Below are 52,550 nucleotides of genomic sequence, written 5' to 3'. Positions count from 1 at the left end.
TGACCGCGCTCACGTTCAGGACCGTCATGGTCACCAGGTGCTACACCACTCTATGGGGCACTACTTCTGGTCTTCGACCCGTGGTTTGCCGTGGAACCCGCCTTCCAGCTTTCAGTGGCGGCCACTGCCGGTATTGTGCTGGTCGGAGCCAGGCTGAAGGATATGTTTTCCGAACGTCTACCGGTCTTCATCGCTGCGCCCTTGGCGCTTGCGGTCTCATCCCAGCTGTTCGTCACCCCCGTGCTGTTGCCCCTTGCCGAAGGCGTGACTCTGTACAGCATCCCGGCGAACATTCTTGCCGGCCCATTGCTGCCTCTGGTGACGGTTCCGGGCACATTGGCTGCGGTGCTGTCCACCACTGCCCCGTGGTTCTCTACTGGGCTTCTGTGGTTGGCTGGACTCCCTGGTTCCGGAATCGCCATGATCGGCTATGCCGCGGCCTCGCTTCCTCAGGCATTGGCCCCATGGCCTGAAGGGTTGACGGGTTGGGTGCTTGCGGCTGTGTACACGGCTGCAGCCATAGCACTGTGCAGGATGGTCATTGACTTCCGCAGTCGCCCACGGACCGGGGAAAAACTGCTGTTGGGGTCGGCGGTCGGGGTTCTGGCCGCGGTGGTTGTTCCATTGGGGGCACTGCCGATTCCGCTCATCGGCCAGTCTCCACCGGAGGGCTGGAGGCTTGCTCTCTGTGATGTGGGGCAGGGCGACATGCTGGTGGTTCGAACAGGTGAGCATGCGGCGATCGTCGTCGATGCAGGTGAGGAACCAGAATTGGCTGAAGCGTGCTTGAGCACGCTTGCGGTGGATCAGGTGGAGATCCTCATGATTACGCACGACCATCTTGACCACTACGGAGGGATTCCCGGCGTGGCAGAGGCGGCCATGATTGAAGAAATTGTCTACTCCGGTGACGCCGGATGGAGCGTCGTCGAGGCGGTGGAAGCACAGGATGGCACTGTCCTGCAGGTCCCGGAGTCTCGGGGACGGGTCGGGCAGAGCCAAGACCAGGAAGGGGCATACCCCGTGACGTGGCAGGTGTGGGCCGCAGCGGACTACCACTCCAACACGAACGATAACTCTTTGGTGGTGCACTTTGGGCTCTGGGACCCCGAAACGGCAGCAGGCGCAGTCGGATCCGCGAACGATCCGCTGCGCCTGCTGACACTCGGTGACCTCGAGGAGGAGATTGCCGGGCTCTTGCTCGGCCGGAATGCTTTACCGAATGTTGTTGATGTCTTGAAGGTCTCCCACCACGGTGCGGCAAACGGTGGGACCGCGGTCTTGAAACACGCCAGTCCCTCAGTCGCCCTCATTGGGGTGGGGGAGGACAATGACTACGGCCACCCATCAGATGCAGTGGTGGACACCCTGAACGATCTAGGGGCCGCCACCTACCGGACCGATGAACATGGAACCGTTGGCTTCATTCTCTCCGAAGAGAAGTTCACACCAGTGCCATTGGAGTAGTAAATCAGTCCTAGCCGCTGACGACGGGGAGCTTCAGCTCATCACCGACGAAGATGAGGTTCGGGTCCTCAACCTGGTCGATGTTGGCGCCCCAGATGTCCGTCCAGTCCAGGTCCAGCGCGTCGGCGATGGAGCTGAGAGTGTCACCGGACTGAATGGTGTAGGTCTCACCTGAGACCTCAACGTTGGTGTTCGGCTGGGCGGAGAATTCTCCGGCCGTCTGCGGAGCCTGCTGCTGAGGTGCCTGTTCGGTCTGCTGAGGTGCTTCAGGCTCGGGCTGAGGAGCAGGTGCCTGCTCGGTCTGCTGTGGGGCCTCCTGCTGCGGTGCCTGCTCCTGGGGAGCTTCCTGAGTCTGCTCAGGGGTTGGTTCAGGGGCAGGTGCAGAGCCTCCTCCGCCGCTGGGGCTTCCGGAGAGTCCGAGCTTCGCCGAGCATGCAGGCCATGCACCCCAGCCCTGAATCTCCCAGAGCTGGTGAGCACGCTGGATCTGCTCCTGCTTCGAGGCATCGCTAGGCAGTCCGCTGCCGCCGACGGCCTGCCATGACTGCTGTGAGAACTGCAGTCCGCCGTAATATCCGTTACCGGTGTTGATGGACCAGTTGCCGCCGGACTCGCACTCAGCCAAACGGTCCCAGTCGCTCTGGGCGTTGGCAACGGGTGCCTGCGCTACGACAGCGCCGCCAGCTAGGGCAGCAGCGGCAACGGAGCCGCCGACGAACTTCTTCCAAGTGGGGGTGGTCTTCATAAGAGTCTTAATTCCTCACAGATGTTGGTGGTCTGTTTTCGTGATGCGGGTGACGCGAGTTGGGAATGTCACGCCAACATCACTTTCAATGTCCGCAATCCAGTAAAGAGTCTCAGAATGGTCACGTCAACCGGGTACAACCAGGGTCTCCCGAGGCAAAAACCCCGGAAAATCAGCTAACCACTGGCGTTATCATCTCGTGATCTTAGTTCCTGTGAGTTTTATGTGAATCACTCTCGACTGTGGGTCCTGTGTCGCGAGGCGATTCGCCTTCAGTCGCCCAGAGCCCCTCAGGGCAGGCCGAGTAACCTCGGTTTTCGGCGGTGAGTCACGTAATGTTGGTGCATGGTGCGAGTGACGGGAATTGGCGGGTTCTTCTTCCGTGCGCGAGATCCCGATCAGTTGAGTGCCTGGTACTCCGAGCACCTCGACGTTCCTCGCCCACCGGCTTCCTACGATGCGCCGGTGTGGGTTCAGGCCGCCGGGCCTACAGTCTTTGCACCATTCGGAGACAATGCTCCGAACGACTATCTCGGCCACTCCGGGTGGGGGATGAACCTGCGTGTGGACGACCTCAACGGCATGGTCGGGCGACTACGTGGTGCCGGTATCGATGTTGAGGTTGATCCGGAGACCTATCCGAACGGAAGGTTCGCCTCCCTTCAGGACCCGGAGGGTAATTTCATCCAACTCTGGGAAGTCTCCCAGCGCACCGCCTCCTGAAGGAGTCCGCTAGGTTGGGCCCCGGCCCACCGTAGTGCCGGGCCCTCAAGGGCATCGTCGGTGATTCGTGCCTAGACCCTAGCTCACAGGATCCCGCAGCGTTGGGCAGCTCATGCATCGCGGTCCGCCCCTGCCTCGCCCGAGCTCTCCACCGGGAACCTCAATAACCTCAACGCCTGACTCCCGCAGGAAGGCGTTCGAGGTGGGCGTCCGGTCGTAGGTGATGACCGCACCCGGTGCCACAGCCAGAGCATTGCAGCCGTCGTCCCACTGCTCGCGCGCCGCGGAGTGGAGATCCTGCTCAGCAGTCAGGATGCGCAACCCATGCAGACCCAGCGCCTCAGCGATGGCCCGGTGTGCATGCCCGGGATCATGGTCAGCAATATTGAGTTCAACCTCCTGCGGAGAACCTCCGGTGCCGCTGCGAGGGGTGATCGTATAGGAGGCCAGATCGCCGAGACCGGCGTACTCGATGAAGGATCGCTCATCGACCATGGTCATCACGGTGTCCAAATGCATGAAGGAACGAGCCTTCGGAAGGTCAAGGGCGACAACGCGATCCGCCGAACCGGAGGCGAAGAGCCGCTTTGCAATCCTCTCCACCCCCTGGGGGGTGGTTCGCTCACTCATGCCTATCAGCACTGCACCATTACCGATGACCAGAACATCTCCACCCTCCACAGTGGCCTGCGCATCAGTGAGCCCATCGGCCCAGCGGTGAAACGGCACTTCCGCGAAGCGTGGATGCCACCGGTAGGTGGCCTCATAGGTCACAGCTTCCCGCATGCGAGCTGGTTTCTGCATCGAATTAACGGCGACGCCGTCATAGACCCAGCAGGAGGCATCTCGAGCGAACAAATGGTTCGGCAGAGGCGCAACCACAAGATCGTCCGCTGCCATGGAATGCAACACTATGGAACGCGGCTCATCAGTGAGCTCCAGCAGCTCTCGCTTCGTGAGCCCGCCGATGACCAACTCAGCCAGGGCGGCGTCGTCGAGCTCACTTGCTACCTGGCGCAGAAGCGGTGCCGCTGCAGGCCCGTGCAGGCGTTCGTCAAAGGTGTGGTCCAGAATGAAATCCTTAGCTTCTGGCACGGCCAGTGTCTCTCGGAGCAGAGCGTCAAGGTGCAGCACTTCAACACCTGCGGATTCCAGGGCGGCGGAGAACTGATCGTGCTCTTCCTGAGCGCGGCGCACCCACAGCAGATCATCAAAGAGCAGGTCTTCTTTAGTTTCCGGCGTCAAGCGCAGGAGTTCGGTCCCTGGCCGGTGCACAATGACCTGCCGCAACTGGCCGACTTCGGAGCCCACAAAAAGATCATTCATGCTGATCATGCTTCCACAATCGGCATAGCATGATGTATCCGACCGCAGACCCAGCCCAGAGTTCGCCTGTGTGAGGCATGTGGTGAACGCCCTTGATCACCGGGAGGTGCGGGGGATCGTCTCACCATAGACTCGGACTGCATCTAGGTGTGTCGGACGGGTCGTGAAATCGGACTAGACGGGAGAGAATGACGGATGACTGATCAACCTGACCCTCGGCTCGCCCGTGACGCACCGGAAACCTTGGATGCGTATCAGCGTCTGGAGCGATGGCCGGAGTTTCGCGCGGATCTGGAACGCATCCGGTTCTCTCCGTACTTTTCCCGCCTGTCTGCGGTCACGCAGGTCATTTCCCAGACTGGAGCGGGGATGGCCATCCACAACCGGCTCACCCACTCGCTCAAAGTCGCCGCTGTTGCCCGGGCCATCGCGGTGTCAATCTCTGCAGGTTCGGGACCGATCAGTCAGACGCTGCACAAGCTCGGCGGTTGCCACCCAGTAGTTGTGCAGGCCGCGGCGTGTGCTCACGATCTCGGGCATCCGCCTTTCGGGCACCTGGGGGAGCAGGCTCTGGACCGGCTGGCCAGGGACCACTTCGGGCTGTCGGAGGGTTTCGAGGGCAATGCGCAGAGTTTCCGGATCCTGACCCGCCTGGACCAGTACAACGGCGCCGATGCCGGCTTGAATCTGACCGCCGCAGTGCGCTCCGCTGTGCTGAAGTACCCGTGGATACGTGCCGCGGGCGCGGGTCAACAATCAGGCCCTGGTCTGGAGCGCGGATTAGCACCTGACCTGGACGGCGGGGGCGCCAAGAAGTTTGCCGTCTACACGTTGGATCTGCACACTATGCGCACCGCCCGGCAGGCGTACCCTGAGATCCGAGAACGGCAGCAGACGGTCGAATGCTCAGTGATGGACATCGCCGACGACATTGCTTACTCACTGCACGATCTGGACGATTTCTACCGGGCTGGTCTGCTCAACCAGGCCGCGATCTCCGCGGAATTCAATGCCTGGCGGGCGGACCGCGCCCAACTCCACAAGTTCACCTCCGCTGAGCTGAACCGTTCCCTCCGTCTGCCCGGGCGTTCACTCGAGATGCTGTGGCGGAGGCTTCAGGCCAAGGACCAGTGGATCGCAGATCAGGAGGCGTTCGCCGCAGCAGTAGACCTGGTCAGCGAGGACGTAGTCGACGGCCTCTTAGTTGCCCCTTTTGACGGTTCACGCGAAGCCGAGCGGTCCTTGTCGACCTTCACCTCCACCTGGATCAGCCACCTGCAGAACTCTGTGGAGGTCCACGCGGACCCGAATGTGCGGTCCGGGCATGTAAACCTCAACCGCGCAGCCTGGCATGAGGTGGCGGTGCTGAAGTTCCTCCATGAACGGTTCATTCTGGACCGACCGGATCTGACTGTCTATCAGCGCGGACAGGCCCGGCTGCTGAAGCGACTGGTGCTCGGATTCGACGCGTGGCTCGCCGACGCCCACGATGCCCGCCGCGCGCCCCGCCGCCTGGTGGATTTGGTGGAGCTGGCCACTGAGGATATTTTCCGGCTGCGCCGGGAAGAACCTCAACTACTGGATGCTCAGGATGAACCGAGCCTGCGTCGGCACGCTCAGGGCCGGGGGATCATCGACTACGTCGCCTCGTTGACTGATGCCCAAGCCACATCATTGGACGCCCTGCTGAGCGGCACCTCTGAACGGCTCTGGGACGCCGGTCAGGGCCTGTGACAGTCACGTTCTGGCCAACAGTTCTATAGGCTGGCTCAAGTGACTGATCAGAACGCTATCCGAGTGGCCGCAGTGGTCGTCCTCGATCGCTTCCACCGAGTATTGACTGTGCGCAAAGAAGGCACCGACAGGTTCATGCAGCCCGGCGGTAAGCCCGAGTTGCATGAGAGCCCCCAACAGACAGCTGTGCGTGAAGTCTCGGAGGAGATCGGGCTGCATTTGGAACCGGCACAGCTTGTCGATATGGGGACATTCCGGGCCCAGGCTGCCAATGAGAAGAACACTGCCGTGATCTGCCATAACTTCCTTGTGGAGTTCGACGACGCCGCGCTTGACCTGTTGGATTCGCTGCAGCCGGCAGCGGAGATCGCTGAGCTGCGCTGGTTCGCCCTTGACTCCCTCACGCCGGCGGAGTATCTGGCGCCCCTTCTGACGGAACAGGTGGCTCCTGCAGTGCGTGAACTCTTGGCGATGCCTGATTCTGCTACACGCTGAGTGTGTGCCAGTCCAGGAATGGACTCTCCCCGGTAGCAATTGGACATGGTGGACCCCCGATGTGGAAGGAGCACCTGTCAATGAACCGTGTGCAGCCAAAGCTTTTTGAACCCATGACACTGCGTGGCTTGACCGTGCGGAACCGAATCTGGATTCCGCCGATGTGCCAGTACTCGGCGTTCGCGCAGGACGGTGTCGCGACTGATTGGCATATGGCGCACTTGGGCTCGTTCGCTCGTGGAGGGGCAGGCGTGGTCATCACTGAGGCCACCAGTGTCACCCCAGAAGGGCGCATCTCACCAGAAGACCTCGGACTATGGAATGACGAGCAGGAACAAGCACTGAAGCGCATCGTGAGTTTCATGCACTCTCAGGGTGCTGCTGCGGGCATCCAACTGGCCCATGCGGGCCGGAAGGCATCCACGTTCGGGCCGTTCACCGAGCAGAACGGCTCCGTACCCCAGCAGCAGGGCGGATGGACCTCTGTGGGGGCCACAGCAGAGCCCTACCCAGGACTGGAGCCCGCGCAGGCCCTCGACGTTGAGGGCATCAGCGCCATTGTCGGGGCATTCGCCGATTCAGCGGAGCGGTCACTGCGAGCCGGTTTCGACCTGGTCGAGGTTCATGCCGCTCACGGGTACCTGCTGCACGAGTTTCTTTCTCCACTGAGCAACACTCGCGAGGACACGTACGGCGGCTCGCTGGCCAACCGCGCTCGTTTCGTGCTCGAGGTTGTCGATGCCGTGCGGGACCGGGTGGGCCAAGATATGCCGGTCGTGGTCAGAGTCTCCGCCACTGATTGGGTTGAGGAAGGACTCACCGTGGATGACACCATCCAGGTGGTGCATTGGTTGAAAGACCGCGGCGTGGACATGATCGATGTTTCCAGCGGCGGGGCTGCCCCCGTGCGCTTCGCCATCGGACCTGGCTATCAGGTTCCCTTGGCAGCAGCTATCGGCGAGCAGACCGGCATTCCCGTCGCCGCCGTGGGGCTTATCACTGAGCCGGTACAGGCTGAACATATTCTGTTCACTGGCCAGGCTGATGTGGTGCTGATCGGCCGTGAGGCGCTTCGTGACCCGCACTTTCCGTTGAGGGCTGCGCAGTACTTCGGCCAGCCCTTGGACTACGTACCGACCCAATACGGGGCCAGCTACCGCTGACCGAGAAGGCCTCCTAAACCTGCTGGGGATTGGTCCACGTGTGGAGGAGGTATCCGTAACTCAGCCCCAGGGAATGCGGATGGGCGCTGAGCCATGCCTCGGCGTCGCGTCCAAATTCGAGGCCCAGCACCGCCTCCAAGTCTTCGCGTGAAGAGAATCTCCAACTGCTCATCACTGCCGTGGTGGAGGCGCCCTGGCTGGACCACCATCGTGTCGAATAGTCGTCGTGACCCTGAGCTTGGGCTGATGCGCTGGCCTGCAGGAGCTCCGCGAACTCTCCATTAAGCCCGTCGTTGTCGATGACAACAAGCTTCCCGCCAGGGGAGAGCACCCGCTGAACCTCTCTGAGACCGGGCGTCGGATCGAATGACCGGCTCGGGAAGAAGTAGGCGAACCGGGCATGAACAACATCTACAGTGTTATCGCCCAGTGGCAAGTGCTCAGCGGAACCATGCAGCACCTCAGCCTCACCGGGGCGCCGGCGCGCCATCGGGAGTAGAGACTCATCAGGCTCCACTCCAATCACTCTGCGCGCAGACCGGTACTTCGGCAACCAGTAACCTGACCCACATCCCAGGTCCAGGAGAGTCTTTCCCTTCCAGGGTGCTGTGTTCTGGAGCTGATGCCATAGGGTGCCTTCCGGGTCCAACGCCCGGTTCTCCACTTCGTAGAGCTCGGGGTCGGCACCCTGGTTGGCTGCTGGAACGAAGTCGCTGAGAGTCATAGGTGAAGTGTGGCATGGAGCGTAGGCCACGCGGCGTCGTGCTCTGTGATCCTGCTGACAGTGCGGAAGAAGGCTGTGCACGGCCTTGTTCTGAGGGAAGGATTGAGTTTTAGCGACAACCTTGAGGAGATAGCGTGCCGGCACAGACTGCAGTGAAGGTTTTGGACCGCGAGACAAGAGGTGCGCTGTTCGCCCAGCGGCATACCACCAACACTTTCACTGATGCTTTCGTAGATGTCAGTATCATCAAGGCGGCTTATGACGACGCCCGCTTCGCCCCGGTCTCCATGAACTCCCAACCGCTGCGACTTACCTTGGTTGAGCCAGGTGCCTCCCGCGACAAGCTGGTGGAGCACATGATGCGCGGCAACAAGGACACCACTGCTGCTGCTCCGATGAGCCTGGTCATCGCCTATGATCTGAACTGGCACCACCACATGGGCGAGCTCTTCCCTGCAGTCCCTGGCTTACAAGACACCTTCGAAGACAAAGTTGAGAACAGGCATTCCATGGGTCGGGACAATACCTTCATCCAGCTGGGCTATTTCCTTTTGGCACTACGAGCCCATGGTCTTGAAGTGGGACCGATGACTGGCATTGACGCTGCGGGTATTGACCGGGCCTTCCACACCAGCACTGGCTGGAACACCATTGCCGTTGTCAATGTGGGCCACGAACCCAACCCGGATGACGAGCGGGCTCAGTCGCCCCGAGGGCACCGGTTAGACTTCGACCAGATCAGTCAGGGAGTCTGAACTCTGCTGGTCTGAGGATCTGAAAGGAAGTAGTTTTTCGTGCGCACAGAACAGCAGGTGCTGAAGCTTTCCCTCATCGGAGTGCTTCTGGTCTCTGCTCTTGGTATTAGTTTCGGCCTATTTTCGGGATCCTTCGCGATCCTTTTTGACGGGGTCTTCTCCCTGGTCGATGCAGTGATGTCAATCATTTCCATCACCTTGGCAGGATTGATCGCCAAGTCCGCCGCCAATTCTTTGCCGAGGCGAACTCAGGATCGTTTCAACATGGGGTTCTGGCACTTCGAGCCGATCGTCTTGGCGGTCAATGCCCTGCTCATGATGTCGGTGGCTACATACGCACTGTTTCAAGCGGTGTCAGCGCTGCTGACCGGCGGCAGGGAGGTTGAGTTTGGAGCCGCAGTCATTTACGCCTCATTCGTGGTGGTTCTGACAGGCGTGATCGGCTTTGTTGAGAGTAGAGCCAATAGGAAGATTCAGTCCCCTTTGGTGTCCATCGACGTCAAAGGCTGGATCATGGCTGGGGGAGTCACTTCAGCACTCTTGATCGCGTTCATCATTGGCGCGCTGATTGACGGCACGGATGCGGCCTGGCTGATGCCCTATGTTGATCCGGCGGTCTTGGCGCTGGTGGCCCTGGTACTCATCCCGGTGCCGTTCTCCACGCTGCGTAAGTCTGTGGCAGAGATTTCCCTTGTCACGCCACCGCAGCTGAAGGCCCAAGCCGATGATGTGGCTGCAAGCATCGTGGAGTCTGAAGGGTTCACCGACTCCCGGGTGTATGTATCTCAGCAAGGGCGTGCCCGGACAGTCGATATTGTCTTCTACGTCCCGTCAGGGCATCCTCCTAAGGCGTTAGAAGAATGGGATGCGATACGCGACGTCGCCCTAAACCAGTTGGACGGAGAGAATCCGCACAGCTGGATGACCATTTCCTTCACCACGAAGGAACCACCAGCATTGCCGCAGCAGTAGCGGTTCTCGGCTGGCTTGGTGCAGCAAGAGGCCTCGGCCACTAGTATTCTCAAGACTCATGATGCCTCATGTTTTCGCCGTCAACCCGCTTGTGCCCACAGGGACGGATGTTCTGCTGATTTTGGGCGCACTGGTGCATATTGTGTTGGCGCTGTGGGCTGTATTAGGCGTCCTGCGCGCACAACAGCTGACCTTCGGCACCCAGCTTGCCTACATAGTGCTTACATTAGTAGTTCCGCTCGTCGGCCCGCTGCTGGCTCTAGCTGTATCCCGGAGGACGCCGCAGTCTGCTTAGCTCAGGCGGCACGCTTGGTGAACTCCGGGTTGCTGGACGTCGAAGAGATGTCATGCGGAGTTGTGCCGTGTTCGCAATTGCGGACGAATGGGGACGTCATGGCACGCAGGAGGGCGCTGTAGTTCATGCGGAATGTGACGTCATCCCCCACGCCCACGTCATGGTCGCCGACGTCAATCACCAGGTGGTCACTGCTGGCCGATAGCACCCTCATCCCGTTGGGAGGTTGGAGACCGTCTGGATCGACGTCCTGCCGACCAAGAGCAATAATTGCCTGCCGTACCGAGCCTGTACCAGAGGTGGTGGGCTGATCTCCGAACGCGCTCTGTGCTCTCTTGCCCCAGGGTTGTGCTGGCTTGGTTTTCAGCTCGATTACCTCGGCTACCAATGTGAAGGCGTCGTAGCGGAGTCCCCGAATAGGGCGGCGATGCAAAGGTTCTGTTCCCAGGAGGATCGATTCACCGAGGCGCAAGTCGTTGATGCGGCCGGTGTTCGTCGTGCTCAGCGCCCAGTCGAGGTTGGCAGAGTTGCCGCCGCTGACGACTCTCAAATCGTACCCAACCCTCGCTTCGACTCGCTCGACAAGGCTGGACAATTCATCCATCTTGGCTTGGTCAGGTATGACACCGCTTCTGCAGGCAAGGTTGGTTCCGAGGCCCACCAGGTGCAGACCAGGACGTGTGGTGACAGTGCTCGCCATCTCCACCACATCCTGGCTGGCGACTCCCTCTCGGAGATCGCCCAACTCAACCATAAGCACGACGGCGTGGCTGGTGTCCCCACGCACGGCGGCGGATGACAGAGCGTCGAGAACAGTAGGTTCAGTGTTGAGGCTGCAGTCAGCTTCGCGAACCACCGAGTCCACCTGACTCCGCATGGGGGAACGGACCAGTGTCAGCGGTGTTCTAGGTGCAGTGAGGCGAATTCGTTCTAGGTTCTCCAGGCGAGAGTCGCCCAATCCTCTGACTCCGCCACGAATCATGGCTAAGGCCACGTGTGGTGATCCGAGCGTGGCCTTAGCCACTCCGGTGACTCCGATTCCGCGCTGCGCAAGCTGGTTCACCAACCAGCGGGTGTTGTGCGTGATCGCGTCGAGGTCGGTCTCCAGCCGCGGGGCGGTCACCGAAACTTCGATGCGGTGGCTGCCTCAAGTTCGGGGAAGGCGAGCAGCACCATTTTGGCCAGTTGGTCAAGCGGGCGAGTCAGCGGGTCGGTGGCGGGGATACCGAACTCAAGTTCCAAGGCGTTGATCGCTTCACCGATCTCATCGTCGGTCATGTGCTCGTGATTAACGGTGATCCCGATGACTTTGGTATCAGCGAAAGCCTCAATGAGCTGTACTTCGTGCGCGGCTGTGGGCATGGCCAGCATGGGGAAGTCGCCCAGTACCTGCCTTTTTGGGGCGTGCTGAACGATCACCCCGGCGGGTCGACTGCCGCGCAAGATGTGGGCGGAGGTGAGGTAGGCGGGGTGGCTCAGCGCACCCTGACCTTCGACGATGATGACATCCGGATTCTCTCCTTCGAATGCGGAGACTACCTGGTGCTCCACCTCTCCTGAGCAGAACTGGGGTACCAGCGCATCGAGAGCGACACCGTACTTGCCACCCTGGATGAGAGTTGTCTGACCTGTGCCTACCATGACGGCGTTGATGCCGTAAGCGTTCAATGCTTGCACCAGCAGGGTCGCGGTGGTGCGCTTGCCAATGGAGCCGTCGGTGCCGAGCACTGCGATGCGCGGACACGTGACGTCGAAAATCCTGCCGGAGAAGAGGTGCAGGTCCTTCTTGGCTTTTGGACGGCGAATATCTGTGATCGTCACGTCAGCCAAAAGTGAGGCAGCAGCGAACTCGGCATCATCGTTGAGGAACTCATGCAGGCCGTTGATGATGTGCATGCCGCGGGCGATTCCGTCCAACAGGACAACGCGCTGGGTCGCCGATAACAGACCGTCGGCCGGTGCTACACCACAGATGAGATAGTCGGGCACGTGGCCAGCGTGTGCAATCGCCCGCGGCAGATCGGTGAGGACTGGGATGTTGTTCGGTGTACCGTCGAGGAAAGCCCCAGCGTCAGCTCCAGCCTGGCGGCTGTCGATGACGCTGACGATGTCGTACTTCTCCGAGTGACGGACAAGACCATTGGCTGTTTTCCCGTCCTGTTCACCGAACTGTCCTTCACAGTAGACAATGGCGGTGCTTCCGGAGGGGAGTTGAGTTGCTTTCCTGGGGGCAAACTGGCGGGGAGAGTCGGATGCAGAGTGCGGGGTCGGGTGGGACAAAGGTCTCCTTGGGGTCATCCAGAGGAGGCGTCAGAACCAAAGGTGGGCGTGGCCCGGTCGGTCGACAAGAAGTCTTCCCTGATTAACGGCACGTTGCCGTTAACCTCAGGCTAACAGCAGCCTGCTAATGTGCCCTCCGCCAGCGACTTCGGCTGTGAGTTACTCGGAGCTTTCGAAGGCGTCTGGGGTCACCGCAGAGTAGTCATAGCTGGCGATCGTTTCGCCGGTGTTTGTGACGTAGGCGAGTTTTACTCCCGTCATCGGTGAGTCTGAATCATCGCCCAGGTAGGTGGCGCCCAGGTCCATCATCATGTATCCCATTCCCTCAGCAGCTGGGTCGTTATACGGGTTCTCATCGGCGATCTCGTCGTCGGCGTCGGGTGTCACGCCAGGGATGGTGGCTTCCCACTCACCGTCCGGATCGACACTGGCCACCCCCTCGTCGAGACGCTCAACGTCTTCTTCCGCTGCGCTGAAGACGCCAGTTGCCAGGAGTACGCCGACGATCGTGATGATGGTGCCGATCGCGCCGGTGACCACACCAGCGATGCCTTCTCCTTCGCCGCGGTGTTCGACGATCGCGACGATTCCAAGAATCACTGCCAGCGGCCGAGCAGGAAGGTGATGAGTCCGATGAAGGGAATGAACGCTAGGACGATCGAGGCTCAGTCATGGGTGTTCCTCTTCAAGGGAGTGGCTGTGCGTCGAGTGTGTTCCCTCACGCAATGGCGAGAAACCGATAAGACTTTACTTCAAAGACGGCTCTGAAGCACCCCGCGCCGCGAGCATCACAATTCGTCGGTCGTAATCCTGATGTAGCCTCCCTGGTCAATGTAGGTTTCAGCCTCCATTGCCTCATGGGCGAGGGCATCGGTTGTCACGGAGGAAGCGCCCTCGGGCCCGAACTCCATGGTGTATTGCTCGGCTGTGGTTATCTCAACATGTTCTGATCGTTGACCGTCCGGGGTCTCCATCAAGAGGGGAGTGGCGAGCCCCTTTTCCAATCGAATCTTGATCATGGTGTCAATGAGTTCGCCTTGGGCGGTTGGCACCTCTGCGGTGGACCTTTTGGCCTCGGTGGTGATGGTGAGTTTCGCCGACATCTTTTCCCTTATCCAGTGATGTTCGTGTGACCCATCCAACAGTATCCTGTTATGCCTCCAGGTCAGCGAGAGTTCGGCGCTCTGTGAGCAGGTCCGATGCGCGGAGGCGCACCCGCCCTGTGGCCTGGCGAAGTGTGATGGCCGGATAAGGGCGATCGCCTCCAGGTGTCCCCGAGGGCACCCGCTTCATGACAAAAGAAAAATCCCCGGAACTCCGACTGTTCTCAGTTCGGAATTCCGGGGATTCACCGGGGTGAGTGACGGGGCTTGAACCCGCGACCCTCGCGACCACAACGCGATGCTCTACCAGCTGAGCTACACCCACCATGGACTTTTTCAGGATTTACAACCCCGGAAAAGCAACCAATACAGCATACACCGGAAACGGCTCGTGAGCGAGCTCAGCGGAGCATGTGCTCCCGGTAGTGCCGCAACTCGGCGATCGAATCGAGTATGTCACCCATCGCTCGGTGGTTACCGGTCTTTTTGGGCGCATCTGCCTTCACCTGCGGGTACCAGCGCCAAGCCAGCTCTTTCAACGTGGACACATCCACAATTCGGTAGTGCAGGTGTTGCGTCAAAGTGGGCATGCCCACCCGGAGGAAGGCCTTGTCTGCGTGCACAGAATTTCCCGCCAGCGGAGCCACACCAGCCTCAGGAACCCACTGTTGGATGTACTCCAAGACCTTCTTCTCCGCAGTCTCCACTGCGATGCCGTCTTCGAGTTCGGCGAGCAGGCCGGAGGCAGTGTGCATGTCTCGCACAATCTTTTCCATTCCTGCCAGGGCCTCGAGATCTGGCCGAATCACCACTTCTACACCATCGCCGAGCACGTTGAGGTCGGAGTCAGTGACCAGTGCGGCTACTTCAATCAGTACGTCGTTCTCCGGGCTCAGTCCGGTCATTTCGCAGTCGATCCAGACCATACGGCCGGACCAGTCGCCTCCGCCGGAGGGAGTCACATGGGCAGTCGATTCATTCACGGAAAGACACTCTACCCACCCTGGCTCCGCATGGAGCGCCAAGTAGACTCTCTGCGGTGACGAAACGGGCGCGCGCAGTGACGAGTTACGGGCTAGTTGGCTCCGTGCTCATACTCCTCGGTTCGTTCGGGGTGGGCTGGCTCGTGACCGATTCCCCAGTCAGCCGTTGGGGACCTGCCATTTGGCTCAGAAGTGAACACCTCGGCGTCGCCTTTTCTGTTATTGCGCTCACTGCCGGGTGTTGGATCTTGTGTCACGCCTGGCTCCGGCTCCGCCACCTCATGCCCAGCACTCATGACGACGACCCACACACCACTCTGCGCACGGTGACCAGTGCCGCGGTGATCTGGTCAGCGCCGCAACTGCTGGCTGTGCCGATTTTCTCCCGGGACCTCTTCGCCTACCTGAATCAGGGCAGACTCGTTCTCGCAGGGGAGGACCCCTACACCACGGGGGTGTCAGCATTGGACAATTGGTTCCAGCTGGGCACCGATATTGGCTGGGCCGAAGACGCGACCCCCTACGGCCCCCTGTTCCTCTGGCTCGCCGCAGGAGTGATGCGCATATCGGGAGACTCCGCCGAACTCGCCGTCCTTCTTTTCCGCATTCTCTGCGTTCTCGGCGTCGTGCTCATCCTGATTTTCGTTCCCAAACTCGCGAGGCTGTTGGGCACCGATCCGGCCCGCGCTCAATGGGTCACTGGCGCCAACCCGCTGCTGATCATTAGCTTCATCACCAGTGCCCATAACGACGCACTCATGGTCGGCCTGGCACTTGCCGGCACGTGGTGCGCACTCCGAGCCGGGGCTGCCCGCGGTGGTGCCCACTGGCTGTGGGGCGTGGCTGCGGTGATGCTGCTGGTAGCCTCGATCGGCACCAAGCTCATCACCCTGGTGATGCTTCCCTTCATAGGTCTGCTCTGGGCCGGGTCCCATGCCAGTTGGCCGCGACGGTTCGCCTACTGGTTCCTCACTGCGGGGTTGGCCGGTGGAACCCTGATTGGTCTCGGCATGATCGGCGGTTACGGCCTCGGCTGGGTGACCGTTCTAGCCGGGGCGGGGTCGGGGGCTACGTTCTGGGCGCCATTGGCGATACTCGCCGCCCCCTTCGCCGCGCTGTTGCTGCTGTTTGACCAATCACCAGACATTGTGTTCGACACCATGAGCCTCATCGGGCGGCTCGCGGCGATCATTGTGGTGCTCTACCTGATGATCCGAGGCAGCGAACACCGCATCTTCCAACGCATGATGTGGGCCTTCGCCGCCGTCGTCGTACTCTCTCCACTCATCCAGCCCTGGTACCTGCTCTGGATCCTTCCCCTGTTCGCCGCGGCCGGTTCTCTCACCGAGACAAGCAGACGTTGGCCACTTGGGCTCACCATCGCAGCCACGGCATTTTTACTAGCCTTTGGTGCAGCCGACCAGCTCTCCATTCATCAGTTCCTAGAGGCAGATCTTGCGATGATGCTGTTGTCGATCGCTGTCTCAGTGGTGGGCGCCACACTGATCTGGTTCTCAGATGCGCGTGTGCGCTCGATAGTGTTGAGTCGTGATCCCACTGCCCCTTAACCGCTTTTCGCGTGCTGCTGACACTGCGCGCGAGGCCCTGGGCAGTTTCCGCGGAACATCCTGGTTGATCGGCGGGCCAGAGGGGGAGATTTCACACACCCTGCGGCAGGGCTTGCTAGCAGCGCTGATGATTATGGTCGGCTCCTGGGGCGTCGGATGGCTCCTCATGGTGCCGGGCTCCTGGATGCCACTGCACAACTCACTGCTGCCGCTGCGGACCACAACAGCTGGCGTCATCACCTGCGCGGTCCTGTTGGTCGTGGGGGCGTTGCTGCTGCTGCGCTCCTGGTTGCGCCTGTCTCAGCGGATCACCACCTGGGATGATGTTGCTGCCCTCGCGACAATGCGCAAGGCCGTCATGGTCTGGGGCGCACCGATGATTGCGTGCTTCCCAATCTTTTCCCGGGATGTCTTCTCCTACCTCGCCCAGGGCGGGCTGCTCTCCGCAGGTCTGAACCCCTATGAGGCGGGCGTCTCCGAGCTTCCCGGATGGTTCGGAGTGGGAGCCGACGAACTCTGGGCCGAATCCCCTTCTCCCTATGGTCCGCTCTTCCTTCTTCTGGCGCAGGGCATATGGTTGATCACCGGAGGGGTTCCAGAGTTCTCTGTGCTGCTGTTCCGGCTGCTGGCCATCTTTGGGGTTGTGCTGATGCTGTTGGTCATCCCCAAGCTTGCCCAGACATTCGGATCCCAGCCTGCCTGGGCCCTGTGGCTGTGCCTGCTCAACCCGCTGAGCCTGATGGTGTTCATTCCGGCGGCCCATAATGACGCCCTCATGATCGGTCTGATGCTCACCGGCATCTGGTATGCGCTCCGAGGCAAGCGGCTGGCTGCGGCCCTGCTGCTGATCGCAGCCGTGGCGGTGAAACCCATTGCCATGGTGGTGTTGCCGTTCGCGGTGCTGCTGACACTGAAGAGGACCGGCAACTATGCTCACCGGTTCCGTGAGTGGGCATTCGTGGGAACGCTGGCCGCCCTGCTGCTCTTCGGCGGAGGGTGGCTGATCGGGATCGGCATCGGTTGGTTCACGGCTGCGCTCGGCGCCGGTGCGGCCGTGCTGCAGGGCGCCCCGGTCGGGCTTCTGGGTCTCGGGGTGGGCTGGTCTGTGGAGCTGCTCGGAGGACCCGCCCATGACGACGTCGCCAGTTGGGTCTATGCCGCAGCGCGCTTGGCTTCCGCGGGTGTTCTGGCGGTGCTTCTGCTGCAACCGCGGCTGGGCAACCCTGTACTTTGGGCGGCCTATGGCCTCACTGCCGTGGTGCTGGCCTCCTCGGTCATCCAGCCCTGGTACGTGCTGTGGCTGCTGCCGCTGTTCGCCGTGGTCCATGTCTACCGCGGCAGGGTTCTGATGGTGGTCACCCTGCTCATTACCGTCATGACGCTCTTGTCCATGGTCGGGCAGCTGTCGGTTGTTCAGTGGGTCGATTCCCTGCTGGTGCAGGGGATTGCTCTGGCTGTCGCTGCCGGGTATCTGCTCTACATCATCTTCATTGACCCCAACACCACAAGCCTGTTCCGGCTCAATCAGCCCTCCGCTCGGTGGAATGCCGCCGAAGGTTGGCAGAGCCTGCGCGGTCTGACCACCCCGGAGGCGTCTTGGTCCGCCGCCGATGTCTACAGAAGGACCCGCTGAACGATGGCTGTTTCACGACTATCCACTCGGGCTGTGACGGTTCTGCTGGCGGCAACCGTCGTCGGCGCACTGTTGTCAGTGCTCGCCGTGCAGTGGTGCCGCGTCAATGGGTGGACGAACCCTGAGCAGCACCTGGCTCTGTGCTATTCGGACTTCCCGCTGCTCTTCGTCGAACGGGGCCTGGCCGGCGGCGCGTTTCCCTTCATCGACGATGTACCCGCCGAAGCTGTCATGGAATACCCAGTGCTCATCGGGGTCGTCGCTGGGGTGATCGCGACCCTGCTTCCCGGTGATGGTGTGACACCGGAACGGATCCTGGCCTTCCACGACGTCAACCACCTGGCGGTGATTGTCTGCTGGGTCGGACTGGTCCTGGTCACCGCCCTGTCCCTGAGTCCGGAACGACGCCGCCACGCACTACTGGTCGCGTTGGCACCGGGAATCATCCTCACAGTGTCCATTAACTGGGACATGTGGGCTGTGTTCCTCGGAGCGGCGGCACTGCTGGCCTGGGGCCGCAACCGGCCCGGCGCGGCGGGGGTGCTGATCGGTTTGGGGGCAGCCATGAAGCTCTACCCCTTACTGTTCCTCGGCGCGATCATTGTGCTCTGCTTGCGGACTGCTCGGTGGCGAACCCTGACGGTCACGGTCCTTGCAGCGGGTGTGACGTGGCTTGCGGTGAACCTGCCGTTTATGCTCACCCAGCCTGAACAGTGGGCCATGTTCTACCGCTTCTCCTCCGAACGGGAACCAGGCTTCTCCTCCATGTGGCTCGCCCTTGCTCCGACCGGTTGGTCAGGGGAGACGTTCTCGCTGATCTCCAACGGCTTGTTCCTGCTCTGTTGCCTCGGCATCGCCTGGCTCGGGCTGGCTTCGCGGCAGCGCCCCACGGTGGCTCAGCTGTGTCTGTTGATCGTGGGGTGTTTCGTCCTCCTGGGAAAGGTCTACTCACCGCAGTTTGTCATCTGGCTGATTCCCCTAGTGGTTCTCGCACTGCCAAGGCCCAGGGTTTTCCTCATATGGCAGGCTGCTGAGGTCTTCCACTGGGTGAGCGTGTGGCTGATCAGTGCCAAAATCACCTCTGACGGGTCATTCGGGGAGGGCCACTACTTCTTTGAAGGGTTCTACGCCCTTGGAATCGTCGCCCATATGGGAACTCTCATCTGGGTTCTCGCCCTGGTGATCCGAGACATCCTGACTCGACCGACACCTGACCCGCTTGCCGGTCCGGTAGGGGAGCACGACGACGTCTTCAGGCTGCCGGGCCTGGCCAATATCCGTCAGCAGGTGCAGCACCGGGAGGCTGCCGGTGATTGAGATGCTCGGGGTGATCGCCCCGTTGTTCGTTCTGATCCTTTTGGGGTTTGCCGCCGGGTTCGCCACACGATTTCGGGAAGCCATTCCCTACCTGAACGCGTTCGTGTTCTACTTCGCCCTGCCCTGTTTCATCTACACCTCCATCACCGCGGCACCATCAGTGGGGAGTTTCCCGCTGGCCGTGCCACTGATCGTGCTGACGGTGACCCCGGCGCTGGCCGTGGGGCTGTACTACCTGTGCCGCGGACTCGGCGGGTTGTCGAAGGACTTGGCCGCACCAGTCTCTCTGGCGGGTAGCTTCGGCAACGTCGGATATTTCGGTATCCCGATCTCCATCGGACTTCTCGGTCCGGAGGCCGGATTGACTGCCGGGATTGTGCACATGGTGCACAACATCTTCTTCATGAACGGCTACCCGTTGGTCCGCACAGCGGTGCTGACTCGAGCCCGTGAGGGCTCCGCAGGATCCTTCGGTGAACTGTGGCGCGGACAACTTTGGCCCATTCTGCGCAGAGGGCTGTTGCTGAATCCGGTCTTCTGGTTCATGGTGCTCTCGCTTGTGGTCGTCCTCACCCCATTTGGCATGCCCGATCTGTTCAATGAGCCCGTCGCGATGCTCGGGAACACAGCGGTTCCGCTGGCCCTGTTCTGTGTGGGGCTGGCCCTTCATCCAGCTTTGCAGGGGGTCCGCAGCGGGGCAGTACCGCTGCTTGCAGTGGGTATCGGCACAGGAGTAAAACTCTTGCTTCTGCCGGCGGTGACTTGGCTGGCCGTGTTGCCGTTCTATGATGCGCTGGGGCCGGTCTGGGCCGGGACATTGATCATCCTCGCGGCCACTCCGTCTTCGACCACCGCCTTCATCTTCTCCGAACAATACGACGGCGACGGGCGGATGGCTGCGGCGGTGCTGGTGGGGACCACAGGCGTCTCGTTGATGACGCTGCCCCTAGTGGCGGCGCTGCTGCTTTAGGGTTACCTGCGTTACGTAACACAATTAGGGAATGTATTTGTGACGTATAGTGGTGCTCTGGGTTTCCGCAGGGGAGACCCGCACTCGCACCCAAGGGCACTCACCGTCACTTGGAAAGGACCCTGACGAATGATTCGCACAACTCGTGCGGCACTAGCTGTCGCCGCCGCCTCCGCATTGGTACTGACTGCCTGCGGAGATGATGAGGGCACCAGCAACGGTAACGACGGCAACGGGGCAGAGGGGACCGAAGCTGAAAGCGTCGTGCTCTATTCCGGCCGTAATGAAGAGCTCATTCAGCCGCTGATTGACCAGTTCGAGGACGAAACCGGTATCGATGTTGATGTGCGCTACGGCGACACCGCAGAACTCGCCGCGCAGCTGCTCGAGGAAGGCGACGGTACGCCAGCCGACGTTTTCCTCGCCCAGGATGCCGGAGCGCTCGGAGCAGTAGCGCAAGAAGGTTTGTTCGCAGACCTCGAGCAGGACCTGCTGGACCGCGTACCTGAGCTGTACCGTGACAATGGTGACAGCTGGGTCGGTCTTTCGGGGCGCCTGCGGACTCTGATCTACAACACAGACCTCGTCGATGAGGCCGAACTCCCAGACACAGTGGAAGAGCTCACCGGACCTGAGTTCGAGGGCCGGGTCGGGATCGCCCCCACCAACGCGTCATTCCAATCCTTCGTGACGGCTTTCCGCGTCGCTGAGGGTGAGGATACCGCGCAGGGTTGGTTGGAGCAGATGGCCGACAACGACCCGCAGTACCGTGAGCGCAACGGCCCGATTGTCTCCGACGTTCTGGACGGAGCGCTGGAGATGGGGCTGGTCAACCACTACTACCTCTACGCCCAGGCTGAGGAACGCGGCGTTGAGCCAGAGGACCTTCCCGCAGCGAATCACCTCTTCGGTGACGGAGACGTCGGCGCGCTGATGAATGTGGCCGGTGCCGGAGTTCTGGACGCCAACAACGAATCTGCAGCTGAACTCCTCGAATACTTCCTGTCCGAGGAGGGTCAGCAGTACTTCGTGGAAGAAACTGCCGAGTACGCCATGATTGAGGGACTAGACGCACCAGCAGGTCTTCCAGCACTGGATGAGCTTGATGTCCCGGACATTGATCTGAATCAACTGGACGACCTCGAGACTACGATCCAAATGATTACTGAAGCGGGAATGGCAGGCTAGTCCATCTCGACTATTTCCGAATCTCCTGCGGAGCGGGCCGCCCGGATCAACGAGCCGGGCGGCCTCGTCGCGCCTGCGCGTCAGGCGCGACGCCCCAGTGAGCGGCCCCGAAGATTCCTCGGAAGGGGAAGCGGCGCGGGGGCTCCGTGGTGGTTGGGGATACTGGCCTGCCTCACCACCGGGATAGCGCTGCTGCCACTTTTCTACCTCGTCATCAGGGCCACCGACTACCCCGCCGCTGATTTCTTAGACGTCGTTTTCAGCGCACGCAGTGCACGCTTGGCCAGCACATCTTTGGCGTTAACCGCGGTGGTCACCGGACTATGTCTGGTCATCGGCGTGGGGATGGCCATGCTGGTGACCCGCACCGCCATCCCATTGCGTCGGACGCTAGCTGTCGCGGCAGCCCTCCCATTGGCTGTGCCTAGTTACGTGGCAGCATTCGGCTGGCAGTCTATGAACCAGCTGGTCAACCCAGGAACCACCTTCGAAGGTTTCCTCGCCGCCACAGTAGTGATCACCACGGTGACATACCCCTACGTCTTCTTACCTGCCGCTGCCGCGCTGATGCGGGTTGGGCCAGCGCAGGAGGAAGCCGCCAGGGCTCTGGGCCGTGGACCAGTCAACACTTTCTTCACCGTGACCGTCCGCCAGGCGGCTCCAGCGATCACCTCTGGTGGTCTCCTGTGCGCCATTTACGTCATCGCAGACTTTGGCGCTGTCTCGATCCTGCGCCTTGACACTTTCACCCGTGCCGTGTTCACCAGTTTCTCCATGGGGTTTGACCGGCTCGGCGGCATTGCGCTGTCCTCAGTGCTGCTGGTGCTGACCATGGTGGTGCTGCTCGTCGAAGGCCGGTTCCGCCGCACCTCCACTCGTTACGCGGCCATTGGCCCAGGCGGGTCGGGACCCGCGTTGCGGCTGAGCATAGGCCCATGGACAGCCCCAGCGCTGACACTGGCGTGGGCCGTGGTGTTCACTAGTCTCGTTGTGCCGGGGACGGCACTGGCATACTGGGCATACCGGGGAGTTTCAACACCCGGATCCATAGCGGAGGTCGCTGGAGCCTTTGGCAACTCTCTGTGGGTTGCCGCCCTAGGGGCCGGCGCCACGACTCTGTTGGCAGTGCCGCTGTCGGTTTACATCGCGCGCCGAGGCTCTGTGATCGCCCGTAGCCTCGAGCGACTGGCCTACCTTGCGCACTCCCTACCTGGTGTGGTGATCGGACTATCGGTGGTCATGCTGGGCATCTCCGTGGTGCCAGCGCTCTATCAGACAACATGGCTGCTGGTTCTCGCCTACTGCACGCTCATGCTGCCCCTGGCGCTGGGCCCTGCGGTCGCTGCGGCGCTCAGTGCGCCTCCTGAGCTTGAAGAAGCGGCGCGTGCACTGGGCAAATCCTCACTCACCGCCTATCTGCGGGTCACTCTTCCGCTGATGGCCCCGGGGATCGGCTCCGGCTTCCTACTGGTGATGCTCACGGTGATCAAAGAGCTGCCCGCGACGCTTATGCTGCGCCCCACCGGGTTCGACACTCTGGCCACCAGGCTGTGGACTTACACCGGCAATGAATCCCTCGCAGCAGCGGCCCCGTTCGCCGTGCTGCTCGTCCTCTTAGCCGCCATACCCGCGTGGCTGATGATTTCCCGCATGCTCAAGGAGGAAAAGTGAGCCCCACCAGCACCGCCGGTGCGTTGCATCTGCAAGGCGTCAGCCACAGTTACGGCAACCATCAGGTACTGCACGATGTCACTTTGACCTGCCCGGCGGGCACCTCCACTGCTATTGTCGGCCCCTCAGGATCGGGCAAGACATCATTGCTCCGCATCGTCGCCGGGTTCCTCCGCCCCGATGCAGGCACCGTCGAGCTCGATGATGCCGACATCACCGCCCGTCCTGCCCACCGGCGTTCAATCGGTCTGGTCGCGCAGGACGGAGGACTGTTTCCCCACCTGAGTGTGGGAGGAAACATCTCGTTTGGTTTGCCGCGTGGGCAGCGAACCCGTCGGCGCGTCGAAGAACTCCTGGACCTGGTCAGTCTTACCCCGGACTATGCCAGCCGCAGGCCAGATCAGCTCTCTGGAGGGCAACAGCAGCGGGTCGCACTAGCCCGGGCATTGGGCAGGAGTCCGCAGATCATTCTGCTGGATGAGCCGTTCTCCGCATTGGATGCAGGCCTGCGGGAACGGACTCGTAAGGCTGTGCAACGAGTGTTGCGTTCTACAGGAACGACAGCTCTGCTGGTCACTCATGACCAGGATGAGGCCCTGTCCTTCGCTGATTCGGTGGCAGTGCTCCAAGAGGGCTCGCTCCGGCAGGCCGGGGCACCTGAAGATATCTACAGCCTCCCTGCAGACCTCGGAACTGCGCAGTTCCTCGGTGAAGCTGTGGTGTTGGAATCATACGTTTCTCAAGGTTCCGCAGAATGTTCCCTCGGAACCGTTCCGCTGCGCAACGAAGCTCCGACTGGTTTCGCAAGTCTCCTGCTGCGCCCAGAACAGATCGCGGTCACAGCGCCGGGCCGCGGAGTACTGGGTCTTGTGCTGGATGCCGACTATTTCGGCCATGACACCACCGCTTTGGTTCGTATCCACGGGCGCGAGGAGGAAGTGCGAGTACGCCAGCTCAACGCTGAGCCACTCGGAGTGGGTGAAACCATCGGTCTCCAGGTGACAGGGACAGGAGTGGCGTACCCGCCGTAGACGGTCAGGCTCTGATCAGGCACCCCGCAGGTCCATGCCTTACCCTTGTCTACGATGAGCCAATTGGAAAAGCCGTCCACCAACGGGCATTCCTCGTCACGGATCACGGCGCTGGACGCCACTCGTGCCTTGGCGATCTTCGGCATGGTCATTGTCAACGTAGGAGTAGCGGACTCAACTGGATTACCAGCACTGATCGTGTCGGTACTTCACGGCAGGGCAGCGATCCTGTTCATTGTGCTCGCCGGCATGGGGGTCACTATCCTCACAAGGAGCTTGAGGTCAACATCTGCTCCGGTGTGGCCGAGCCTCCTCTGGCGGGCTGCGGTCCTGATGGTCATTGGTCTGGCACTCCAACAGTTACCAACGGGCGTCAACGTCATTTTGATGCTCTATGCGGCACTCTTTGTGATCGCACTGATCGCCGTCAGGCTGCCTAGCCGCTGGTTGCTTGGCTTCGCAGCCGGGATGACCTTGGTGGGCCCAGTAGCGTATATCGCGCTTCACAGCACGGCGGGCCTGCCTGCGGGTCCGGCATCTCTGGCCCGGGGCCCACTCGATTCCGCCGCCGCCATTTATCTTACGGGCCCATATCCATTGATCGTCTGGATCGCGCCTTTCCTTTTCGGGATGTTCCTGGGCCGATTGGATCTTCGCAGCCGCTCCGTGCAGCACATGCTCATTATTGCTGGCGCGGCCTGTGCCGCTGTTATGACTGCTGCATCGTGGGGACTGATCCAGCTCTTCGGCGAACCTGATGCCGAACAGGTGGGTCCAGACCATCTACTTCTGGCGTCAGGCCACTCCCAGATGCCACTGTGGGTGCTCTCTGCCGTGGGAACATCGGCGTTAATGATCGGCACTATGCTGATCCTCACCCCACGGATTGGACGTCTCGCGTACCCTCTGGTGGTGACAGGTCAGTTTGCGCTGACCGCATATTGCCTCCACCTGGCAGCGATTGCCGTGCTGGTCCGACCGGCATCCGAGAACCCCAATCGGGGCCTGCTGGTCAGTGCAATCATCATCGGGCTGATCATTGCGCTGTGCGCATTGTGGCGCGCATTTGCGACCCGTGGTCCCCTCGAAACACTGCTTCGGCTACCCAATTTTCTTACGAGGTGATGACACTGAAACGCAAAACGCCCTTCGTCCTCGCTCCATTCGCTGTCGCGTGTCTCAGCGTGGCGTCGTGCGGAATCACTGAGGATGAGCCGTCCCCGCCTGCGACAACCGACCTGGAGCCCACTCAAGAGTCCACTCAAGAGCCGACAGACGACGCCACCGCCGAGACCGAACAGTCGGAGCCTGCGGAAGACGTGTCCCCAGCTCTCGACGCTAACGGTGTCAGCGCAGGACATGAACAGGCAGTCGATGCAGCTGAGAGGATTCTCGACGAGGGTGGAAACGCAGTGGACGCGAGTATCGCGGCAGCCTTCGCCATTGGGGTGCTGGAGCCGGTGGCTTCCGGTATGGGGGGAGGAGGCTCCGTCATCATCGCGGGCCCAGACGAGGAACCGGTCTTCTACGACTACCGCGAGGTGGTCAACGCCAGCGGCGAGATCCCCGACACCGGCACCGGCATCCCAGGTTTCGTCGCCGGTATGGGGCAGATCCATGAGGACTATGGCGAGTTGGAGTGGGAGGAGGTGATCTCACCAGCGATTGAAGTGGCGGGGGACGGATTCACCGTCTCTGAGTACCTCAGCGACCGGATCAGCTCCGGTGCGGGGCCCGAATACCTCGCCGATCTGGAGGCGTTCTATCCGGAGGGAGAACCGCTCGACACCTCCGAGACGCTCGTCCAGCCCGAACTGGAACAGTCATTACAGCGCCTGGCTGAAGCAGGCTGGGAGGATTTCTACACAGGGCAGCTCGCCGAGTCTCTGGCCCAGCAGGCAGAGGGCATCGATCGTGACTCCCTGGCTGACTACGAGATCACCACAGCCGAGCCTGTGGCAGGTGCTTTCGGTGACTATCAGGTCGTCTCAGCACCACCACCGCTGCCAGGTGCTGCGCTGATCCAAATGCTGCAGATTGCCGAATCGGAGGGTGTCGGGGGGATGGCCCCGGATTCCGCCGAGTACATCGACACTCATTCCAGAGCATGGGGCGTGGCAGAAGAGACAATCCGCAATGATCTCGGAGATCCGACCGCCGTCGAGGTCCCCGTGGATGAACTCACCGACCCCAACGCCAACGCCCAGATCTCGCCTGAGGGCCCAGAAGAGCTGCCACAGGCCGCGCCAGGCGGCCCTGAGGACTCTGCACACGCCAACACCACTCATATCTCAGCGGTGGACGATACCGGGCTCACCGTTTCCATGACCAACACCGTGACCGACTTTTGGGGATCAGGGCAGGAGGTGGACGGCTACTTCCTCAATAACGCGCTGAAACGGTTCTCGGACATTGACTCGCCTGCTAACCAGCCTGAACCGGGTCGGCGGACGGTGACCTGGTCCAACCCCACGATGGTGCTCGATGAGGACGCCCTGCCTGTCATGGCCATCGGTACACCTGGAGGAATGCAGATTCTGCCGGCGCTGGGCACGGTTTTGTCACAGTGGGCACTGCAGGACGCTGAACTACAGGAGGCGCTGGAGGCGCCACGTTTCCGCGCAGAGGACAGTCTCCTGTACCTTGAGCAGGGCCAGTCCAGCGGGCTCATCGCTGACCTCGAGGAGCTGGGGTGGGCTGTTGAGGAGTGGCCCACCTCCAGTTTCGGATCAGTGCAGGCGTTAGTCATCGACCATGAAACTGGGACCATCACCGGAGCTGATGATCCCCGCCGCGACGGCGCTCACCGCCTTATCGACTGATACCGTATGTCCTCAGCACGGGGTGCGCATCAGGCGCTGAGAACACACCCGTAGAACCTGTCACGTTAGTACGTACGAAGGGACTGCTCGTGGGAATACCCAATATCCTCTCGATCGCCGGCACCGATCCCACCGGTGGCGCTGGAATCCAAGCCGATCTGAAGTCATTCGCCGCACATGGGGGCTACGGCATGTGCGTGGTCACCGCTCTGGTCGCCCAAAACACCCAAGGTGTGAGGCAGATCCACGCACCGCCGGTGGAATTCCTGCGAGCCCAGCTGGATGCGGTCAGTGATGACGTCACCATCAATGCGGTCAAGACCGGCATGCTCGGCACCGTGGGCATCATAAGGACCGTCACACAATGGTGGGAAGCCACATTTGACCCCTCGAGCGCACCGACGCTCGTGGTTGACCCTGTCATGGTCGCCACGAGCGGAGACCGGTTGCTGGACACGGACGCTGAAGCCTCCCTCATCGAATTTATTCACCGCGCTGATCTCGTGACTCCGAATGTGCCTGAACTGGCTATTCTGGCCGGTGCGGAGCCGGCGTCGTCGTCCTCAGAACTGATCCAGCAGGCAGAAGAGGTCGCTGACGCGCACGACGCTGTGGTGCTGGCCAAAGGGGGCCATATGGGGCAATCGAGCGTCACCGACAGTCTGGTGTTCCCCGCTGTCGACGGCGACCGACCGGAGACCTACTCCGTGAGCACACCTAGGATCGCCACCACCAATACTCATGGGACCGGATGCTCGGTCTCTGCCGCATTGGCCACCCTGCGTGCGCGGGGGTTCAGCTGGAATGCTGGGCTGGACTCAGTAAAGGACTGGATGCAGCGGGCACTTCAGGGCGCGGAACAGCTGGACGTGGGAAAGGGCAACGGTCCCATCAACCACTTTCCCCGGTGATGTGCATTATTATGCCGCCATGGACGACACCTGGATCGAGCATCCCGCATCGGAGGAGACCGGATCGGATGGATCCGCATGGCCGGGGACGGCTTTGTTGCGCACGACGCCATGGGACTAGAGATTACTGAACAAGTAGATTGGCTCACGGCTGAGGAAGCACTCGATGAAACGGGCCTAGCTTTCTTCGCCGAGCCGTGGCTCCTAGAACTGCCCAGTGGTGAGTCGGTGCGTGTGCGCTTCACTGAAGCTGGCCCGCATGGCATTTGAGTGGCCGAAGATGATCTCGGTGCGGCCGCAGCAGTCGGTTCGGATGGGCGGCACCACAGGTTGCCGTTTCCCGCACCGGATTCGCTGAGGAGCCTATGATCCTGGCCTGGAAGAGCGCTGCTGCCGTCTCAGGGACCTGCTAGTTGGCGCCTTTGCGGCCGTCCTGCCACGTGAAAATAGGCGAATCGTGGTCGGTGGGTCCGGTGGCGTCATCGCTGCCTCGGAACCAGTGTCCGGGGTCGGGGCGGTCAGACGGTGTGGGACCTGTTGCCCCCTGCCCAGAGGCCGGGGCTTGTTCACGAAGAGCAGTCACCTTATCGCGGATCTCGGCCATCTGGGTGTCCAAGGCGGCGGCCTGCACGGCGGCGTCGCGCAGTTCATCCAGAATGTCCGAAGGGACCTCACCGTCGTAGGTGTAGTAGATCTTGTGCTCCAATGAGGCCCAGAAATCCATCGCCACCGTGCGGATCTGCACTTCCACGTAGACGAACTCCGTGCGATTGGAGAGGTAGACCGGCACCTGCAAGATGACATGGAGGCTTTGATAGCCATTGGGCTTGGGCCTGCGAATATAGTCCTTAACCTCCACGACCCGGAGGTCTGGCTGGCTGCACAGCATCTCCGCAACCCAGAAGGCATCTGAGACAAAACTTGTGGTGATCCGAATCCCAGCAATGTCCCGGATGGAATGGCGGATGCCCTCCAGTGTCGGTTCACAGCCGTACCGGCGGACCTTATCCAGAATGCGCTCGAGCGACTTCAACCGGTAATTGACGTGCTCAATGGGGGAGTAGTCCCGGGTGTGCTCGAACTCTTCGCGCAGCACATTGATCTTGGTGAGCACTTCGTCCATGCCGAACTTGTAATGAAGCTGAAACTCCGTCAGCTGGCGGCGAATTTCCACCATCCTCTGCACCGCACCAGGCTCGCCGTGCTGCTCAGCATTGGAATTGAGCTGATCGAGCAGCTGCCGGTAAAGGTCGCCATCGGCCTGTTTCACTAGTTGGTCGGCGGGGATCTCCTCAGTTGGCGTGATGCCAGAGGACATAACTCACTCCTTGTCCTGCAAGGTCGGTACAACACATACTCTCTTGATTCTCGAGCCTAGGCTGGCTATCTGTGAAGAGCCTTGGAGGTCACGATTGGGTGAACCGCTCCGCCTTGTACCCTGGAAGTGTGAAGCCAATGTCGCTCAATGCAGCATCCCGCAATGACGCACTAAACCGCCTGCGTGCCACCTCCGAGCCGGGTGGCGAACCGTTAGACATCCTTGTGATCGGAGGAGGGGTTGTCGGAGCTTCCACGGCTTTTGATGCCGCCGGCCGGGGTCTCGACACTGGTCTGGTGGAAGCCCGAGACTTTGGGGAGGGAACATCCTCCCGATCCTCCCAACTGATTCACGGGGGATTGCGCTATCTGCAAATGCTGGATTTTAAGCTCGTCGCTGAGGCCCTGCGCGAACGTGACCTGCTCCTGCGCCGTTTGGCACCGCACCTGGTACGTCCGCTGCCATTCGTTTTCCCGTTCACCACACCGGTGGTGGACCGGGCCTTTATCGGCTCCGGAGTGACGCTCTACGACACACTGGCCTCCGGTTCCTCGCTGCTGCGGGGCTCCAAGGGCCGCGCCGTGCCCTTCCACCGACACCTCGGGCGGGGGCGCTTGCGTGAACGCTTTGCCGGCCTGGACCCAGAGAAGTACCACGGTGCACTCGAGTACTACGACGCCCAGGTCGACGACGCCCGGCTGGTGCTGACTCTTGCCCGCTCAGCTCACAGCCTCGGCGCGGCTGTGGCATCCCGAACTGAAGTGATCAGCTACCTCCGAGATGAGGAAAGCAGCGCGGTGGAAGCAGAGCGCCGCGTCACAGGAGCGCGTATCCGGGACCACCTCACCGGCGAAGAATTTGATGTTCACGCCAAGGAAGTCATTCTGGCTGCCGGGGTGTGGACTGGTGAAGCTCAGCAGTCGGCTAAGGCCACTTCCGGTCTTCGGGTTCTAGCGTCAAAGGGCATCCACATCACGGTCCCGCGTGACCGGATCGCCGCGGAAGGAACCGTTGGGGTGATCACGCAGACTGAGAAGTCGGTGCTGTTTCTGATTCCATTGCGCGATGTGTGGTCTATTGGGACCACAGACACTGCCTGGCATGAAGCGGTGGACTCTCCCGCCGCCACGGCTGCTGACATCGACTACGTGCTGGAACACGCCAATGCGGTGCTCGGAGAAGATCTCACCCGAGACGATGTGCTGGCTACTTGGGCTGGCCTTCGTCCGTTGGTGCAGCCGGTGAAGACGGATGAATCGGCCTCCGCGAAGGTTTCCCGCGAGCACACCGTGATGCAGCTCGCGCCGGGGCTGACCGGGGTCGCCGGTGGCAAGCTCACCACGTACCGTGTGATGGCTGAAGATGTGGTCGACTTCGCCGTCGAGGGCACCTTCAAGGACCGGGCATCCATTACCGCTGTCTTGCCGCTTCTCGGAGGACAAGGTTACGGGGAGTGGGTCGATCAGGCGGAGGATCTTTCCGCACGCTACGGATGGGACATGCAGCGGGTGGACCGTCTGCTCAACCGGTACGGCTCTCTGCTGGGCGAGCTTATTGCCCTCATTGATGAGCAGCCGGACTTAGCGAAACCACTGCAGCATGCGCCGTCGTACCTGCGCGCTGAGATTGCCTACTCCGTGGAGGCAGAGGGCGTGCTGCACTTGGATGATGTGATGGCCCGCCGGACCAGATTGAACTACGAATCCGGTGATCGTGGACTCTGCGCCGTGCAAGAGATCCTTCAGATAGCGGCTCCCCGGTTGGGATGGAGCGACGAGCGTTCAGCTGCCGAGCAGACAGCATATCGGGCTCACGTGGAAGCAGTTCTGGAAGCCGAGACGGTTACTGACGACGCCGTCGCCGCAGAACTCATTTCGGCGCATCAGCCCGTACCCAACAAGGAAGCTGGGGCGTGGAGAGCTGATTCTGCGACTGAGCGAGTTTAACCCTCCGGCTGCCCGGACGGCGGGAAAGACGTGACTGTGATGAGACGTGCAGCAGGCCAGTGCAATCACTGATCGAGTTTGCACTGGCCGCCGTTGTCAACGAAGGAGTATCACGTATATGAGCAGTCAGTTCCCACCTTCTAGATTTCAGCACCTTTTTGATGTGACAGGGGCGCGAGTCATCCTTCACGGAAGGAACGCCTCCGCTCTAGCGGAGACCGCGGAGCTCATCGAGACGGAGGCGGGCGCGTCAGCACTCATAGGGATGTTCGGTGTCACCGACAAAGATGCTGCCAAACGAGGCACCGCGACACTGTTCCGGGACTACGGCGTACCAGATATTCTCATCAACATCGCCTCCGTGCAGTCACAACTCGCCCGCCAAACCATCGCACCGCACTCAGCTACCAAGGGCGGCGTTGCCCAGCTGACCAAAGGTATGGCTGCCGATCTGGCCCGGCACAACATTCAGGTCAATGCCATCTCTCCGGGCTACTTCGCAACCGAAATGAACCGGGACCTGGTAGCAGACGATCACTTTGATTCGTGGTTGCGTCCACGGACGCCAGCTGGCCGATGGGGCAGCTTCGGCGAACTCCCGGGAGTGCTACTTTTCTTGTCTTCCGAGGCATCGAGCTTCGTCTCAGGACAGAACATCTTCCTTGACGGAGGGATGAGCGCAGTTGTCTAAAATGCACGCATTGTACATCGAATCTGCCCGTCGAGTAACACTCACGGAAGTGGACTCACCCCGCCCTCAGACGGGACACGTGCTCATCGATGTCGACTACGTCGGCATCTGCGGCTCAGACTTGCACTACTTCTACGATGGTGTGAACGGTGCATTCGTGGTGAGAGAGCCGTTGATCCCAGGACATGAGCTCAGCGGGAGGGTCGCACAGGATCCGGCGGGCAACCTAGAACCTGGGCAACCTGTGACAGTGCATCCGGCACGGTTCGGCCCAGAACAACCTAAGTATCCGGAGCATCCTCACCTTTGGCCAGGTGGCTCATATCTCGGCAGCGCCTCGACCTGGCCCCATACCCAGGGAGCGGCAGTCGGTCAACTGCTCGTGGAGGCGCGAATGGTCGTGCCGCTGCCGGAGGCGTTGCCTGTGCGAAGGGCAGTGCTCGCGGAGCCCTTGGCGGTCGCCATGCATGGTGCTGCCAAGGCAGGCGACCTCAGAGGCAAGGACGTCCTGGTTTCGGGCGCAGGCCCCATCGGTCTACTTGCGCTCGTCGCGGCCCGGGCCGGCGGGGCTGTGGCAGTCGACGTCAGCGATGTTCTGGACGGCCCGCTTGCTCGGGCTCAAGCATTGGGAGCTGACAGCGTGATCAACGTCGCGCAGACGCAACTGCCCGTGAACGACTATGACGTGATTCTGGAGTGTTCAGGCGCACCTGGTGCTATCTCCGCAGTGTTGACGGCCGTTCGACCCGCTGGTGCAGTCGTGCAGATCGGGATGGCCCCCAACGAGGTGAAGCCCATTAATCTGGCTCCCTATATCGCCAAGGAAGTGCGCCTATTGGGGTCGTTCCGCTTTAAGGATGAAATCGCCGAGGCTGTGGGGATTTTGGCAGCCGATGCGAACATCGAGGGGATCATCACGCACGAATTCGGCCTCGAAGCCGCCGAGGAAGCATTCTCAGCAGCGAAAGACGCCCAATCCAGCGGGAAAGTTGTGCTGCGCCTCTGAATTCGTGCTGTTGACTAGTAGCCGCGGCGTGCGGCCAACGACACGCCGTGGATCTTTTCTATTTTCTTGAGTACCTGCCTGTGCACTCCTGTGGAGTATTGCGCCTATGTAGCCCTGGATCCCTGTCTTGGTGCCGGACACGCTCCACAGGTAGTTGTGCACAGGCGGTGGATAACTACACTGGTGTGAGTACAGCATCTAGTGCCTGATGACTTCAGCCAACACAAGATGTAGTATTGAGAGGTAGCCAGGGGGCGTCGATCAGGCCCCAATACGGCACAGACTTTTGAGAAGCGGAACTACACCCGAAGGGATCTTCCCCCATGAGCGTCACGATCTACACAAAGCCCGCCTGCGTTCAGTGCAACGCCACCTACCGCGCTCTGGACAAGAACGGTGTCACCTACACATCGGTGGACATTTCCCAGGATGCTGAGGCTCTGGAGCGGGTTCGGGCGCTGGGCTATATGCAGGCACCAGTCGTCATCACGGACTCTGACCACTGGTCCGGGTTCCGCCCAGACAAGATCTCTGAGCTGGCTGCCCAGGCCAACATGCAGCAGGCCGCAGTAGCTTAAGTCGTGTCCGTGAGGAGGTAGGCGCATGCACACTTCAGCGCAGCTGATCTATTTCTCCTCGGTGTCGAACAACACCCACAGATTCGTCGACAAGCTGGGTCTGCCTCGGGGGCAGACTGCCCGGCTTCCGTTGCACACGCGCAGCGAGACATTGCAGGCGACGGAACCTTTTGTCCTAGTACTTCCCACCTACGGTGCCGACGGCGGCAGCGGATCGGTGCCTAAGCAAGTCATCAAGTTCCTCAATATCGAGTCCAATCGGGACTTGTTGCGGGGAGTGATAGGCGCAGGAAACACAAATTTTCACGACAGCTACTGCATAGCTGGCGACATCGTCGCTCAAAAATGCAGAGTTCCGCACCTGTACAGGTTCGAGCTGATGGGCACCCAAGAGGACGTGTCCAAAGTCCACAAGGGATTGGAAGAGTTTTGGAAACAGCAGTCAAGCCTCTCAGCCGCGTAGCCGAGTCCACACTGGCCAAAGATGTGCCACCGGAGTGGGCTGAGCTGGGATATCAGGATCTCAACGCCATGCTCAACCTGTATGGACCTAATGGGGAGATCCAGTTCGAGGCTGACCAGCTCGCTGCCCGGAAGTACTTCCTAGACAATGTCAACGTCAACACAGTCTTTTTCCATGACCTCGATGAGAAACTGAAGTACCTCGTAGAGAATGACTACTACGAGCAGGAAACGCTGGACCTGTACTCTCGCGAATTCATTCACCGCCTCTGGGACACCGCTTATGGCATGAAGTTCCGCTTCCCCACGTTCCTGGGCGCCTTCAAGTTCTACACCTCCTACGCACTGAAGACTTTCGACGGCAAGCGTTACCTCGAACGTTTCGAAGACCGCGTATGCATGGTCGCGCTCTACCTCGCCAGGGGCAATGAAGAACATGCTCTGCAGCTGATGGAAGAGATCGTCTCCGGACGGTTCCAGCCAGCCACTCCCACATTCCTCAATGCAGGAAAGAGGCAGCGCGGGGAGCTGGTCAGCTGCTTCCTGCTCCGGATCGAAGACAATATGGAGTCCATTGCCCGCGGCATCAACTCCGCCCTCCAGCTGTCGAAGCGGGGAGGCGGCGTCGCTCTCTCCCTCACCAATGTGCGCGAGCACGGCGCGCCCATTAAGCAGATCGAAAACCAGTCATCCGGCGTGATTCCAGTGATGAAGCTCCTGGAAGACTCCTTCAGCTATGCCAACCAGCTAGGTGCGCGTCAGGGCGCCGGTGCGGTGTATCTCAACGCCCACCATCCGGATATCTTCCGGTTCCTCGACACCAAACGTGAGAACGCTGATGAGAAGATCCGCATCAAGACACTGTCGCTCGGTGTGGTCATCCCGGACATCACCTTCGAGCTGGCTAAGAAGAATGAGGGCATGTACCTGTTCAGCCCGTATGACGTAGAACGTGTCTACGGTATGCCCTTTTCGGAGATCTCCGTCACTGAGAAGTACTACGAGATGGTCGACGACGCTCGCATCCGGAAGACAAAGGTCAACGCCCGCGAGTTCTTCCAGACTCTGGCCGAAATCCAGTTCGAGTCCGGCTACCCCTACATCATGTTCGAAGACACCGTAAACCGGGCCAACCCAATCGCTGGCCGAATCACCATGTCCAACCTGTGCTCCGAAATCCTGCAGGTCTCCGAACCCAGCGAATACACCGCAGACCTCGGATACCAGACCATCGGCAAAGACATCTCGTGCAACCTGGGTTCATTGAACATTGCTAAGACCATGGACTCACCAGATTTCGGCAGGACTATCGAGACCGCTATCCGGTCGCTGACTGCCGTGTCGGATATGTCATACATAGCGTCAGTGCCGTCGATCGCTGAGGGTAATAAGCGAAGCCACGCCATTGGCCTGGGTCAGATGAACCTGCACGGCTACCTAGCCCGGGAACGGGTACACTACGGCTCAGCAGAGGGCCTTGACTTCACCAATATCTACTTCTACACGGTGCTCTACCACTGCCTTCGTGCCTCTAACGCCATTGCTAAGGAGACGGGGGAGACTTTCGACGGTTTCGAAAACTCCCAGTACGCCAGCGGTGAATTCTTCGACAAGTACACGGAGAAGGTCTGGGAGCCGGAAACCTCCACTGTCCGTGAGCTCTTCTCACACGTGAGCATTCCCACCCAGGAGGACTGGCGCCGGCTTAAAGTTGAGGTCCAAAAGCACGGGATCTACAACCAGAACCTGCAGGCCGTGCCACCCACCGGTTCCATCAGCTACATCAACAACTCCACCAGCTCCATTCACCCGGTGGCCTCGAAGATCGAGATCCGCAAAGAAGGCAAGATCGGCCGCGTCTACTACCCGGCGCCGTATCTCGACAATGACAACCTGGAGTACTACCAGGATGCCTATGAGATCGGCTATGAGAAGATCATTGACACCTACGCCGTAGCTACCCAGCATGTGGACCAGGGCCTCAGCCTGACTCTGTTCTTCAAGGACACTGCCAGCACGCGCGACATCAACAAGGCCCAAATTTACGCATGGAAGAAGGGCATCAAAACCCTCTACTACATCCGCCTCCGGCAGCTGGCTCTGGAAGGCACGGAAGTGGAGGGCTGCGTATCCTGCATGCTGTAGGACTCTCAGCTCACTATCGCCACACCACCATCACATGTGCACCACCCAACAGAAGGACCGGATACCGACGTGACCACTTCAGTGACGAACGAGACTCAATCGACGCTGCTCACCCACGTCGAGGCGATCAACTGGAATCGTCTGCCTGACGACAAGGACGGTGAGGTCTGGAATCGCCTGGTCAACAACTTCTGGCTGCCGGAAAAAATCCCGGTATCCAACGACGTGCAGTCCTGGGCAACGCTCACTGAGGATGAGAAGACGCTCACCATGCGAGTCTTCACCGGGCTGACCCTCCTGGACACCATCCAGGGCACTGTCGGTGCGGTGGCTCTCATCCCACACTCGTTGACCCAGCATGAAGAAGCGGTGCTGACCAACATTGCCTTTATGGAGAGTGTGCACGCGAAGTCCTACTCGCAGATCTTCTCCACCCTCTGCTCCACCAAGGACATTGACGACGCGTTCCGGTGGTCTAAAGAGAACCCGAACCTGCAGCGCAAAGCGCAGATCGTCATGGACTACTACCACGGCAACGACGGCATGAAGAAGCGGGTAGCCTCCACCATCCTGGAGTCCTTCCTGTTCTACTCGGGCTTCTACCTGCCGATGCACTGGTCCTCACGAGCCAAGCTGACGAACACCGCAGACATCATCCGCCTGATCATCCGAGATGAAGCCGTCCACGGCTACTACATCGGCTACAAGTATCAGCGGGCACTGGAACTTGAGACAGAAGAACGCCGCCAAGAGCTTAAGGACTACACCTTTGACCTGCTCTTCGAGCTCTACGAAAATGAGGTCCAGTACACCCACGATCTCTACGACGGTGTGGGACTGAGCGAGGACGTCAAAAAGTTCCTGCATTACAACGCGAACAAGGCACTCATGAACCTTGGGTACGAGGCGATGTTTCCCTCGGACGTCACCAACGTGAACCCGGCCATCCTTTCTGCGCTGAGCCCCAACGCCGACGAGAACCACGACTTCTTCTCAGGATCGGGAAGCTCCTACGTCATCGGCAAGGCCGTCGAGACCGAAGACGAAGACTGGGACTTCTGAGTGACTCCATGATGTGCCCTGCTGAGCCCCCAGTGCGCACCAGGGCAAGGAAGAAACCCAGGCACGCAGTCGGACCTCAGCAGAGCCTTAGGGTCTACCGGCAGGCCCAATCCCTCGGGCCTGCCGCAGATCTCCAACTTGGTCTGAGTCTGCTGGAAGGGACGCGCAAGTACGCTTCGCATCCCACACACCCACAAGCCACCGCTCCCATGCTGCGGATCTACCGACCGCAGCCAACCGTAGCCTTTGGTCAGCGAGACAGCCGACTGCCTGGATTCGCCGCCGCCCAGCGAGCCAGCCGAGACTTTGGTTTTGAACCAGTGGTGCGCCGAGCCGGTGGGCGGGCCGCTGCTTACACCCAAGGCTCGATCATCGTGGACCACATCGAACCCGATCCAGATCCCATCCGCGAATCCCAAGCACGGTTCTCTGCATTCGCAGAGCTCTATGCTCATGCCCTCAACATGGCGGGGATCAGCGCGCGCATCGGTCCGCTGCCGCACGAATACTGCTACGGAGAGCACTCAGTACACGGGTTCAAGCCCGACGAACCGGACGTCCGCGTCAAAATCATCGGCACTGCTCAGAGGCAAATAGCGACGGGCTGGTTGTTCTCGTCATCCATCATCGTTGAAGACGGCCAGCGGATCCGCCGGGTCCTCTCCGAGACCTACCGCGCGATGGGGCTTCCCTGGGACCCGCTCACAGCAGGCGCCGCAAACGACGTAGCTCCGGCCGTCACCGTGGATGACGTGGAGTCAGCGATTTTGGATGTCTACGCCAGCAACTGGGACCTAGCGGAGTGGGTCCCGAGACCTTCCTGAGATGCTCAACCACCAGCTAGCGCTCAGAACGCGTATGTCACAGCCTCACTGAAGTTCAGCAGGATCGATCCGATGACCAGTAAATAGATCACCACCACGGCAACCCACCACCATTCACGAGTGACCCGCTTGACACCTTCAGAGGCGGGAATCACACCGTGCATAACGTTTCGCGCCGTCGTGACGACAAACAAGGGAATCACTGCAGACCAGACGATCATGCAGTAGGGGCACAACACACCAATACTGAACACTGCCGAGTACCAAAGCCAGGTGCTAAACGCGAAGGCGAACACCACTCCGGCCTGGAGGCCCATGTAGTACCAACTAGGTACCCGGCCTCCGACGGCAAGCAAAGTCACTGCCACGCCGATCAGCAGCGGAAAACCGACCACGCCCAGAAAAATGTTCGGGAACCCGAAAGTCGCCGCCTGCCAGGACTGCATCACCTCACCGCAGGAGACCCACGGATTAACATCGCAAGCAGTAACGTGCTCGGGGTCGTTCCACAACCGGACACGTTCATAGAGCAGCAAGAAACTGGCTACCGCACCAACAACGCCGGTAACCAAGAGCCACATCGCGAACCCGAAGGGCCGCGCGAAGGCAGGAAGGACACGCCCGGGATTCGAGGCGTCAGACTGTGATCCAGTGGCATCCTCAAATCGAGAATCCTGGGCATCAAGCGTCGTGGACATCCCTCTATGGTACGCGCGAAACCTCAACGCCGTAGGCGCAGCTCTGAGCGATTCCGGGCTGGCCCAAGAGCCAATTGGGAGGAGGCCCCCACCGACCAAGGGATGTGAGACAGGCGCCGGGTGTCCCTGTGAGCCTGTCAATACTGTGCGATACTGAGGATATTGGAGAATCAGACCACACCTGGATCTCTGAGAAGGCTTTCACACGCGAAGAACGGCAAGGCCGGCACCCGTCGTGGACACTTGAGAAAACAGTCCGCACGGCAGAACGACGAGACCAAGATGCCGCCGCCTTCACCCTCGCGCGTGACCGGGACGTGGCTTCCGTTGAGCAGAGCGCGCCATCTCCACAGTAGGAGACAGGCAGCGCCCGGCGTGAGCACCGAACCGGTGAACCGACCACCGACAACAGTCGTGGGCTCGCCGAGTGTGGCAGCGCAGACCACGGCGGGAGCAGACTCTTTAATGACCACGACTTCCAACGAACCCGAAGAAGTTTTCAACCCCTTTTCAGCCCCCGAGCCGGGCCACCCCGGTGCCGGAGCTCAAGCTGAGAAAGCGGTTGACTCCGCACCGGAGGAAGCTGACCCTCTGGACCTCATGTTCCAGGCACCCGACCTCTCTAAAGTCACGCCGAAGCCCAAGAAGACCCACGACACTAGCGACTCATCACGCCGAGACGGTCAAGGGGAGCGCAGCGACTCCGGTGACCAGAACCAGAAGTCTCAGCAGAACCAGTCCGGAGAGCGTCACCGCAGCCAAGCTGAGGATCAGAACGGAGACTTCGAGGACAGCAACGACTCGACCGACAATAACGACGCCGGCTCTCATCGGAAAAACCGACGCAAACGGCGTCGGGGCGGTCGCAGCCGAAACCGGGCTGGCGAGAACCAAGAGGACAACGCCCCTGATCAGGACGCGGCCAACGCTGACCAGGCCAAGAGCTCCGCAAAGGAAGAACCCGCTCAGGAAGATTCCGCCGAGAAGTCTGAAGCGCCGTCATCGTCCCCTTCCGAGGATGAATCCCAGGTAATTCGCAAGAAGCGGCGCCGCCGGCGTGGATCATCAGACATGGAGATCGAGGAAGACTCCGAGGACGGTCACACAGTGACCCGGATCCGAGCCGGCAGAGAAACCGCCTCAGATGTCTCTGACAAAGTCACCAGCGTCAAAGGGTCCACACGCTTAGAAGCCAAAAGGCAGCGACGCCGTGCCTCACGTGACGGCGGACGCCGTCGCGGCATCGTCACAGAAGCCGAATTCTTAGCCCGCCGCGAGTCCGTAGACCGTAAGATGATCGTCCGTCAACGCGGGGAACGTATCCAGATCGGCGTACTGGAAGACGGCATCCTCGCTGAGCACTACGTCAGCCACACCACTCAAGACTCACTGATAGGCAACGTCTACCTAGGCAAAGTGCAGAACGTGCTTCCTTCCATGGAAGCCGCCTTCGTCGACATCGGACGCGGGCGCAACGCCGTGCTCTATGCGGGTGAAGTCGACTGGGAGGGCGCCAATATTGGCAACGCCCCGCGCAAGATCGAAAACGCTCTCAAATCAGGCGACTCAGTCCTCGTTCAGGTCACCAAAGATCCCGTGGGCCACAAGGGTGCACGGCTTACCAGCCAAGTCTCCCTGCCTGGGCGCTACCTCGTGTTCGTCCCCGGTGGATCGATGACCGGGATTTCCCGGAAACTGCCGGACACCGAGCGTGCCCGACTGAAGAAGATCCTCAAAGAACAGCTGCCAGACAACGCCGGGGTCATCGTTCGCACCGCCGCAGAAGGCGCCTCCGAACAAGAGCTCACCAATGACATCAACCGGTTGCGTTCGCTCTGGGAGACTATCCAGAATCAGACCCAAGACAAGAAGGTGTTGGCTCCCGAGCTTCTCTACGCCGAGCCGGACCTGACCATCAAGGTCGTGCGCGATGTCTTCAACGAAGACTTCTCCGCCATGGACGTTCAGGGTGATGAGACGTGGGACAACATTGAGGCTTACGTCACCTATGTGGCGCCGCACCTGCTGGACCGCTGCAGTAAATGGGAACCCCAGGACCACGATGTGGACGATATCTTCGCCCACCACCGGATCGATGAGCAGCTCAATAAGGCCATGGACCGGAACGTGAAACTGCCCTCCGGTGGTTCGCTGGTTTTCGACCGGACAGAAGCGATGACCGTGGTCGACGTCAATACCGGCAAGTTCACCGGTTCCGGTGGCAACCTCGAAGAGACCGTCACCAAGAACAACCTTGAAGCAGCAGAAGAGATGGTGCGCCAGCTGCGCCTGCGCGACATCGGCGGCATCATCGTGATCGACTTCATCGACATGGTGCTGGAATCCAACCGAGACCTCGTGCTGCGGCGCCTCGTTGAGTGCCTTGGCCGTGACCGGACCAAACACCAAGTCGCCGAAGTGACAAGTCTCGGGCTGGTCCAGATGACGCGTAAGCGCATGGGTACCGGACTATTGGAAGTCTTCTCCAGCGAATGTGAGCACTGCTCCGGACGCGGCATCATCACGCACCCAGAGCCCGTAGAGCACCGGCCTTCCTACACCTCCGGTGGGGACGTGGCCTCCGGAAAGAACGCCAAGAAACGCAAAAAGCGCGGCAAGAAGACCGACGACGCCGGACACCAGCCCGACCCCAGGGAAATGCAGAAACTGGAGAAGGCTTCACAAGGCATGGCGAAAGTCGCCGCTGCGACGAACGGCGCAGCCAAGTCTGATAATGACGACGACGCCGCCGACTCAGCTCCACCTCAGACCGAGAAGTCAGCCGAGTCACCGACCCTCACCATCGGGGGAGAGCCCGTTGAGTTGCCCCGCGGTAAGAGTTCTGCCACATCACCATCGCAGGCGCCAGCCTCTTTGGGTGACCTCGAGTCAGCCCTCGAGACACGCAGTCGCCGCCGCGGTCGCCGCGCTGCAGGGTCAGCGCAAGGCAGTTCCGGTGAGGTCACAGAAGTCAAAACCGCAGTCCAAGGTTCGGAAGCGTCTTTCGCCACCTCTGCTCCAGTCAAACCGAAGACCGAGAAGACAGCGGCGGAGCCAGTCATGCTGGGTGTCGGCGTGAGTGCCGAAGAACTTGCTCAGGCTAATAAGTCTGAGTAGACTAGATCGCTGGCACTATTCTGTGCACAGATACTTTTTCATGCACGTTCAACGAGAGAAGTGAGTCCCAAGTGGTGTACGCGATTGTCCGCGCAGGCGGCCGCCAGGAGAAGGTTTCCGTCGGAGACCACGTGACCCTTGACCGCGTCGAGGCCGAGGCAGGCAGCACCATCGAGCTGCCAGCGGTGATGCTGGTGGACGGGGATGAGGTCACGACCTCCGCCGACGAGCTGTCCAAGGTCACTGTGACCGCCGAGGTTCAAGAAAACCTTCGTGGCAAGAAGATCGTCATTCATAAGTTCAAGAACAAGACCGGCTATCACAAGCGCCAGGGTCACCGTTCCGAGCTGACCCGCGTCAAGGTAACGTCAATCGCCTGAACTGAGCGGTAGACTGGTCCTAGATTTTCCATTCCTGAGAGGTAAAGACCCATGGCACATAAGAAAGGTGCGAGCTCGACTCGCAACGGTCGCGATTCCAACGCCCAGCGCCTCGGCGTGAAGCGATTCGGAGGACAGGCTGTCTCCGCAGGCGAGATCCTCATTCGCCAGCGCGGCACCAAGTTCCACCCCGGCACAAATGTCGGCCGCGGTGGAGATGACACCCTGTTCGCACTTGCTGATGGCGCTGTGGAGTTCGGCAGCAAGCGTGGTCGCAAGGTCGTCAACATTGTTCCAGCGGTCGGCTGAGCCGGCCTTCATATGAGTTTCGGCAACGGGATAACCCCCAACGCCTGGTAGTGGTCCCAGTGGTGACTACCTCCTCCACAAGGCCCGGCTGAGCTTAGCTCGCCGGGCTTTTTGGCATTCTGAAGACAACATCCAAAAAGGGGATCCAGCTATGGCACATTTCGTCGACCGGGTGGTGCTGCATGCCGGCGGCGGAGATGGCGGCAGCGGCTGCATCTCCGTCCACAGGGAAAAATTCAAGCCCCTCGGCGGGCCCGATGGGGGCAACGGCGGTGACGGTGGCCATGTGGAACTGGTCGTTGATCCCAACACCACCACCCTGCTGGACTACCACCACCGCCCTCACCGCCGCGCTGAAAGCGGTGGTGTAGGCCAAGGGAGCCTTCGGCACGGACATAAGGGCAGCACCCTAGAACTCACTGTCCCCGATGGCACGGTGATTAAAGACCGCGATGGAAACGTCCTGGCTGACCTCGTTGGCGCGGGGGCCCGAGCCCGCATCGCAGAAGGCGGTATCGGCGGACTCGGCAATGCCGCTCTGGCATCAAGGCAGCGAAAAGCCCCGGGTTTCGCTCTCCTGGGCACACCCGGGCAACAGAGCGACGTCGTACTGGAGCTCAAATCTGTAGCAGATGTGGCCCTGGTGGGGTTTCCCTCAGCAGGCAAGTCCAGTCTTATTGCCGCCATGTCCGCTGCGCGGCCAAAAATTGCCGAGTACCCCTTCACCACGTTGGTGCCCAATCTTGGGGTCGTTGAGGCAGGGGAGACCCGCTTCACGGTGGCAGACGTGCCAGGACTGATTCCCGGTGCAGCTGAAGGCAAGGGGCTGGGACACGAGTTCCTCCGTCACGTCGAACGCTGCGCCGCGCTCGTCCACGTCCTGGACTGCGGCACCTTGGAAACAGATCGGGACCCGATTGCAGACCTGGACGCGATCGAACATGAGCTCGCTGCCTATGCTGCCGACGGATTGCCGCTGACCGAACGTCCCCGCCTGGTGGCACTGAACAAGACCGACCTGCCAGACGGTGAAGAGATGGCTCAGATGGTCCGCAGCACCTTGGAGGAACGTGGGTTCCGAACCTTCGAGATATCCGCTGTGTCCAGGAAGGGACTGCGTGAACTGAGCTTCGCCATGGCAGGCCTTGTCCAAGAGGCCCGCGCGGCGCAGGCAGTCGACGCCGCCCCCGTTCCAGTCACCATTCGGCCCAAAGCGCTCAATGACAAAGGGTTCACGATCGGCCGCGAAGAGAAGGGTGGCCAACCCCTGTGGCGGGTGCGCGGCGCCAAGCCTGAACGCTGGATCCAACAGACAGACTTCAATAACGACGAAGCAGTCGGCTACCTGGCCGACAGGCTCCAAGCAATCGGCATCGAAGACGAGCTTTTCCGCCTCGGCGCTGTGCCCGGCGAATCAGTGGTCATCGGGGCTGAAGACGACGGCGTGGTGTTCGACTGGGAGCCGACCATGGCAGCCGGTGCAGAGCACCTCGGTGCCCGCGGCACCGACCTTCGGTTCGAAGACCAGCACCGGCCCACTCGCGCTGAGAAGAAGCAGGATCAGGCCGACCGCCGTGCCACCAAGCGTCAGGTCCGAGCCGAAATGGACAAGCTCTACGCCACAGATGAAACTGAGGATGTGGACGCAGTCGCCGGCCAGCAGGAGGAGCGGTGAGCTTCAACGTCACGGAAGCCAGACGCCTTGTGATCAAGGTCGGCTCATCCAGCCTGACCACTGTCGATGGAGGGATCAGCGTCCAGGCACTGAATCGGCTCGTCGATGCCTGCCAACAACTGCGTGGTCGTGGCACAGAAGTCGTTCTGGTCTCATCCGGAGCGATCGCCGCTGGGCTCGCTCCCTTGAAGCTGGATCGCCGCCCTCAAGACCTCGCTGCACAACAAGCCGCTGCCGCCGTCGGGCAGGGGCAGCTCTTGGCACACTACTCCCGGGCATTCGGCCACCACGGCGCCGAAGTCGGACAGGTGCTGCTCACCGTAGAGGACCTCATTCGCCGCGCCACCTACGTCAACGCCCTGCGTGCCCTGGAGAAGCTCCTCGCTCTCGGAGTTGTTCCGATCATCAACGAAAACGACGCCGTCGCCACCGCCGAAATCCGATTCGGTGACAACGACCGGTTGGCAGCTCTGACTGCCAACCTCATCCACGCCGACGGTCTTATTCTGCTCTCAGACGTCGATGCCCTCTACGATGGTCCGCCGCAAGCTGGTGGCAAACCCATCGCGCAAGTCGCACGGACCGAAGACCTCAACGGGGTGACCCTTGGCCCACGGGGACGTGCCGGTATAGGTACCGGCGGGATGGTCACGAAGGTGGAAGCCGCACAGATCGTCACAGCGCACGGGATACCCGCCCGCCTCACCTCAGCGGCCAACGCTGAGCGACTCTTCGACGGTGAAGAAGTCGGCACACTGTTCCTGCCGCGCGGCAAACGGCGAGGGGCACGGTCGGCTTGGTTGGCGCATCTGGCTCACACCAAAGGCAGAATTACGATTGACCAGGGAGCTGTCAGCGCCGTCGCTGAGCGGCGTCGTTCCCTGCTTGCCGCCGGTATCACTGAGGTCACGGGAAGCTTCGAAGCCGGAGACGTGGTCGAGATCAGCAGTCCGGACGGCCAAGTCCGAGCCCGCGGCGTAAGCTCGTTCTCAGCAGAAGAAGTCCGTGCAATGCGCGGGAAGAAAACCGCGCAGCTCGCGCAAGAACTAGGCGAAGACTACCAACGCCCAGTGATACACACTGATGACATGGCCCGAGTGGAGGTCCCAGCATGACCGCAGACATCACCCAGATCACCCAGCGCGCTCGTGAAGCCGCCAGGCCACTGGGGCGGCTGGACCGCCAACACAAGGACCGCGCCCTGGAGGCAGTCGCCGCCGGGCTGCGGGACTCGGTGCCATCGCTGATCACCGCCAACGAGCAGGACCTCAGCCGAAGCCGGGAAACGGGACTCTCAGCGGCCCTTCAGGACCGCCTGAGACTGACTCCCGAGCGTATCGAAGGATTGGCCCGCGCCGTCGAAGAAATTATCCGGCTGGAAGACCCGATCGGACGGATCGCGCAGGGGAGGACGCTGCCCAATGGGCTCAGACTCAGCCAGGTCGCGGTGCCCCTTGGAGTCATCGGTGTCATCTACGAGGCTCGTCCCAATGTCACGGTTGATATCGCAGCCTTGGCTCTGAAGTCCGGCAATGCTGTCATCCTTCGCGGCGGCTCAGCTGCGATGACCACTAATGAGACACTCCTAGACGTGATACGTAAGGCGTTAGGCTCAGCTGATGTTCCTGAAGACGCGGTGCAAACCATTGACCCTCTCGGCAGAGAAGGCGCGACCGAGCTGATGACCACTCGCGGCAGCGTCGACGTCCTCATTCCACGCGGTGGCCACGAGCTGATCCAACACGTGGTCAACAACGCAAAAGTTCCGGTCATCGAGACTGGGGAAGGCAACGTCCACGTCTACGTCGACGCAACAGCTGACCCCCTCAAGGCCCGAGAGATCGTCGTGAATGCGAAGACTCATCGGCCCAGTGTCTGCAATGCGGCGGAGACCCTGCTTCTTCATGCTCAGGCAGAGCAGGCGGGCAGAGAATCTCTAGGTGCGCTGGCGGATGCTGGAGTCGTGCTACACCTTGACCGTCGCGCCGCGCAGTGGATGCCAGAAGGGTCAGAAGCGGGCCATGACGTCACCGAGGAGCACTACCGTACCGAGTTCCTGGACCTGGAAATGTCGGTGGCCGTGGTGGACACCATCGATGAGGCGATCAGCCATATTCAGAAGTACAGCACTGGGCATACCGAAGCCATTGTCACGGACTCAGCGTCTGCGGCGGATCAGTTTATTGCTGAGGTGGACGCTGCCGCAGTGATCGTGAACGCATCCACTCGCTTCACCGATGGTGGCGAGTTCGGTCTGGGCGCGGAGGTCGGCATTTCAACCCAAAAGACCCATGCTCGTGGGCCCATGGGAATGGCTGAGCTGACCACCACCAAGTGGGTAGTCCGCGGAGATGGCCAGATCCGCTGACCCAGTGACACAGCTGCGAGCCCCCTCTGAAGGTTAAGTTCCGCGGTGCCCCGGCTCTCAGGCCTGGATTGCGGGGAATCGAGCATTTTCCTAGTAGACTCTTGTCAGATCTTGACACACCATTCAAAGGGAGAGGCATGAACCTGCCCGTTCTCGCACTGCTTGCCGAACAGTACAACGGTTATGAGCTGCCAATGCCAGCCTACTGGTACGGCATCATCATCTTCGCCGTCCTCATGCTGAGCTTGTTGATCACCCTAGGTTTCTCCGGCAAGGGCAAGGAACTTCCGGCTGACCCCCAGGGCCACCACTGATTTGACACCCCCTTTCAGCACTCCCGCTCGGACCGGACCCGATGATCGCAAACGCCGTCTGGGCATCATGGGCGGAACATTCGATCCCATCCATCACGGTCACTTGGTGGCAGCATCCGAAGTAGCTGCGGAGTACAGCCTTGATGAAGTGATCTTCGTGCCTACCGGTGAACCCTGGCAGAAGGCAGGCAGGCGTGTCACCCCAGCTGAACACCGCTACCTACTGACCGTGATCGCAACCGCATCTAATCCGCGATTCTCAGTGTCCCGGGTTGATATCGACCGGGGTGGCACCACCTACACCATTGACACTCTGCGGGACTTCCGGGCAATGTACGGAGATGCGAATCTCTTCTTCATCACCGGGGCTGACGCTATGGCCCAGATCATGTCCTGGAAGAACGTCGAAGAGCTATGGGAACTCGCACACTTTGTCTCCGTGACACGTCCCGGGTACCAGAGTGAGGACTTCGGACGCAGCGAGAACATCTCGCTGATGGAGATCCCAGCGATGGCCATCAGCTCAACGGATCTGCGGGCGCGGGGGAAGGCTGGCGACCCGGTCTGGTACCTGGTCCCGGACGGTGTAGTTCAGTACATCAACAAACATAAGCTCTACCAAGATGGTTCAGGCACACGCGCGGCTGATGAGCCGAATCTCAGTTCACCTGGGCATACCATTGAGCAATACCACCGGGAGGGTTCCTCATGAGCGCAGACACCACGGAGCAGAACGCAGCCAACGGCGAAGAACTCCGCGAGCGGTACCTGCCTGTCTCCCGGAAAGAGCTGCGTCGACGCCGGGAAGCGGAACTAGCGGCTCAACGTGAGGCTGGAGAGGCCCCTGCACCTGAAGAGGAACTTGCTCAGGATGAGCCCCACGTTCCAGGTCGCCCGAGTGAGTCCTCCTCCGAGTCTGGTTCCACTGCTGAGGTCGGCCACAATGACGAAGCCCAAGACGAACTGGCCCGGGCCGTCAGTGCCACAATAGCTTCCGAAAGCGACGAGCTCCCTGAGGAACCAGGAGCAGACGACGACCCCGAAGACACCCCCGAATCACGTAGTGACGAGGCCCAGGAGTCGAGCCACGAGGGTCAATCACAGGCGGAAGAGCTCGACTTCGAAGAAGACGTTTCAGCGCCTGCGGTGCTTCCCGAGCCTGAGGAAGAGCCAGCGCGTCCTGAAGAGGTGATCGCTGACGCAGAAGCGGACCTTGTTGTGGATGACGAAGACGTCACTCAGGTTATGACCCGAGTTCCGGACTTGGTCGAGGAAGAACCTGAACCTGAGCCGTCGTCTGAAGAGGTCACCGACGCCCCTGCAGGCGACCAGGACCAAGCGGAGAGCGACTCTGCGACGGCAGAAGTTGATCCTGATACTCTTCCCGAATCGCGCAGGGTTCGGCGCATGCTGCGCGAGACCCAGTCAATTCCCCCCTTGAGCCCTGAACTGCTGGCTGAGTTGGATTCAACCAATGCGGAGATTGCACGAGTTGACGATCCGACGTCCGTTGACCCAGAGCTCCTGAAACGCCAGCAGGCACTTGCCGCCAAGGCTATGCAGGCCAACCAAGAACGGATGCGCAAGGAGCATGCCAAAGCGGAGAAGGACCGGCGCCGCCGGAGCCGCGAACGGCCAGAGTCGCAGATCCTGACCCAAAAGATGGTCCGTGATTCCCTTGAGCAGGACCCCGAGGATATGCAGTACGCGACCGGCCAGATTGAGCCGGTCCAAGCTCGGGGTGCACACGGCCTTGATCTCAACAAAATGATTGATGCCACCTCACGGCAAGTAGACCGGCAGAAAGTCCTCATGTGGACAGTGATCGTCATGGCAGTCCTTCTGCTCGCTGCGATCGCCGCCGTTGTCTATTTCGTCTTCCTCTAAACTGAATGACACCTATGACTGTTCCTGACAACGTACTCGCCGAATTGCGCACCGCTGCTTCGGCCGCCACTGACAAGCTGGCCACCAACATCAATGGCTACGACGTAGGGGAGCGCCTCGGTATTACCGATGCGTTCCTCATCTGCTCTGCGCCCTCCGAGCGACAGATCGGTGCGATCTGCGAAGAGATCGAAAAGCAGGTCAAGACGATCCACGATTCAGCCCCATTGCGCCGCGAGGGCAAGGACTCAGGCACCTGGGTTCTCTTGGATTACGGGCATATGGTGGTCCACGTTCAGCACGAACAAGAGCGGGCCGTCTATGGGCTGGATCGCCTCTACGCTGACGTGCCAAAGCTCGAACTGGATTTGCCGGAACCTCCAACAGCGGTGTAACGTATAGGGGTTGCCAACGTGAAGAATACGTGGGAAATACAGAAGAATATGGGGCATTGGCGCAGCTGGTAGCGCGTCTGCATGGCATGCAGAAGGTCATCGGTTCGAGTCCGATATGCTCCACCCATTAGTCAGCCACTGAGCCTAAAACACAACCGTACTTCGTGGCCTTGCTGCTCTAAACGACCCGCTGACTCTGGCGGGTCGTTTTTTGTTTCTCACCTACAGTGCTTCGTCACATCACAAAAATGCTACCGGTCAAAGCCCCAGTGATTCCTGAACTTCATGCAGCCCTGAGGCGGAGCGCTGTAAGAGCTCTGTCTCAGCCTCGGATAATGACGTGGTCAGTACAGGTTCCGCTCCGCGGTGGGAGACCACACTTGGCACAGACAAGGCCACTCCGTCGATCCCTCTGAATCCTCTCAATACTGTGCTGACAGGGAGCACTGCCTGCTCATTGTGGAGAATGGCCTCAATAATTCGCGCCGCTGACAGGCCAATAGCGTAGTTGGTGGCGCCCTTGCCTTTGATCACGTGGTAGGCAGCGTTGCGGACCTGGTCTGCAATGGAGTTGAGCCGGTCGGGTGTGAAGATTCGTTTCCCTTCGACTTCCCAGTCGACCAGGGGTGTCGCCCCGATACTGGCGCTGGACCACAGCGGAAACTCAGTATCCCCATGCTCTCCGATGATCTGGGCATGAACACTTTGCCGGGACACATGAGCCTGCTGAGCCAATAGCCAGCGCAGACGCGCTGTATCCAGGACCGTGCCAGTGGAAAACACTCGCTGGGCAGGAAGACCCGAGATCTGCTGGGCTGCAGTCGTCAGCACATCACACGGATTAGTCACTAGGAGATAGATGGCGTTGGGAGCTCTCTTCAGCAACTGCGGCATGAGGGATCGCAGGATCCTAACATTCGTAGCCGCCAGATCCAGCCTCGTCTGGCCAGGATGCTGCTTGGCACCAGCAGTGATGACGACGACGTCGGCGCCTTCGATCTCACGAAGGTCGTCGCTGCCGGAGACTTCGCCTGCACCGGTGAACTGACTGCCATGGGCCAGGTCCAGGACCTCAGCTTCAACTCGCGCCGCATCAATGTCATAGAGGCGCACATTCCGGGCTGAGCCCCGAATCATCACTGCGTAGGCAGTGGATGCGCCAACGCTTCCCGCACCAATGATGGCCACAGTCTTGTTCTCAAGAGCGTTCATACGCCAAGCCTTCCACACGGTCTTGACCTATGGAAAGGCTGAGCACGGAGGGTGACTTCACAAAAGACTCACACCATGGTCAGACAGTATGATCAGCTCATTCCTCGCCGTCCCCAGGAGAACGGATATGACTGATTTCTGACCTCGCCCCAGGCGCACAGCCAAGTAGACCAGAAGAATTCCCCGACGCTTTTGCCGCTGCGTGGAACCGCAAGGCTGCAGAGTCCCTGGCGTCCCTGTTCGTCGAGGACGCCGATTTCATCAATGTGGTCGGTCTCTGGTGGGAGAACCAGGACAGCATCCGCTCAGCGCACGACTATGGGTTCCGGAAGATTTTCACGGATTCTCATATGTCCGTGGAGCGGGTGAAGACACGTCATATCGCCGAAGGTGTGGCGGTGATCGTCTGGGAATGGACCCTGACCGGGCAGCATCCACCAGGAGGTCAGCCAGTTGGCACCCGACAGGGTCTCTTCACATTCGTTGTTCGGCAGCAAAATGAGGGATGGTTAGCCATCACCGCCCAAAACACCGATCGGATCAGTGGCTCGGAGACCAATGTCAGCCGCGGGGGAGAGCTTCAGCCCGGTACGTATCAGGAGTCGATTTCAAAGCCTCGGAACACACAAAGGTAAATCGCCTGGGGCTGGGCCCCCGGCGGATTGGTCAGCCTCTGGAACCGCTGGCCTGCCTTGAGCGGCGCCCACCCTGGTTGCGGCGCGACCCTTGCCCGCTGCGCGGACCGCGACCGCCACCACGAGGTGACGATGTTCTCTGCTGCTGGACAGGCTGGACCGGTGGCTTCACATAGTCGGCGACGGCACCGACGAGCTCAGCCACCGCTGGTGAGTTGCTGGTGACAGTCAGCGGTTGCGCCTTGATCTCTGCCTTGCGCAGCAGTGCTTGAGTGTCATGACGCTGTTCAGGAAGCATCACTGTGACGACGTCTCCGCTGCTTCCGGCGCGCGCGGTGCGGCCAGAGCGGTGCAGGTAGGCCTTGTGCTCTGCTGGTGGATCAACGTGGACCACTAGTTCTACAGAATCTACGTGGACGCCTCGAGCCGCCACATCCGTGGCGACGAGCACGCGGACATCTCCGCCACCGAAGGCAGCAAGATTTCTGTCGCGCTGATTCTGCGAAAGGTTGCCATGCAGATCCACTGCCGGGGTGCCGTCAGCAGTCAGTTGCTTGGCCAACTTCTTGGCCTGGTGCTTGGTCCGGGTAAAGAGGATACGTTTGCCCGTGCCGGAGGCAAGGGTCTTGACTAACGTCTTCTTCTCTTCTGAAGGAACCTCGAACACATGGTGGGTCATCGCCGAAACGTGGGAGGTTGCTTCATCCACTGAATGCAGCAGCTCGTTGTGGAGGAACCGTTTGACTAGCTTATCTACTCCGTTGTCCAACGTTGCTGAGAAGAACATCCGCTGGCCATTTTGGGGAGTCTTGGCAAGGATTCGTGTGACACCGGGAAGGAAACCGAGGTCAGCCATATGGTCGGCTTCATCAAGGACCGTCACCTGAACAGCGTCCAGCGTCAGCTGGCCCTGATCGAGCAAATCTTCTAACCGACCTGGGCAGGCGACGAGAATATCGACACCGGAACGTAAAGCGTCGACCTGGCGTTTCTGGCTCACACCACCAAACACTGTGGTGGTGCGCAGACCGTAGGCTGCTGCCAGCGGCTCCAGTACCGCGTTGATCTGTGTGGCGAGCTCCCTGGTAGGTGCAAGGACGAGACCACGGGGCTTGCGGGGTACCCGCTTAGCGCTATCGGACAGTTGCGCCACTAGAGGGATGGAGAACGCGAGAGTCTTGCCGGACCCGGTCTTTCCTCGACCAAGGACGTCACGGCCGGTCAGGGTGTCCGGCAAGGTCTGCTGCTGGATGGGGAAAGCTTGGAATTTGCCGTCTGCAGCCAAGGCGCGAACCAATGGAGCGGGTACGTTGAGGTCTACGAACGTCATGGGTGTATCAGAGATGGCGGATGCCTTTCAGGATGAGCCAGGCACAATGGGGCACGAAAAAATCGGTGCAACCAAGAGACTGGCAGTCGCGAACGCACCGGACGGTGCACTCAGGTTCGCCGCGAGAAGACCACTGCCATGAAGCTCGATACCAATGAAAGACATTGGACCGGCTGAAGAACGTTCCTACGACGCACGGACCTCTGGGGTCCGACTGATCAACTGTACCCGAGAGTAGCTGATGAGAGAAACCCACGCATTGACTCATCCCAGATGCCCGCCTGGACCTAGTCGTTGACTCATCCTGAAATGCCCGCGTGTG

General features: G+C 60.5%; 50 protein-coding genes, 2 tRNA genes and 1 pseudogene. 40 read left to right on the top strand and 13 right to left on the bottom strand.

Going from position 1 to position 52,550, the window contains the following annotated elements:
• Positions 1–51: 51 nt before the first annotated feature.
• Together FEF26_RS16270 and FEF26_RS09310 are read left to right on the top strand one after the other, a co-directional pair.
• Positions 52–519 (top strand): annotated as a pseudogene (locus FEF26_RS16270) (ComEC/Rec2 family competence protein); the annotation flags it as partial.
• Between the two features lie 15 nt (positions 520–534).
• Positions 535–1,467 (top strand): ComEC/Rec2 family competence protein, encoded by a 933-nt coding sequence (locus tag FEF26_RS09310; protein ID WP_279536485.1) that lies wholly within the window; start codon positions 535–537, stop codon positions 1,465–1,467.
• 10 nt (positions 1,468–1,477) lie between these two features.
• Here FEF26_RS09310 and FEF26_RS09305 read toward each other — a convergent pair whose 3' ends face one another.
• Entirely contained in the window at positions 1,478–2,212 is a 735-nt protein-coding gene (locus FEF26_RS09305; protein WP_138253258.1) for a LysM peptidoglycan-binding domain-containing protein, read from the bottom strand.
• 345 nt (positions 2,213–2,557) lie between these two features.
• Between FEF26_RS09305 and FEF26_RS09300 the strand changes: the two genes are divergently transcribed.
• Complete coding sequence (locus FEF26_RS09300) at positions 2,558–2,935, top strand: VOC family protein (protein ID WP_138253257.1); 378 nt, start codon at positions 2,558–2,560, stop codon at positions 2,933–2,935.
• Positions 2,936–3,013: 78 nt separating this feature from the next.
• On the opposite strand, the gene FEF26_RS09295 is transcribed toward FEF26_RS09300, so the two are convergent.
• Entirely contained in the window at positions 3,014–4,261 is a 1,248-nt protein-coding gene (locus FEF26_RS09295; protein WP_138253256.1) for an arginine deiminase, read from the bottom strand.
• A 195-nt stretch (positions 4,262–4,456) separates the two neighbouring features.
• On the opposite strand from FEF26_RS09295, the gene FEF26_RS09290 reads away from it, so the two are divergent.
• The 3 genes from FEF26_RS09290 to FEF26_RS09280 all read left to right on the top strand — a co-directional run bounded on the left by FEF26_RS09290 (position 4,457) and on the right by FEF26_RS09280 (position 7,653).
• On the top strand, positions 4,457–5,995 hold the full coding sequence (locus FEF26_RS09290; protein WP_138253255.1) for a deoxyguanosinetriphosphate triphosphohydrolase family protein: 1,539 nt from the start codon (positions 4,457–4,459) through the stop codon (positions 5,993–5,995).
• A 39-nt stretch (positions 5,996–6,034) separates the two neighbouring features.
• Positions 6,035–6,490, top strand: coding sequence for an NUDIX hydrolase (locus tag FEF26_RS09285; RefSeq protein ID WP_138253254.1), 456 nt, complete (start codon positions 6,035–6,037; stop codon positions 6,488–6,490).
• Between the two features lie 89 nt (positions 6,491–6,579).
• On the top strand, positions 6,580–7,653 hold the full coding sequence (locus FEF26_RS09280) for an NADH:flavin oxidoreductase/NADH oxidase (RefSeq protein ID WP_138253265.1): 1,074 nt from the start codon (positions 6,580–6,582) through the stop codon (positions 7,651–7,653).
• A gap of 13 nt (positions 7,654–7,666) precedes the next feature.
• On the opposite strand, the gene FEF26_RS09275 is transcribed toward FEF26_RS09280, so the two are convergent.
• Complete coding sequence (locus tag FEF26_RS09275) at positions 7,667–8,377, bottom strand: class I SAM-dependent methyltransferase (protein WP_138253253.1); 711 nt, start codon at positions 8,375–8,377, stop codon at positions 7,667–7,669.
• 134 nt (positions 8,378–8,511) lie between these two features.
• Between FEF26_RS09275 and FEF26_RS09270 the strand changes: the two genes are divergently transcribed.
• From FEF26_RS09270 to FEF26_RS09260, 3 genes are read left to right on the top strand one after another with little or no spacing between them, the layout of a single operon-like run.
• On the top strand, positions 8,512–9,132 hold the full coding sequence (locus FEF26_RS09270) for a malonic semialdehyde reductase (protein WP_138253252.1): 621 nt from the start codon (positions 8,512–8,514) through the stop codon (positions 9,130–9,132).
• A gap of 39 nt (positions 9,133–9,171) precedes the next feature.
• Positions 9,172–10,104: a cation diffusion facilitator family transporter gene (locus FEF26_RS09265; protein ID WP_138253251.1), complete on the top strand. Its 933-nt coding sequence runs from the start codon at positions 9,172–9,174 to the stop codon at positions 10,102–10,104.
• Between the two features lie 58 nt (positions 10,105–10,162).
• Complete coding sequence (locus tag FEF26_RS09260) at positions 10,163–10,399, top strand: hypothetical protein (RefSeq protein ID WP_138253250.1); 237 nt, start codon at positions 10,163–10,165, stop codon at positions 10,397–10,399.
• A gap of 1 nt (position 10,400) precedes the next feature.
• Here FEF26_RS09260 and FEF26_RS09255 read toward each other — a convergent pair whose 3' ends face one another.
• The 6 genes from FEF26_RS09255 to orn all read right to left on the bottom strand — a co-directional run bounded on the left by FEF26_RS09255 (position 10,401) and on the right by orn (position 14,708).
• Positions 10,401–11,522 (bottom strand): alanine/ornithine racemase family PLP-dependent enzyme, encoded by a 1,122-nt coding sequence (locus FEF26_RS09255; RefSeq protein ID WP_138253249.1) that lies wholly within the window; start codon positions 11,520–11,522, stop codon positions 10,401–10,403.
• A complete protein-coding gene (locus FEF26_RS09250) occupies positions 11,519–12,679 on the bottom strand; it encodes an N-acetyltransferase DgcN family protein (protein ID WP_243730498.1) in 1,161 nt (386 codons plus the stop codon). Before FEF26_RS09250 ends, FEF26_RS09255 begins: the two co-directional genes overlap by 4 nt.
• Before the next feature lie 159 nt (positions 12,680–12,838).
• A complete protein-coding gene (locus tag FEF26_RS09245; protein ID WP_138253247.1) occupies positions 12,839–13,279 on the bottom strand; it encodes a hypothetical protein in 441 nt (146 codons plus the stop codon).
• A 188-nt stretch (positions 13,280–13,467) separates the two neighbouring features.
• Entirely contained in the window at positions 13,468–13,782 is a 315-nt protein-coding gene (locus FEF26_RS09240; protein WP_138253246.1) for a hypothetical protein, read from the bottom strand.
• 252 nt (positions 13,783–14,034) lie between these two features.
• A tRNA-His gene (locus tag FEF26_RS09235) sits at positions 14,035–14,107 on the bottom strand.
• 76 nt (positions 14,108–14,183) lie between these two features.
• Positions 14,184–14,708: an oligoribonuclease gene (orn, locus tag FEF26_RS09230; RefSeq protein WP_138253264.1), complete on the bottom strand. Its 525-nt coding sequence runs from the start codon at positions 14,706–14,708 to the stop codon at positions 14,184–14,186.
• Between orn and mptB (FEF26_RS09225) the strand changes: the two genes are divergently transcribed.
• From mptB (FEF26_RS09225) to FEF26_RS09175, 11 genes are all read left to right on the top strand, one after another.
• Positions 14,639–16,333 carry a polyprenol phosphomannose-dependent alpha 1,6 mannosyltransferase MptB gene (gene mptB / locus FEF26_RS09225; RefSeq protein WP_243730497.1) on the top strand — a complete coding sequence of 565 codons (1,695 nt, stop codon included), beginning with the start codon at positions 14,639–14,641 and terminating at the stop codon, positions 16,331–16,333. The genes orn and mptB (FEF26_RS09225) overlap by 70 nt on opposite strands.
• Positions 16,314–17,966, top strand: coding sequence for a polyprenol phosphomannose-dependent alpha 1,6 mannosyltransferase MptB (gene mptB / locus FEF26_RS09220; RefSeq protein ID WP_138253244.1), 1,653 nt, complete (start codon positions 16,314–16,316; stop codon positions 17,964–17,966). The genes mptB (FEF26_RS09225) and mptB (FEF26_RS09220) overlap by 20 nt, the downstream gene beginning before the upstream one ends.
• Before the next feature lie 3 nt (positions 17,967–17,969).
• Positions 17,970–19,283: a glycosyltransferase family 87 protein gene (locus tag FEF26_RS09215; RefSeq protein WP_138253243.1), complete on the top strand. Its 1,314-nt coding sequence runs from the start codon at positions 17,970–17,972 to the stop codon at positions 19,281–19,283.
• 1 nt (position 19,284) lies between these two features.
• A complete protein-coding gene (locus tag FEF26_RS09210; protein ID WP_243730504.1) occupies positions 19,285–20,253 on the top strand; it encodes an AEC family transporter in 969 nt (322 codons plus the stop codon).
• Positions 20,254–20,382: 129 nt separating this feature from the next.
• Positions 20,383–21,441, top strand: a complete 1,059-nt coding sequence (locus FEF26_RS09205; RefSeq protein WP_138253241.1) for an iron ABC transporter substrate-binding protein — start codon at positions 20,383–20,385, stop codon at positions 21,439–21,441.
• Between the two features lie 153 nt (positions 21,442–21,594).
• Positions 21,595–23,112 carry an ABC transporter permease gene (locus tag FEF26_RS09200; RefSeq protein WP_138253240.1) on the top strand — a complete coding sequence of 506 codons (1,518 nt, stop codon included), beginning with the start codon at positions 21,595–21,597 and terminating at the stop codon, positions 23,110–23,112.
• Positions 23,109–24,143, top strand: coding sequence for an ABC transporter ATP-binding protein (locus tag FEF26_RS09195; protein WP_166432984.1), 1,035 nt, complete (start codon positions 23,109–23,111; stop codon positions 24,141–24,143). The genes FEF26_RS09200 and FEF26_RS09195 overlap by 4 nt, the downstream gene beginning before the upstream one ends.
• Positions 24,144–24,197: 54 nt before the next feature.
• A complete protein-coding gene (locus FEF26_RS09190) occupies positions 24,198–25,268 on the top strand; it encodes a heparan-alpha-glucosaminide N-acetyltransferase domain-containing protein (RefSeq protein WP_138253238.1) in 1,071 nt (356 codons plus the stop codon).
• Positions 25,268–26,965 carry a gamma-glutamyltransferase family protein gene (locus FEF26_RS09185; protein WP_138253237.1) on the top strand — a complete coding sequence of 566 codons (1,698 nt, stop codon included), beginning with the start codon at positions 25,268–25,270 and terminating at the stop codon, positions 26,963–26,965. The genes FEF26_RS09190 and FEF26_RS09185 overlap by 1 nt, the downstream gene beginning before the upstream one ends.
• Before the next feature lie 89 nt (positions 26,966–27,054).
• Entirely contained in the window at positions 27,055–27,876 is an 822-nt protein-coding gene (gene thiD, locus FEF26_RS09180) for a bifunctional hydroxymethylpyrimidine kinase/phosphomethylpyrimidine kinase (protein WP_138253236.1), read from the top strand.
• 78 nt (positions 27,877–27,954) lie between these two features.
• On the top strand, positions 27,955–28,146 hold the full coding sequence (locus FEF26_RS09175) for a hypothetical protein (RefSeq protein WP_138253235.1): 192 nt from the start codon (positions 27,955–27,957) through the stop codon (positions 28,144–28,146).
• Between the two features lie 139 nt (positions 28,147–28,285).
• Here the strand turns inward: FEF26_RS09175 and FEF26_RS09170 are convergent, their stop codons facing one another.
• Positions 28,286–29,194 carry a GTP pyrophosphokinase gene (locus tag FEF26_RS09170; protein ID WP_208012883.1) on the bottom strand — a complete coding sequence of 303 codons (909 nt, stop codon included), beginning with the start codon at positions 29,192–29,194 and terminating at the stop codon, positions 28,286–28,288.
• A gap of 137 nt (positions 29,195–29,331) precedes the next feature.
• Between FEF26_RS09170 and FEF26_RS09165 the strand changes: the two genes are divergently transcribed.
• From FEF26_RS09165 to FEF26_RS09130, 8 genes are all read left to right on the top strand, one after another.
• Complete coding sequence (locus FEF26_RS09165; RefSeq protein WP_138253262.1) at positions 29,332–31,140, top strand: glycerol-3-phosphate dehydrogenase/oxidase; 1,809 nt, start codon at positions 29,332–29,334, stop codon at positions 31,138–31,140.
• A gap of 118 nt (positions 31,141–31,258) precedes the next feature.
• The gene (locus FEF26_RS09160) at positions 31,259–31,831 is read left to right on the top strand and encodes an SDR family oxidoreductase (RefSeq protein WP_138253234.1); all 573 of its coding nucleotides are present in this window, start codon (positions 31,259–31,261) and stop codon (positions 31,829–31,831) included.
• A gap of 49 nt (positions 31,832–31,880) precedes the next feature.
• Complete coding sequence (locus tag FEF26_RS09155; RefSeq protein ID WP_341805147.1) at positions 31,881–32,837, top strand: zinc-binding dehydrogenase; 957 nt, start codon at positions 31,881–31,883, stop codon at positions 32,835–32,837.
• 323 nt (positions 32,838–33,160) lie between these two features.
• Entirely contained in the window at positions 33,161–33,415 is a 255-nt protein-coding gene (gene nrdH / locus FEF26_RS09150) for a glutaredoxin-like protein NrdH (RefSeq protein WP_138253232.1), read from the top strand.
• Between the two features lie 25 nt (positions 33,416–33,440).
• Positions 33,441–33,878 (top strand): class Ib ribonucleoside-diphosphate reductase assembly flavoprotein NrdI, encoded by a 438-nt coding sequence (nrdI, locus tag FEF26_RS09145; RefSeq protein WP_138253231.1) that lies wholly within the window; start codon positions 33,441–33,443, stop codon positions 33,876–33,878.
• An 11-nt stretch (positions 33,879–33,889) separates the two neighbouring features.
• Positions 33,890–36,022 (top strand): class 1b ribonucleoside-diphosphate reductase subunit alpha, encoded by a 2,133-nt coding sequence (gene nrdE / locus FEF26_RS09140; RefSeq protein WP_243730503.1) that lies wholly within the window; start codon positions 33,890–33,892, stop codon positions 36,020–36,022.
• A gap of 15 nt (positions 36,023–36,037) precedes the next feature.
• A complete protein-coding gene (gene nrdF / locus FEF26_RS09135) occupies positions 36,038–37,084 on the top strand; it encodes a class 1b ribonucleoside-diphosphate reductase subunit beta (RefSeq protein WP_424991732.1) in 1,047 nt (348 codons plus the stop codon).
• An 8-nt stretch (positions 37,085–37,092) separates the two neighbouring features.
• Positions 37,093–37,908 (top strand): lipoate--protein ligase family protein, encoded by an 816-nt coding sequence (locus FEF26_RS09130; RefSeq protein ID WP_341805146.1) that lies wholly within the window; start codon positions 37,093–37,095, stop codon positions 37,906–37,908.
• 23 nt (positions 37,909–37,931) lie between these two features.
• Here FEF26_RS09130 and FEF26_RS09125 read toward each other — a convergent pair whose 3' ends face one another.
• Entirely contained in the window at positions 37,932–38,606 is a 675-nt protein-coding gene (locus FEF26_RS09125; protein WP_138253229.1) for a vitamin K epoxide reductase family protein, read from the bottom strand.
• 465 nt (positions 38,607–39,071) lie between these two features.
• Here FEF26_RS09125 and FEF26_RS09120 point away from each other — a divergent pair, with 465 nt between their 5' ends.
• The 11 genes from FEF26_RS09120 to FEF26_RS09075 all read left to right on the top strand — a co-directional run bounded on the left by FEF26_RS09120 (position 39,072) and on the right by FEF26_RS09075 (position 49,174).
• On the top strand, positions 39,072–41,723 hold the full coding sequence (locus tag FEF26_RS09120) for an Rne/Rng family ribonuclease (RefSeq protein ID WP_424991731.1): 2,652 nt from the start codon (positions 39,072–39,074) through the stop codon (positions 41,721–41,723).
• 71 nt (positions 41,724–41,794) lie between these two features.
• Entirely contained in the window at positions 41,795–42,103 is a 309-nt protein-coding gene (gene rplU, locus FEF26_RS09115; RefSeq protein WP_119903251.1) for a 50S ribosomal protein L21, read from the top strand.
• Positions 42,104–42,154: 51 nt separating this feature from the next.
• Complete coding sequence (gene rpmA, locus FEF26_RS09110; RefSeq protein WP_119903252.1) at positions 42,155–42,412, top strand: 50S ribosomal protein L27; 258 nt, start codon at positions 42,155–42,157, stop codon at positions 42,410–42,412.
• 151 nt (positions 42,413–42,563) lie between these two features.
• Positions 42,564–44,087 carry a GTPase ObgE gene (gene obgE, locus FEF26_RS09105; RefSeq protein ID WP_138253228.1) on the top strand — a complete coding sequence of 508 codons (1,524 nt, stop codon included), beginning with the start codon at positions 42,564–42,566 and terminating at the stop codon, positions 44,085–44,087.
• Positions 44,084–45,202 carry a glutamate 5-kinase gene (gene proB / locus FEF26_RS09100; protein ID WP_138253227.1) on the top strand — a complete coding sequence of 373 codons (1,119 nt, stop codon included), beginning with the start codon at positions 44,084–44,086 and terminating at the stop codon, positions 45,200–45,202. Before obgE ends, proB begins: the two co-directional genes overlap by 4 nt.
• Positions 45,199–46,455: a glutamate-5-semialdehyde dehydrogenase gene (locus FEF26_RS09095; RefSeq protein WP_138253226.1), complete on the top strand. Its 1,257-nt coding sequence runs from the start codon at positions 45,199–45,201 to the stop codon at positions 46,453–46,455. Before proB ends, FEF26_RS09095 begins: the two co-directional genes overlap by 4 nt.
• A 137-nt stretch (positions 46,456–46,592) precedes the next feature.
• Entirely contained in the window at positions 46,593–46,769 is a 177-nt protein-coding gene (locus FEF26_RS15740; RefSeq protein WP_166432983.1) for a hypothetical protein, read from the top strand.
• A gap of 1 nt (position 46,770) precedes the next feature.
• Positions 46,771–47,481 carry a nicotinate-nucleotide adenylyltransferase gene (gene nadD, locus FEF26_RS09090; RefSeq protein WP_279536484.1) on the top strand — a complete coding sequence of 237 codons (711 nt, stop codon included), beginning with the start codon at positions 46,771–46,773 and terminating at the stop codon, positions 47,479–47,481.
• Positions 47,478–48,656, top strand: a complete 1,179-nt coding sequence (locus FEF26_RS09085; protein ID WP_138253224.1) for a hypothetical protein — start codon at positions 47,478–47,480, stop codon at positions 48,654–48,656. The genes nadD and FEF26_RS09085 overlap by 4 nt, the downstream gene beginning before the upstream one ends.
• Before the next feature lie 5 nt (positions 48,657–48,661).
• Entirely contained in the window at positions 48,662–49,051 is a 390-nt protein-coding gene (gene rsfS / locus FEF26_RS09080) for a ribosome silencing factor (RefSeq protein WP_243730496.1), read from the top strand.
• Between the two features lie 50 nt (positions 49,052–49,101).
• Positions 49,102–49,174, top strand: a tRNA-Ala gene (locus tag FEF26_RS09075).
• A 135-nt stretch (positions 49,175–49,309) separates the two neighbouring features.
• Here the strand turns inward: FEF26_RS09075 and FEF26_RS09070 are convergent.
• Positions 49,310–50,263 carry an L-lactate dehydrogenase gene (locus FEF26_RS09070; protein WP_138253222.1) on the bottom strand — a complete coding sequence of 318 codons (954 nt, stop codon included), beginning with the start codon at positions 50,261–50,263 and terminating at the stop codon, positions 49,310–49,312.
• Positions 50,264–50,394: 131 nt separating this feature from the next.
• Between FEF26_RS09070 and FEF26_RS09065 the strand changes: the two genes are divergently transcribed.
• Positions 50,395–50,898 carry an SgcJ/EcaC family oxidoreductase gene (locus FEF26_RS09065; RefSeq protein ID WP_208012884.1) on the top strand — a complete coding sequence of 168 codons (504 nt, stop codon included), beginning with the start codon at positions 50,395–50,397 and terminating at the stop codon, positions 50,896–50,898.
• A gap of 31 nt (positions 50,899–50,929) precedes the next feature.
• Here the strand turns inward: FEF26_RS09065 and FEF26_RS09060 are convergent, their stop codons facing one another.
• Positions 50,930–52,228 (bottom strand): DEAD/DEAH box helicase, encoded by a 1,299-nt coding sequence (locus tag FEF26_RS09060; protein WP_138253220.1) that lies wholly within the window; start codon positions 52,226–52,228, stop codon positions 50,930–50,932.
• Between the last annotated feature and the right edge of the window lie 322 nt (positions 52,229–52,550).

It is taken from the genome of Nesterenkonia salmonea, from assembly GCF_005771525.1.
Classification (GTDB): domain Bacteria; phylum Actinomycetota; class Actinomycetes; order Actinomycetales; family Micrococcaceae; genus Nesterenkonia; species Nesterenkonia salmonea.
This window is presented reverse-complemented; position numbering and strand designations above follow the sequence as displayed.

Bases quoted from the DNA above. Each gene is read 5' to 3' on its own strand.
- FEF26_RS09125 (WP_138253229.1), bottom strand. From the start codon at position 38,606: ATGTCCACGACGCTTGATGCCCAGGATTCTCGATTTGAGGATGCCACT.
- FEF26_RS09260 (WP_138253250.1), top strand. From the start codon at position 10,163: ATGATGCCTCATGTTTTCGCCGTCAACCCGCTTGTGCCCACAGGGACG.
- FEF26_RS09305 (WP_138253258.1), bottom strand. From the start codon at position 2,212: ATGAAGACCACCCCCACTTGGAAGAAGTTCGTCGGCGGCTCCGTTGCC.
- FEF26_RS09295 (WP_138253256.1), bottom strand. From the start codon at position 4,261: ATGAATGATCTTTTTGTGGGCTCCGAAGTCGGCCAGTTGCGGCAGGTC.
- FEF26_RS09120 (WP_424991731.1), top strand. From the start codon at position 39,072: ATGACCACGACTTCCAACGAACCCGAAGAAGTTTTCAACCCCTTTTCA.
- rpmA (WP_119903252.1), top strand. From the start codon at position 42,155: ATGGCACATAAGAAAGGTGCGAGCTCGACTCGCAACGGTCGCGATTCC.
- FEF26_RS09130 (WP_341805146.1), top strand. From the start codon at position 37,093: ATGATGTGCCCTGCTGAGCCCCCAGTGCGCACCAGGGCAAGGAAGAAA.
- FEF26_RS09310 (WP_279536485.1), top strand. From the start codon at position 535: ATGGTCATTGACTTCCGCAGTCGCCCACGGACCGGGGAAAAACTGCTG.
- FEF26_RS09185 (WP_138253237.1), top strand. From the start codon at position 25,268: ATGACACTGAAACGCAAAACGCCCTTCGTCCTCGCTCCATTCGCTGTC.
- nrdI (WP_138253231.1), top strand. From the start codon at position 33,441: ATGCACACTTCAGCGCAGCTGATCTATTTCTCCTCGGTGTCGAACAAC.
- FEF26_RS09190 (WP_138253238.1), top strand. From the start codon at position 24,198: ATGAGCCAATTGGAAAAGCCGTCCACCAACGGGCATTCCTCGTCACGG.
- FEF26_RS09300 (WP_138253257.1), top strand. From the start codon at position 2,558: ATGGTGCGAGTGACGGGAATTGGCGGGTTCTTCTTCCGTGCGCGAGAT.
- FEF26_RS09170 (WP_208012883.1), bottom strand. From the start codon at position 29,194: ATGTCCTCTGGCATCACGCCAACTGAGGAGATCCCCGCCGACCAACTA.
- FEF26_RS15740 (WP_166432983.1), top strand. From the start codon at position 46,593: ATGAACCTGCCCGTTCTCGCACTGCTTGCCGAACAGTACAACGGTTAT.
- FEF26_RS09060 (WP_138253220.1), bottom strand. From the start codon at position 52,228: ATGACGTTCGTAGACCTCAACGTACCCGCTCCATTGGTTCGCGCCTTG.
- FEF26_RS09290 (WP_138253255.1), top strand. From the start codon at position 4,457: ATGACTGATCAACCTGACCCTCGGCTCGCCCGTGACGCACCGGAAACC.
- FEF26_RS09085 (WP_138253224.1), top strand. From the start codon at position 47,478: ATGAGCGCAGACACCACGGAGCAGAACGCAGCCAACGGCGAAGAACTC.
- FEF26_RS09165 (WP_138253262.1), top strand. From the start codon at position 29,332: ATGTCGCTCAATGCAGCATCCCGCAATGACGCACTAAACCGCCTGCGT.
- orn (WP_138253264.1), bottom strand. From the start codon at position 14,708: ATGGTCTGGATCGACTGCGAAATGACCGGACTGAGCCCGGAGAACGAC.
- FEF26_RS09095 (WP_138253226.1), top strand. From the start codon at position 45,199: ATGACCGCAGACATCACCCAGATCACCCAGCGCGCTCGTGAAGCCGCC.
- obgE (WP_138253228.1), top strand. From the start codon at position 42,564: ATGGCACATTTCGTCGACCGGGTGGTGCTGCATGCCGGCGGCGGAGAT.
- nrdH (WP_138253232.1), top strand. From the start codon at position 33,161: ATGAGCGTCACGATCTACACAAAGCCCGCCTGCGTTCAGTGCAACGCC.
- FEF26_RS09205 (WP_138253241.1), top strand. From the start codon at position 20,383: ATGATTCGCACAACTCGTGCGGCACTAGCTGTCGCCGCCGCCTCCGCA.
- FEF26_RS09275 (WP_138253253.1), bottom strand. From the start codon at position 8,377: ATGACTCTCAGCGACTTCGTTCCAGCAGCCAACCAGGGTGCCGACCCC.
- FEF26_RS09215 (WP_138253243.1), top strand. From the start codon at position 17,970: ATGGCTGTTTCACGACTATCCACTCGGGCTGTGACGGTTCTGCTGGCG.
- FEF26_RS09160 (WP_138253234.1), top strand. From the start codon at position 31,259: ATGAGCAGTCAGTTCCCACCTTCTAGATTTCAGCACCTTTTTGATGTG.
- FEF26_RS09175 (WP_138253235.1), top strand. From the start codon at position 27,955: ATGGCCGGGGACGGCTTTGTTGCGCACGACGCCATGGGACTAGAGATT.
- FEF26_RS09070 (WP_138253222.1), bottom strand. From the start codon at position 50,263: ATGAACGCTCTTGAGAACAAGACTGTGGCCATCATTGGTGCGGGAAGC.
- FEF26_RS09240 (WP_138253246.1), bottom strand. From the start codon at position 13,782: ATGTCGGCGAAACTCACCATCACCACCGAGGCCAAAAGGTCCACCGCA.
- FEF26_RS09210 (WP_243730504.1), top strand. From the start codon at position 19,285: ATGCTCGGGGTGATCGCCCCGTTGTTCGTTCTGATCCTTTTGGGGTTT.
- rsfS (WP_243730496.1), top strand. From the start codon at position 48,662: ATGACACCTATGACTGTTCCTGACAACGTACTCGCCGAATTGCGCACC.